Here is a 57,671-nt window from a genome sequence, read left to right as displayed (position 1 = left end):
TATCCGCCGTCCATCTTACTTTTAATCGCTAGTATTTCTAAATCTTTTGCGGATAATTGATTAATCTCTTCTTCTGTTACACGACTTCGTTGACGCTCGTCTAATTCTTTATCGTCAATTTTGTTATCTTTCAATTCTTGACGATCTTTACTCGTAATTTTTGTTTTCGCTTCCTCTTTATGCATCGCAATCCAATAATCTTTTTTATCTCGATCTGTTAATTTATCTGTCGGTACTTCAATCAACTCTGATAATTTTTTCGCTGTTTCTAAGCGATCTTCTGCAGTTGATCCTTTCATTTTTGTAAATGTAATAGTACGAACAGCTGTATTATCTACTACAGGTCGCCCATAGCGGTCAAAGATTTTCCCGCGCGGTACAGGATTACTTATCGTTGAATTCTCTTTCTTCTCTACTTCATTCTTATATTCCTCACCACGAACAATTTGTACATATCCGAGCCTTACAATAACCGCGGAGAACATTAAAAATACGCAAAAAAACAGCACGTTTAATCGAAAAGGAACGTGAGTTTTTTTCTTTTGTTGTTTCTGCTTCTTGCTCATACAAACCCCCTCTACCAACAGCTATGTAATGTGAAAGGGACACCTTCATACAGGTGTCCTCACTGCTGTCTTACATCTTTTTCTATTTTAGCATAAAACAAACGATAAGTTAACCTTCTGGTTCAGTTTGATTCTGGGTAGTTTCTTGCGCTACAACGCTGGTTTTCCCCACATTTCCCTCATCATATTTGACATTTTTAACTGCAAAATAAATAAGAAAATGTCCAGCACCTAAAATACATAGTAAGAAAGGTAAACTTTTTTCAGGCGGAAAGAATAACACAGCATATAAAAAACTTAAAACCGAACAAATCCTTCCAGCATTTAACCATAATTCCCGGACAACTACATACTCTACACGCCACTCTCTCGCATTTTTCGCTCTACCAATTACGTCATATGTCATTGACCCGTACGGAACGAGTAAAATAGGATATGCGATCGCGATACATGCTGCATAAATAAGTAATTTTGTGTATGTAACATTGAATATAACTAAAAATACGACCGCATATAAAATAATGCCTCCAAGCAAAATCGCTTTTTTTCGCCACTCTTTCTTTAACATACGAGCAACTAAGTAGTAACATACAAATGATACAGCGGAGTTGACTAAGCTATATTTCCCTAATGCGAGCTCACTATCGGTTGCTAAGTACACATATACTGAAATAACAAAAATAAATGTTCCCTCTCTCAACCCTTGGAAAAAATGAGCACGTGTAATTCTCCCCCAATTTTTATCAATCCGTCGCTCCTTCAATACTTTTGTAATTTCATAACGCCCTTCACATTCTCTCTTAGATAAAAAAAAGCTTAAAACGACAGCAATTGCAAATAGCACTAATGAAAGAAAGAATATGACAGTATAACCACTCCATTTTGCCATACGTGAAATTGTGTATCCTGCCGCTATCGGTCCAATCATTCCAGAGAAGGATGTAAGAAGTCCAAGAAACCCATTAAAGAAATCTCTTGTTTCTGGTTCTGTAATCTCAAATGTCAATAAGTTAAACGCGAGCCAATAAAAACCATATCCGACTCCTAAAAGAGCCCCCATTAATAAAATATAGTGAGAAGCGCTTTTTCCCGCTACTAAAACAACGATAAAAAAAATTGCTAACGTGCCTACGCCTATTCGTAACAAGATTGAGCGGTCAATACGTTTCGCTAATTTCCCACCTATAAGAAATGTGAGAGGCTGCAATACAACGCTGACCAAATTATACAAGCCAAGATTCACATAATTTTGTGTTTGTTTCCATAAATAAATATTAACAAACGTATTCGATAAAGAAATTGCGAGCGTGTATAAACCTCCAATAAGGAGCAATAACACTAAATCCCGATTCACTTCAACGTCACCAATTATATGTTTCCACTTCATACACAACTCTCCTTTACTTCATGTTCTAGTCTTCCAAAGACAAGCCCAATTATGTAAAAGGAAAGCATAGAAAAAAGCTAGGAGCATTCTCCTAGCTTTTTTCTATAATTATTATAATTATTTTGCTTCTTGGTAACGTTTTTCAGCAGCGTTCCAATCTACAACGTTCCAGAATGCACCGATGTAGTCTGGACGACGGTTTTGGTAATTTAAGTAGTAAGCATGCTCCCAAACATCTAAACCGATAACTGGAGTTTTACCTTCAGTTAGAGGAGAATCTTGGTTTGGCGTGCTTGTTACTTCTAACTCACCATTGTTTACTACTAACCAAGCCCAACCAGAACCGAAGCGAGTTGCGCCAGCTTTTGCGAATTCTTCTTTGAATGCATCGAAGCTACCGAATTTCGCTTCAATCGCAGTTGCAAGTTCGCCTACTGGTTGTCCCCCGCCGTTTGGAGAAAGAATTGTCCAGAAGAATGTATGGTTAGCATGTCCACCACCATTGTTACGTACTGCTGTACGGATTGCTTCTGGTACTTCGTTTAAGTTTGCAACTAATTCTTCAACGCTTTTGTCAGCTAGTTCTGCATGACCTTCTAAAGCAGCGTTTAAGTTTGTAATGTACGTGTTGTGATGTTTTGTATGATGGATGTTCATTGTTTCTTTGTCAAAGTGAGGCTCTAAAGCATCATACGCATAAGGTAAGTTTGGTAATTCGTGTTTTGCCATTGTTATATTCCTCCCAGTTTATGTATTGCCACCATATGTGTGACATACAACTTCATTCTACCCTAATTGCCATAGGGTGCAAACAAATAAATCACATTGTCTTGCTATCATTAAAGTAGCAAAATTCCCACTTCTTTTCAATTAAAATGCTCATATATTCCGTAAAAAAAGCTTCCTTCTACAAGGAAGCTTCCTGCTGACATAATAAACATGCGAAATGGGTATGGACCCTGTAGGACTCGAACCTACGACCGGACGGTTATGAGCCGTCTGCTCTAACCAGCTGAGCTAAGGGTCCATAATTATGTATGTAATAACATATTAAACAACTGAATTCCTATCGGATATATCCTTTAAGAAATGTAAGATAAATTTACCATATAAAAAAGAAAAGTGTCAATTGTATTTTTCTCATTTAAAAGAAGAAAATTATTAAAAAGAAATTTAGTTATCTCCACTATATGTAAATATAATATATCTTGAGATTCTCTAGATTCCTACGTTACAATGACTTTATACATACATAAAGGAAGTGAATCTATGTCCATTTTTAAACAGCTAGCAAAAAGCGTATATTCGCCTAAAGATATTGCGCTTTTCCGTTTTCAAAAAATCGGTAAAACCATTTTGTATATTATGCTTCTTTGCCTAATCACTACTATTCCAAGAACTTTCTTGTACGGTAGCGTTATTCAAGACGGTGTTAATATGGTAAATAAAGTAATCGAAAAAGATTTACCTGATTTTAAAATTGAAAATGGCGAACTAACAGCAGATATTGATCAACCTATCGAAAAAGAAGATGGAAATGCCCTTTTCGTATTTGATCCAAATTCAACAAACTTAGAAAAATATCAAAATAAAACGGGTTTATTTGTTTTAAAAGATAAAGTAGTCTCCATGGGAAATGGTCAAACACAAACGTATTCCTATAACGACTTATTAGGTGCATCTCTTGAGAAAAAAGATTTACAAGACTTTATTTCTCTATTCGATAGTATCTATCCAATTTTATTATTTGTTATCGGATTTTTAGTGTACCTATTCCAATTATTCATTACTTTTGTAGGCGTGACTTTACTTGCGTTCATCGGTTCTGCTATGAGCGGACAACGTAAATTATCCTACAAACAAGTTTGGACATTAACTGCTTACAGTTACACAATTCCAACAATCTTCTTTATGATTATGGATTTATTTAAAATCGTCGTACCTGGTTCAACATTCATTTATATCGCAGTTGTTTTAATTGTTCTATACTTAACACTTAAAGAAGTTCCACAACCGAAAGAAAAATAAGAACGATAAAAAATGCCTAAATAGGCATTTTTTTTTTGGACAAGCATATATTCCTAGCAAAGGAGTGAAGAATATGAAGAGATTAGGTATATTCTTATTCGTGCTTGTTCTCGGTTATATATTTTATTACGATATAAAAATCGGTACTTTACCGATGTTAAGTTCATACAAAAAAACAACAGCTGCTCAAACTATAAAAAAAGAAGAAACAACTACAAAACAAAGCAAAAAGGAAGAAACAGATGTTACTTATAAAGCAATTGAAGTAAAAACTGGTGAGACCGTTCTTTCGATTACAGAACAAATTAATAAGAAAAAAATCCCTTCTATTGAAAAGGTAATTGATGACTTTAAACAATTAAATAAAAGTACATCTGCTACAAAAATTCAAATTGGAAAGACTTATAAATTCCCGTTATATCAATAAGCGATCACTTAATCCTTGTCAATTACATAAAGGCGCTGATACAATAGTAAAAGTGAAACCGAGCACTTCGGTTTCTATAGCCCTATATCACGTATACTATCATTGATATGAGGGACTAAATAAGAAACTTCTTTTATAAGGAGAGCGATCTATTCGTGAATGAAATGACTCATCGTACAAAAACACGTCCAGTTAAAGTCGGTAATTTAACAATTGGCGGTAATAATGAATTAATTATACAAAGTATGACAACAACAAAAACACATGATGTTGAAGCAACAGTTGCTGAAATTAAACGTTTAGAAGAAGCTGGTTGTCAGGTTGTTCGTGTTGCCGTTCCAGATGAACGCGCAGCAAATGCTATTGCTGATATTAAAAAACAAATCAACATTCCACTTGTTGCTGATATTCATTTTGATTATCGCCTTGCTTTAAAAGCAATTGAAGGTGGCATTGATAAAGTACGTATCAATCCAGGTAACATTGGTCGTCGCCATAAAGTAGAAGCTGTTGTAAATGCAGCAAAAGAGCGCGGCATTCCAATCCGTATCGGTGTAAACGCTGGTTCATTAGAGCGTCACATTTTAGAAAAGTACGGATACCCAACTGCAGATGGCATGGTTGAGAGCGCACTACATCACATTAAAATTTTAGAGGACTTAGATTTCCACGATATTATCGTATCTATGAAAGCCTCTGATGTTAACTTAGCAATTGAAGCATATGAAAAAGCTGCTCGCGCTTTTGATTATCCATTACATTTAGGTATTACAGAATCTGGCACATTGTTTGCTGGAACTGTAAAAAGTGCCGCTGGTCTTGGAGCAATTTTAAGTAAAGGCATCGGAAACACACTTCGTATTTCATTAAGTGCTGATCCAGTTGAAGAAGTAAAAGTTGCACGTGAACTATTAAAGTCATTTGGTCTTGCATCTAATGCAGCAACACTTATCTCTTGTCCAACTTGCGGTCGTATTGAAATTGATTTAATTAGCATCGCTAACGAAGTGGAAGAATATATTTCTACACTGCAAGTACCAATTAAAGTTGCAGTACTTGGTTGCGCTGTAAATGGCCCTGGTGAGGCTCGTGAAGCTGATATCGGTATTGCCGGTGCACGTGGAGAAGGATTATTATTCCGCAAAGGGCAAGTTGTTCGTAAAGTACCAGAAGAAACAATGGTAGAAGAACTGAAAAAAGAAATCGATGTAATCGCTGCTGAAATGGCTGCTGAAAGAGATAAAGAAAAAGAAACACAAGAACAATAAAAAGAAGGTTGCCCACAATATTTGTGAGCAACCTTCTTTTTTATGCAAAAAAGCTCGTCAGTTATATAACCGACGAGTTTTTATTTTGCACATTTTGGACAACGGCCGTATATTTCAAATTTATGCCCTGTTACTTCATAACCGTTAAAATCTTTATTCATAAAATCCATTGGACAGGAAGTAATCTCTTTCGTTCCCCCGCAATCTAAACAAATAAAATGATGATGATGTTCCATAATGGAACATGTAAAACGAAAATGTTTTTCACCATTTAATTCTGTTTGTTCTAAAACGCCGATTTCAGCAAAAACCGTTAAGTTACGATAAATCGTATCAAAACTAAGCCCTGGATAATCATCCTTCATATGCTCTAAAACGTCTTTTGCTGTTAAATAACGATTGTGAGCTGCAAATAATCTGAGCATCTCTTCCCTTTTCCCAGTATGTTTGTATCCTTTTTCTTTCATTAGGCGTAAAGCTTCTGTTAGATTCATACCTATCCCTACTTTATGCAGTTTTTTTCTTCTTCCATAAAATCGCACCGATTAAAATAAGAACTGCTATCATAACAATTGTACCACCTGGTGCTAGATCAAGTTGATACGAAGCAAACATTCCACCAATTACTGCAATTTCACCAAATAAAATGGAAAAGAAAATTGTTTGTTTAAATCCTTTAGCAATACGAATACTTGCTGCAACTGGTAACGTCATTAATGAGGATACGAGAAGAACACCTACTACACGCATTGATACTGCAATGACAAGAGCAACTAGTATAATGAAGATAAAGTGAATCCACTTTGCCCTTAGACCAGTTGATACTGCGTATTCCTCATCAAATGATAATAAAAACAGCTCTTTATATAATAAAATAATTGTCGCAATAACAACAATTGCTACAATCCCAATAATAATTAAATCCGTACTCGTTACAGCACTTACACTACCAAATAAATAACTAAATAAGTCTGTGTTAAATCCATTTGCAAGTGAAATGAAAATAACTCCAATTCCCATTCCTGCTGAAAGAATAATCGGAATTGCTAATTCTTGATAATGCTTATATACAGTTCGTAACTTTTCAATTAGTAACGCTCCCCCAATCGAGAAAATCATCCCCATATATAGGGGATTTAAAAAGCCACCTGTAAAAATTGTTTTTTCAAGTAGTAAACTTGCTGCAATACCTGATAACGTCACGTGACTTAATGCATCTGCAATAAGAGATAAACGACGAATAACAACAAACACACCGATAAGCGGTGCAACAAGTCCAATTAAAATACCTGCATATAAAGAATTACGTAAAAAGTCATATTGTAAAAAATCTTGTATCATTATATCCTCCCGTGATGCTCATGCTCGTGTTTTAAACGATGGACATGATGTCCATATAAGACGGACATTTCTGCATCTTCTAACTCTCGGAACTCCTTTACATTCCCATGGAAATGTAAATGTTGGTTTAGACATGCAACATGTGTTACTTTCTCGGTAACAGCCCCCATATCATGAGTAACAAGAATCAATGTGATCCCGAGCCTTTTGTTTAAATCCTCTAATATCTCATAAAAACTTTCCACATTTTTCACATCAATCCCAACAGTAGGCTCGTCCAAAATAAGTAATTCAGGATCACTAACGAGCGCACGAGCAATAAATACACGTTGTTGTTGTCCACCAGAAAGCTCTCCAATATTGCGACCTTGAAATTCACTCATCCCTACATCAGCAATCGCCTTTTCTACCTTCACCTTGTCGTCTTTCGTGAAAAAGCGAAAAAGACCTTTTTTCGAAACGAGCCCCATTGACACAACTTCAAAAACAGTTGCTGGAAAACCAGAGTTGAAACTATTTGCCTTTTGGGATACATAGCCAAGTTTGTTCCATTCTTTAAACTTCTTGCTATCAACACCAAACAAGCGAATACTCCCTTGTTTAGGCTTTAAAACGCCTAATAAACATTTTAGTAAAGTGGATTTCCCAGAACCATTTGGCCCAACTAAACCTAAAAAAGCTCCCTTCGGAACTTGCAAATTAATATTTTCTAACACATTTCGATCTTCATATCGAAACGTTAATCCTTCTATTTCCAATATATTATTCATAGCATCTCACCTATTTTAATTCAGAATGATTCCGATTTATATCTATTTGAATTATAGTACAGCTTATTATAGTTGTAAACCAATCTGCCTAAATTATATTTATTTTTTCAAGAAACCTTACTATTATAACAAAAAGCAGAGAAAAATTCTCTGCTTTCGAAAAATATTCCAAGTAACTTTTTAGTGGATAGCTGATTTAAACTTACCACCATTTGTTTCTTGTGTACTCATAATCGTAACAAACGCATTTTCATCAATTTCATGCACAATTGATTTTAACTTCGTCACTTCCAAACGCGTTACAACTGCATAAATAACTTCTTTTTCTTTATCCGTGTAACCACCTTTGGCTACAAGCTTTGTAGTTCCACGACCGAGACGATGCAAAATGGCATTTGATACTTCCTCATACTGATCTGATACAATTAAAACTGCTTTCGTTTCATCTAAACCTTGAATTACCGTATCAATTGTTTTGAATGCAATATAGTACGTCATAACAGAATACATAGCTTGTTCGACACCAAATACAAATGCTGCCCATGCAAAAATAAATAAGTTCACAAACATTACGAATTCACCAACAGAAAACGGTAATTTCTTCGTTAATAAAATCCCCATAATTTCTGTTCCGTCCATTGATCCGCCATGACGTATAACAAGTCCTACACCAAGCCCCAAAATAAGGCCACCAAAAACTGTTGCTAAAATGGGCTCAGTTGTAAATGGTGGAACAGCATGTAATGTCGATTCAATAAATGCTAAAGCTACAATCCCAAATGCTGAGGATAACATAAATGTTTTTCCGATTTGCTTATACCCAGAGTACATAAACGGAATGTTGAGGATAACAACTAAAGTAGAAAAACTTAACCACCAAATATTAGGAGTAAGATAATCTAATATAAGAGAAATACCAATAATTCCACCATCAATAATTTTATTTGGCATTAAGAATAATTCAATCGCTACCGCCGCGCACGCTGCCCCAAAAATAATCATTACTAAACGATAAATGAGATGGATAACGCTTTCTTTTCGATGTTGCTTTTGTTCCATAAGTCCTCCTTATATTCTTTTTCTGTAGTTTTGTCCTTACATTATAACATACGCTTCTTTTCCTCATGAAAAAAGAAACTCTATAAGAATATGTACAAGCTACGCACTCATATATTTCGATAGAAGAACGTATGAAGGAGGATAACTCGATGAATCTCATTAAACAAATTGTGAATAAAAAATTAAATCATATTTCTACAAAAGAGTTATTGAAATATAGTAAAGAATATAAAGTTTCAATTACAACTGCACAAGCTGAACAAATTGTTTTACTTATGAAAGGAAAGAATATTAACATTTATGATAATAATGAGCGACTAGAACTCTTAAAACAAATCGCAAAAGTAACTTCCCCTGCTACCGCGCAACAAGTAAACACTTTATTTCAGCAACTACTAAAATAAGGAGGGGATAACCCCCTCCTTATTGCGCTTTAATTTTTTCAAGAATCCCCTCATCAAAAGTACCGTTTTTCAGCATTTCGATTTCTAATTTATATGGTGGCTTCTTATCTTTTTTATCTTCACCTACATATGGTGTTTCAAGAATTTTTGGCACGTTCATTAACTGCGGATGATGTACAATATGATGCAATGCTTTATAACCGATATGACCAAAACCGATATTTTCGTGACGGTCCTTTCCGGCCCCACGCACATTTTTACTATCATTAATATGAAGCACTTGTAATCGATCTACACCAACAATCTTGTCAAATTCGTTCAATACACCGTCAAAATCATTTACAATGTCATAACCCGCATCATGCGTATGACACGTATCAAAACATACAGATAGCTTTTCATTATATTTTACACCATCAATAATCTTTGCAATTTCCTCAAAGCTACGACCGCACTCTGTTCCTTTTCCAGCCATCGTCTCTAGCGCAATGTTAACCGTCTGTTCAGGCGTTATTACTTCATTAAGCCCTTTAATAATTTGTTGAATACCCGCATCTGCTCCAGCACCAACGTGCGCTCCTGGGTGAAGAACAATTTGTTTCGCAACACCTAATGACGCTGTTCTTTCAATTTCCATGCGCAGGAAGTCTACACCTAATTGGAATGTTTCTGGCTTCGTCGTATTACCAACGTTAATAATATATGGTGCATGGACGATAATTTCCTCAATACCATTCAGTTCCATATGTTTACGTCCTGCTTCTATGTTCAATTCTTCAATTGGTTTTCTTCGTGTATTTTGCGGTGCACCTGTATAAATCATAAACGTCGTTGCACCGTATGAAACAGCCTCTTCACTTGCTGCTAATAACATTTTCTTACCACTCATTGAGACATGAGATCCAATCTTTAACATACAATCACCTCTTCAATATACAATAGTTATAATGATAGCATAATTTGTAGAAATATGTAGTGAATTGTTTGTTCACAAAAAACGCACTACACAAATTTATATGACTATTTAAACAGACTATACTCTTCATTTAAATGAACTGGATTAAGTGAAGCTTTAATCCATATTTTTCTACCCATATTGATTACGACTCTCACAAATAGCTGGATAAAAAAAGATAAGGGAAATCCCTTATCTTTTTTTATTGCTATATTTTTTCTTCACTTTGTCACGTTCTGTTGCAAGTTTTCGCTTATAGTTTGGTTTTACTTTTTTCGGCTTTTTAACAACTTTTGTTGCCATAACATCTAGTCCATCATTTGGTTTTTTACGACTCTTACGACGACGACGGTCACCTAAATCCGCCCACTCATCTCCGCGTAAATCTACATGCTTAAATTCGATATGACGTTGTTTTTCCAAACTATCTAACGCTTCTTCATTTGCTGGATCATAAATTGTCACTGCAATCCCTGAATGACCCGCACGTGCAGTTCTTCCAACGCGGTGAACGAAGAAATCTAAATCTGATGGAAGTTCATAGTTAATAACATGGCTAATTCCTTCAATATCAATACCGCGTGCCGCTAAATCTGTTGCGACAATGTATTGGAATTCTAAATCACGAACTTGTTTCATCATTTTTTTACGATCACGTGGTGATAAATCACCGTGTATACGCCCTACTTTTAACCCACGTTCAGCTAATCCATCGGCTACTTCATCAGCCTTCTTCTTCGTGTTTGTAAACACAATTGCTAAGTACGGTTTAAATTGAAGTAGCATATTTTTCACTAATTCAATTTTATTACGGTGTCTTGAAGGCACAAGGTAATGCTCAATATTTCCTGCTGCAACTTGTTTCGGATTAATATGAATATGTTCTGGATTCTCCATATATTTCTTCAAAAATGGTTTTAATTTTTGAGGAATTGTTGCAGAGAAAACTAGCATTTGCAAGTTTTTAGGCATACGTGCTGCAATTTTATCTACATCTTGAATGAATCCCATATCAAGCATTAAATCCGCTTCATCGACGATAATAGTATCCGCTTTATAAACAAATAGCGCCTTTTCTTCTACTAAGTCTTTAATACGTCCTGGTGTTCCAACTACAATATGAGGTTGTTTTTTCAACTTTTCAATCGATCGTTGTTTATCAGTTCCACCAATTAAACAACGTGCTGTAATCATTTGATCTTCTGCACAGAACTTTGTTAATTTCACGATTTCTTCGTAAATTTGTTGTGCTAACTCACGAGTAGGCGCTGTAATAACAAGCTGTACTTCTTCACGACTTGGATTAATTCTGTTTAATGTAGGAAGTAAGTATGCATGTGTTTTCCCAGAACCTGTTTGGGATTGTCCAATTACACTTACACCTTTTTTCACGACCGGGAAAATTTTCTGTTGAATTCCTGTCGGCTCTGTAAAGCGTAGTTCACGAATTGCATCTATTAAAAATGGTTTAAAATCATACTGTGTAAAAGTTTGTTGTGTCATAAGTTACACCTTCTTTCTAAATTTCTACTGCGCGCACAAATCAGTCAAGTCTACATTATATCGAAATCTACAAGTAAAATCCATCTTTAGTTTAGGTTTTCACTTCAAAAACTAACCTTCTTCACTCTTATTGCATATTGTATGTGTATATACCTAACTGAAGAAAGGAGGATTTCTCACATGTTTCCAAAATCTCCCGTAAGGCAAATGTATCCACATCCAGGCCAACAACCTTATACACCATACCCCATTCCACAACTACCACCGATGGCACAAAAAAAGAAAGGGTTCCTTGCTAAACTCTTTAAAAAACACGATCCAACCGAACCTTTCATGCAAATGGTTCCGCCTTATCGACAAATAGAAGGACAGCCGCCAATGATGCACCAACAACAGCAACGGCCACCCCAATATCAACAGCAATATCAACAGCAACAGCAACAGCAATACCAACAACAATACTCACAGCAATATCAACCATACATGCAGCAGTATCCAGAGCAAATGATTCCCCCTCAAATGTATGAATCAAACGAAACGCGCGGCGGTGCAGCCACTACAGCAGCATCCAGCAGCGGCATCGGCAGTTTTTTTTCGAATTTAATTTCGAATCCAACTAATATGATAAACAATATCGAAAAAGTATCACAAGTCGTTCAATCTGTAAGCCCTGTCGTCGAACAGTACGGTCCCATTATGCGTAACCTACCAAGCATTGTTAAAATCCTCACCTCTGGAAAAAGTACGGAAGAAGATCAAACTGAAGATTTAACAGAAAAGGTTGAGGTAGCAACTCCCCCTCCTCCACAAAAAAAAAGAAAAAGAAAAAAAATAGTGATTGAGCCAGCCATAGAAACAGAAGTACGAGAGGAGCCTGTTCAAAAAATAGCAACAAAACCCAAACTATATGTGTAACAATCCTTTGTTTTCTATCCTCTCCTCCTTTATAATGTAAAGGACTATGCACAAAAGTATCCCTTGTTTAGAAGGAGAGGATTACTCATATGAAAATTGTTAAAATTTCCCCTCGTGGTTATTGCTACGGTGTTGTCGATGCAATGGTAATTGCACGTAACGCTGCATTAGATAAATCATTACCGAGACCTATTTATATTTTAGGTATGATTGTTCACAATAAACATGTTACAGACGCTTTTGAAGAAGATGGAATCATTACGTTAGACGGACCAAGTCGCTTAGATATTTTAGATCAAATCGATTCTGGTACTGTTATATTTACTGCTCACGGTGTTTCTCCTGAAGTTAAACAACGTGCAAAAGAAAAAGGTTTAACGACAATCGATGCAACTTGTCCAGATGTTACAAAAACACATGACCTTATTGAAGCAAAAAAAGCTGAAGGATATCATGTCATTTATATCGGCAAAAAAAACCATCCAGAACCAGAAGGCGCGGTTGGTATTGCACCTGATATCGTTCACCTTATCGAAAGAGCGGATGATTTAGAAACATTAGAAATCCCAACGGATAAAATTTTAGTTACGAATCAAACAACGATGAGTCAATGGGATGTTCAACATTTAATGGAGGACATTCAGAAAAAATTTCCAACAGCAGAATTCCATAAGGAAATTTGTTTAGCAACTCAAGTTCGTCAAGAAGCTGTAGCTAAACAAGCGGATGTTGCAGATTTAACAATCGTTGTTGGTGATCCAAAAAGTAACAATTCGAATCGCTTAGCGCAAGTATCACAAGAAATTGCTGGTACGAAAGCTTACCGTGTTGCGGATGTAAGTGAAATTCAATTAGAATGGCTACAAGGTGTAGAAAACGTAGCTGTTACAGCAGGTGCTTCTACTCCAACACCAATTACAAAAGAGGTTATCGCTTTCTTAGATCAATATGACCCAATGAATCCGGCTACGTGGGAAAGAATTCGAAAAGTACCACTTCAAAAGATTTTACCTCGTGTAAAAGTGAAAAAAGAACAATAATAAAAACCGTTGCCTACATGAGCAACGGTTTTTATTTTTCTTATACAAATGTGAATGGATCTGTATGTAACTGCGAAGCATGAATTTGTACATTGAATTTTTTCGCATCTACTTTTTCTTGCAGTTGCTTTTGCACACCTTGCTTCATTACCTTTTCAACGTTATGTCCTGGATCAACTATATTTAAACCGAGCATCATCGCATCATGAGCGACATGATAATACATGTCACCTGTTACATATACATCTGCCCCTTTAAATTTCGCTTGGTTTATATATTTATTACCGTCCCCACCAAGTACAGCAACTTTACGCACTTTATCACCTAACTTGCCGACAACTCTTGCGCCCTTCACGTCTAATGATTGTTTCACATGTTCAGCAAACTGTCCAAGTGTCATTTCTTCTTGTAAATAGCCTATTTTTCCAAGCCCTAACGTTTCACCTTTATTATCAAGAGGATATACATCATATGCCACTTCTTCGTATGGGTGAGCTGCCAACATCTCTTTCATAACTTTTCTTTGTAGTGAAGCTGGAATTATCGTTTCGATACGTACCTCTTCCACACGTTCTAACTGCCCAGTTTCCCCGATATAAGGATTTGTTCCCTCCTGAGGTACAAACGTGCCTGCTCCCTCACTACTGAACGTACAGTGGCTATAATTGCCGATATGACCAGCACCTGCGTCTCCTAATGCTTTCCTTACTTCTTCTGCATGAGTGACTGGCACAAACACAACAACTTTTTTCATTTCTTCTGCATATGTCGGTGCCAAAACTTCTGTATTTTGCAATCCTAACGCCTCAGCAAGTAAATCATTTACCCCGCCCTTAGCAACATCCACATTTGTATGCGCTGCATAGATTGCAATATCATTTTTAATACACTTTTCAATAATTTTCCCATACACCTTATCTGTATGAATCGCTTTTAACGGATTAAAAATTAAAGGGTGATGCGCAATAATGACATTCGCTCCTAATTGAATTGCTTCATCTACAACCTCCTCCGTTACATCTAAAGCAATCAATACGTGCTGCACGGGTTGATTAAGCGCCCCAATCTGCAGGCCAATCTTATCCCCTTCCATCGCTAAATGCTTCGGGTACATACTTTCAAATAAAGAAATAACCTCATGGCCATTTGGAATTTTACTCATGATAAAATCTCCCCTATCATTTTCATTTTCGCTTCTACTTCTACACGTTTCGCTTTTGTCTCTTCAGAATCTGCTGCACGTTCTAATTGTTTTAAGATATTTTGGAAGTTTTTCAATTCTCCTTCCCACTTTTCAACAAAAGCCTCACCTTTTTCTTTTATTAAAAATGGACCCATAAATAATTCAGCTTGTTTATTATCCGAGTAAGGTGCTGCAATATTTCCTCGTTCCCCAACTAAAATTTCGTAAATTTTCCCGTCTTCTTTTACGATTTTCTCACGGATAAGCTCCCAGCCATTTTCAATAAACCATTCACGAATGTGATGTGCTGCAATGTTCGGCTGTAAAATTAAACGTGTTACACCTTCTAACTTTTCTTTACCACTTTCTAAAATGTCACGAATTAGTGCTCCACCCATACCAGCTACTGTAATTACATCTACTTCCCCTGGTGTAATTACTTCTAATCCATTCCCTTTACGAACATCTACTTTATCTTGTAAGCCACTTTCAGCTACAGTTGCTTGCGCAGAACGAAACGGCCCATCTACAACTTCTCCTGCAACTGCTTTTGTAGCAATATTATTTATAATTGTATAACACGGTAAATACGCATGATCCGATCCAATATCAGCTACTGTAGATCCTACTGGAATCTCGCGCACAACTTCTTCTAATCGTTTTGAAAGTTTTACTTCATTCATGTATTTCCATTACTCCTTCTCTTGTCAGTCTGTCTCCATGATAATGAATTTATAGTAGTTGTTGCAAGCCCATAACAACAATTCCATTCTCTATTACTCATCGTATTTTAGAAAGTATAGAAAAACAAGCCTTTTGCAAAAGCAAAAGGCTTGTTTTATGGAACCTTATTTTTTCTTAGATAGCCAATCAGCTACTTTAGCCGCTTGATCAGCTGGTACTAAATTGGCAGGCATGTTACCTTTTCCTTTCGAAAGAATTTCTTTAATTTCATCCTTTGAAAGTTTTCCACCAATTTTTTGTAAATTAGGTCCTACTGCCCCTTGTAACTGATCGCCATGGCAGCTCGTACAGCTTTGCTTCACAATATCCTCTGGCTTTGATGCTGTTTGCGCTGGCTTCCCGCCATTTTTTGTATCAGCTAACTCTTTAGATTTATTTAGCCCCTGAAATGAAAATACAAACATAACGATAATACCTAATGCTGCAATAAGAGCGAACGGAATCAGCGGATTACGTTTCATATCTCTTCTCCCCCCTCTATACCCCTAAATAGTTAGATGATTCAGTCATTTCCATTGTACTTGAAAACGCTCTATCCGAAAAGAGTAAACTATCACTCGTTGAAAATATTCCATAAATTCAGTTTATTGTTTTTTATTGTTATATCGCTTATTATTTCGATAATTATTAACGTTTCTCATCATATTTTTCGCTTTTCTACATATTTTTTTGTATAGAATAAACAAAATTAATCGAAAAATCGAAAAATGAGCATTTGCAAATCAAAAGACAATTCTGTAAAATAAATTACAAGAAATTGTAATCGTTGCCGATAGCTAAATTTTAACAAAAATTAACAAAATAAAAAAGTTTACTTCACAAAAGTGAAGTAAACTTAAAGTTAGCCTATTCTAAGAAATCCTTAAGACGCTTACTACGACTTGGATGTCTTAATTTGCGAAGTGCTTTCGCTTCAATTTGACGGATACGTTCTCTCGTTACGCCGAATACTTTCCCAACTTCTTCAAGCGTACGAGTTCGTCCATCATCTAAACCGAAACGAAGACGTAGAACATTTTCTTCACGATCTGTTAGTGTATCTAACACATCTTCTAATTGTTCTTTTAGCAATTCATACGCTGCATGGTCCGCAGGCGATGTTGCTTCTTGGTCTTCAATAAAGTCACCTAAATGGGAGTCGTCTTCTTCACCAATTGGTGTTTCAAGAGAAACTGGCTCCTGTGCAATTTTTAAGATTTCACGTACTTTTTCTGGCGCAAGATCCATTTCTTCACCAATCTCTTCAGGAGATGGTTCACGTCCTAAATCTTGTAACAATTGACGTTGTACACGAATTAACTTATTAATCGTTTCAACCATATGAACTGGAATACGAATTGTTCGCGCTTGGTCTGCAATCGCACGTGTAATTGCTTGGCGAATCCACCAAGTTGCATACGTACTAAATTTGAAACCTTTACGATAATCGAACTTTTCAACCGCTTTAATTAGACCCATATTTCCTTCTTGGATTAAGTCTAAGAAAAGCATACCACGGCCCACGTAACGCTTTGCAATACTTACTACAAGACGTAAGTTCGCTTCCGCAAGACGGCGTTTTGCTTCTTCATCGCCTTCTTCAATACGCGTCGCAAGTCGAATTTCTTCTTCAGCGGATAGTAAGTCAACGCGACCAATTTCTTTTAAGTACATACGAACAGGATCATTGATTTTCACACCTGGTGGCACACTTAAATCATTAAGGTCGAATTCTTCTTCCGTTTTTGTAATTTGGCGATTATTAGGACCTTCTTCGTTGTCGTTATCGCCAACTAAGTCAATCCCTTGTTCACCTAAATATTCATAGTATTCATCCATTTGATCGGATTCAATTTCAAATCCATTCATGCGTTCTGCGATCTCTTCATATGTAAGAACGCCACGTTTTTTTCCGACCTCAGTGAGTTGTTCTTTCACTTGCTCAAGGGTCATTTCAGTTTCAATTTGTTTAGAACGAGCTGGTTTGTCAGCCATCTGTTCCCCTCCTTACGCGAGATACAAACATTCATTATACTAAATCTTTACCAAAAAAGCTATTTTCTCGCTTTTTGATTTTGTAAATATGCTACATAATATTTAGCAGCCTCTACAGGATCTGTTTTTTCCATCTGTTTTACTTTAAAGATGATTTCCATCTTTACAAGTTTTTCCTTATGACGTCTAAGCGTCTCTAAATGGCCTTGTAACACTTCTTCTGTGTATTCTGGATTAATAAATTCATCCGTCGAAATATCAGTGATAATGTTTTTCAACTTTTCATCAGAGAGCCAACTTAAAAATGTTCCGACTGAAGGTTCATTTCCCTTTTCATAATATGCGTATAGTTCATATAAAATCCCTTTATGTTCTTCTGTATGAAAATCTTCTATATGGGATTCCATGCGAACGGCTACTTCTGCACTTTGCAACATATGATAAATAATTTCTCTTTCTGCCCTTTCAAAACCTGTTAACTTCGGTTTTGTTTGAACAACTTGAGACGGCTTAGAAACCTGCTTTATTTGTTTTTGCTGTACCTTTTGTTCTTTGCGATATTGGTGCAATTGATTCAAAAGTGTTTCCATTGAATAAGAAAACTCTTGCGATAACGACTTCAAATATGATTCTGCCTGCATCGCGTCTTGTAACAACGACAACTCTTTTAAAACACTTTTCACATATTCTTCTTTGCCAGACTCATCTTGCAAATTTTTCCCTAAACGCAAATAATTTATTTTAAAACCAACAAAACTTATACTTGATTTCACAAGATTTTCAAAAGCGGTTGTCCCATATTGTTGCACATATTCATCAGGATCAAGCTTATCTGGCAAGGATGTGACTTTCACTTGGCAACCAACTTTTAACAGTAATTGCCCTGCTTTCATCGTCGCTTCTCGTCCTGCTTTATCACCATCATAGCAAAGAACAACAGTTTCAACGTTACGTCGCAGAAGTTTTGCTTGTTCTTCAGTTAAAGCTGTTCCCATTGTCGCAACAGCTTCTTCCACACCACTCTTTACCGCAGCTAGTACATCGGCATACCCTTCAAAAAGGACTACTTGCCCACGCTTTCTAATAAACGGCCTTGCTTGGTGGAAGTTATACAACAATTTACTTTTGTGAAAAATCGGTGTTTCAGGGCTATTTAAATATTTCGGAGTGTCATCTCCTAAAGCCCTTCCACTAAACGCTATCACCTTACCTTGTAACGTATGGATTGGAAACATAACTCTTCCACGGAAGCGATCATAATGACTACCATCCTTCTCACTTCTTATTAGAAGACCGGCTTGTTCCATACTAGACAGCGATAAACCTCTTTTTTGTAAAATTTTCGTTGCAGCATCCCAAGCAAGCGATGCATAACCAATTTCAAACTTCTCAATCATCTCTTTCGTAATACCACGGTTTAATAAATATGAAAGTGCTTCATTTCCCTCTTCCGTATTTACTAATAAATGATGATAATACTTTTTCAAAAGTTCGTGAGCCTGTTGCATGATGACAGTGTCATCAGATATGTCTTCTTGTTGTACTTGCCCTGATGTATACTCTGCAACCGCAATTCCATTTCTTTCACCTAACTTTTGAACAGCCTCGGTAAAAGCAAGTCCTTCCATTTTCATTAGAAAGGAAAATACATTTCCACCTTCTCCACATCCGAAGCAATGAAAAATTTGCTTATCAGATGAAACAGAGAATGAAGGAGAATTCTCACCATGAAATGGACAAAGGCCGAAATAGTTACGTCCCTGCTTTCTAAGTTGAACGTATTCACCAATCACTTCTACAATATCGGATGACGTCCGAATCTGTTCAACAACTTCTTCGGGAATTCTGTTGCCCATAACTCCATCTCCGTGTCGTATTTTGTATTCGATATAAATTAAAAAATTCCTTTATAATTCGACAATATTTTTTCTAAACTTGTTAGAAAGTATTGTCGATCACATTGTGTAAACGACTTCGGACCTCTTATATAGGCCCTTTTTCTGCGTAACTTCGCAGATACATACTACTATATAAAATTGTATTCATATGCTCATCTATTACAAATGCACCTCTTGAAGACAATACATATACACCTTTTTTACAAGAAGACTAGCAAGCCTCATATACTGTATGATCATGAGATCTGTTACCTTTGCAAGTTGATATATATAAATCAACTTCATCTTGTCCAGAATCTACATAAATCCAATTGCCTTGCTGTTTTCTTGAACGATGAGTATACGATGCGACAAACACAATTTCGACATGAAATTCAGTTCCAACTTGCACAATCTCATCCTTCACGGGATATGCATCTGCATCAACTAATACGTTATTGATGTTTTGCATATTTCTGTATTCTACATCCCTTCTGTGAATCCTTCCATAATGTGCGTTTTCTTGTATAGATTTTGTCGATTTAATGTAATTACATGTCTTTTTTGTAAATCCTATCCCTAGTTTATTCTGAAAAATTAAAGTCTAAACGTAAAATATAGGTTTTTATCACAATTTTTTATTATAATATATTTTCTTCAACTACGCTACATATCCCTTTATTTTTTCATCTTCTACTTTAGGATAACTAAACCATGCTTTTCACATAATAAAAAAACAGAAGAATATAAGTATAACCACTCCGCTATAATCTATTACTAATCCAACAAGTATCGTATTTCATATGAGCGAAAAAAGCACATTCACCTTCGGTAAATGTGCTAAAACATTTTTTGGTTTTGCACTGCATTCACAATAATATTTGCTGTTTCTTCAATCGCTTTATTCGATACATCAATTACTTGACAATTTATTTTACTAATTACTGCTTCAAAGTGATCAATCTCTTCTTGAATACGATTAATATTGGCATATGTTGCGCCGTCACTTAATCCAAGTGATTTTAATCGTTCTTTTCGAATATGATTTAACTTATCCGGTGTAATTTTCAAACCGAAACATTTCTCTTTTGCCACTTGATATAATTCCTCAGGTGGATCCACTTCTGGTACAAGCGGCACATTGGCAACTTTCAACCGTTTGTTATGAGCTAAGTATTGAGAAAGTGGTGTTTTTGATGTACGTGAAATTCCAATTAACACGATATCCGCTTTTAAAATACCTCGTGCATCTCTACCATCATCGTACTTTACAGCAAACTCAATTGCTTCAATCTTTTTAAAGTACTCTTCATCTAATCTACGAACAACACCCGGCTCATATCTCGGCACTTGCCCTGTAATTTCTTCAATTTGATCGATAAGAGGTCCGATAATATCGTATGCCTCTACCCCTTCTTTTGCAGCCTCTTTCACTAAATACTGGCGCATTTCCGGCTTTACTAACGTAAAACAAATAAGCGCTTGATTACTCTTAGCAATCGAAATCACTTCTTTTAATGTCCCTGTATCTTCTACATACGGTACACGTCTAATATCAGGAGCAAATGGGAATTGCCCCATTGCTGCTCGAACAACTAAATCAGCCGTTTCTCCTACAGAGTCAGATACGACATATACGATTTTATTATCCATTACATTACCTCACTTTAAACAAATTACACTTATTCGTTATTTACTAGGTTTACAAACGCACGTGTAATATTTGTTTTTGTAATTCGTCCAATTACTTCTAAACCTTGCTTCGTATCTTTCACAACCGGCATCGCATCAATCTGTCTTTCTATTAATTCCATCGCAATATCATATAAAGAATCTTCTCTACGACACATGGCAATGTTTGGCATCCTTGTCATGATAATATTAACCGGAAGAGAGGTTAAATCCTGCTTCCCTAAGCTAGCTCTTAATAGATCTTTTCGAGACACAACACCAACTAATAGTGTAGATTGATCTACAACAAACAATGTACCAACATCCTCTAAAAACATCGTACAAATTGCATCGTATACTGATACATTTTTATCAATTACAGCCGGTCTAGATTGATAATCTTGCACTTTAATTTTCTTAACAGCTTCAGATAATAGCTGCCCCCCAGTTTTCCCCGTATAAAAATAACCTACGCGTGGACGCGCTTCTAAATAACCAGCCATCGTTAAAATTGCTAAGTCTGGTCTTAGCGTTGCACGTGTTAAACCCAATTGCGCAGCAATTGACTCCCCTGTAATAGGACCGTGATCTTTTACAATCTGAATGATATGTTCTTGCCGTTTATTCAGCTCTATGATAATCACCACCTTTAATGCACAACGAAAAAAGTTATACTATCTCTTAAATATTATATACTAAATATGCTATTCGAAAAAGAAAGTATGTAAAAAGGACCGTATACGGCCCCAAATTATATTTGAAACTTATCAAGTTGCTCTAGGAAACGTCTTGATTTCAAATAAATTCCGCAATATTCATCATAATATGTATTCAATACTAAGCGCATTTGTTTTTTTGTGCTATCCTTCACTGATACATTGCCGAGCCTATGTAAATCGAAATGGAAGAAAAGACGTAACAATTTATGTACAGCTTCTCCCACCGGTATACGATACGGATCTTGCTCCGCATGACGTGAGCACAGAAAACCGCCTTCCCTGACAGAGAAGGCGACAAAATCTGTTTCTTGATGACAAATCGCACATGTATCAAAATACGGGCGCATCCCTAATACAGGAAGCATTTTCGTTTGATAAATTAATGATAATACTTCTGGATCAACACCCTCACACATATAATGCAACGTTTGATATAACATTTCAAATAAGTACGGATTATGTTTTTTATCTTCTGTTGCTTTATCAGTTAACTCAACAACAAATGATGCATAAGCAGTTAAAAATATATCCTCGCGAATTTCTTTCATAGTTGAAATAATCTCGCCTTGTTGCAAAGTTCCAAGCCCAGATCCCACTTGAATAAGAAAATGCCCATGTGTCATAAGTTGCGAAACAGATGCTAACCGACTTTTCGGTTTTTTCGCTCCTCTTGCCATTACACTTATCTTACCGAATTCTCTTGAGAATATTGTAACAATCTTATTCGTTTCTCCGTAATCTGTCGTACGGATAACGATGCCCTCAACTTTTTGAAACATGTTCGTCACCATCCAAGGTTTGAACAAAACGGGTCAAGAAATTGGAGAGTCTAGATGCGCTAGCTCCTCATCATGTTGATCCATCTCATCGTTTACGTCTTTTTCCATCTCTTTTAAAAGCAAATACGTTTCAATGCTTCCTGTTTTGGAGAAAAACTTCCAGGTAAAATCTAGCATAAGAATCCACCTTTCTCAATAAGCGTAGCCTATAAACCAATTTCCTTTGTTATTAAATTGACCCATTTTGTCCATTTTCATGTGAGAAAAATTTTTCCTAATTTATTAAAGTTTACAAAAACCAATAATCAGCGGATGAGCAAACATCCACTGATTACAGCCTTACTTTATTTTAGTACTCGTCTTCGCGGAAACCAAGATCACGAAGCTGAGACATCTTATTGCGCCAATCTTTTTGTACTTTTACCCATACCTCTAAAAATACTTTAGAACCAAGAAGTGCTTCAATATCAAAACGAGCTCGTTTCCCGACTTCTTTTAACATCTTCCCTTGTTTCCCAATAATAATTCCTTTTTGTGATGCACGTTCAACAACAATCGTTGCATTTATATAAACCGCACCGCCCTCACGCTTCTGAATTGCATCAATAACAACCGCTACAGAATGTGGCACTTCTTCACGTGTTAAATGTAGTACTTTTTCACGAATAAGCTCTGCAATAATAAATCGCTCCGGATGATCCGTTACTTGATTATCTGGGTAGTATTGCGGTCCTTCTGGTAAATATTTTTTAATTGCTCCAATTAACGCTTCTACATTATTACCGTCTAATGCAGAAATTGGTACAATCTCTGCAAACTCATGTAGTTTACGATATTGATCAATTAACTCTAATAATTGCTCTGGATGAACTTGGTCAATTTTATTAATTACCAAAAATACCGGTTGTTTCGTTTCTTGTAATTTCTCAATAATGAATTCCTCACCACGACCAAATCCTTCAGTTGCATTGACCATAAACAGAACAATATCAACTTCTTTCAATGTCGTTTGAGCCATCTTCACCATGAAGTCACCTAGTTTATGTTTCGGTTTATGTATTCCTGGTGTATCAATGAAAATTACTTGTGAATCATTTTCTGTATATACGCCTTGAATTTTATTACGAGTCGTTTGTGGCTTGTCACTCATAATGGCAATTTTTTGGCCGATAATACGATTTAAAAATGTAGATTTCCCAACATTCGGTCTGCCAATAATAGAGACAAAACCTGATTTATAACCTTTTCTATTCATGTAAATCCTCCGCTAAAAATGCTCCTGGTAACAATTCTCCGACTGTCGTCTCTTGAACGTCACCATGTAAATTTGATAGGTATACTTTCGTATCCTGTTTACATAATTCTACCATAACTTGTCGACATGCTCCACAAGGAGGTACTGGGCGTTTTGTATCTGCTACAACCGCAATAGCTACAAACTCTTTATCCCCTTCAGAAACTGCCTTAAATAAAGCAGTTCTTTCTGCACAGTTGCATAAGCCATAGGATGCATTCTCAACATTACAGCCACGATATACTTTTCCATCGTGCGTTAATAATGCTGCACCTACTTGAAATTTTGAATATGGTACGTACGCTTGTTTACGCGCTTCGATTGCTTCTTGAATTAATTGTTTACTATTCATATCCCGCATCCTTCCTGTTCACAGCTGTGAATAGATACACTCTCTCACTAAAGGCCTTTATAGCACTTCCAAGGCTTAATAAAAGCTTCGGAATGCAACTATACCACATACGGTACAAAGATAATAGCACCAATTATAACGGCTATAACTGCAAAGAGTAAAACCGCTCCTGCTGCGACATCCTTTGCAATTTTCGCAAATGGATGTATATCAGCAGTCACTAAGTCTACTGTTTTTTCCACAGCCGTATTTACCATCTCTAAACCCATTACAATCCCTATCACAATAAGTAATACCACCCACTCTATTTTCGTAATATGGAAATGAAAGCCGCAGCATATAACAATGACTGCGGCTAAATAATGAATTCTCATATTTCTTTCATGACGAAGACAAAAGAATATACCAGCTATAGCATATCCAAAACTATCTAAAAGTTTTCCTTTTTTCATCGTCCTAATCCAAATGCTTCTAAAATTTCTTTTTGTCTTCCAAACATTTCTTTTTCATCTTCTTCTGTCATGTGATCATAACCAAGCAAATGTAAAAATCCATGTAACGCTAAAAACCCAAGTTCCCTATCAAAAGAGTGTCCATATTCTTCAGCTTGCTCTTTCGCTCTTGGAATAGAAATAATAAGATCTCCTAACATACGCGGCATCTCCGCACCGACAATTTCCATTTCACCTTCTCCCATTTCTTCCATAGCGAAAGAAATAACATCCGTAGGCTGATCCTTATCTCGGTAATCACGGTTTATTTCACGAATACGTTCATTATCTACAAACGTAACCGATAATTCTGCCCCTTCTTCTATGTTTTCCATTTGAGCTGCTTTCTCTACCAGCTCTCGAATCAAACTTATATAATCGTCTTTCACTTCTTCTGTTTCATCAATAAAATCAATTAATAAACTCATTCTTTCTCCTTCTCTTCCGGTAGTTCCGGATATGTAATACGCGAATGGAAAATACCATTTAACGTCTCGCATAACGTTTTTCCAACGATTTGTAGCTCTTTAAATGTCAAATCACATTCACTAAATTGTCCATCTTGCAAACGATCTTTAATAATACTTTGCACTAAATTATTAATTTGATCTGGCGTTGGATGATTCATAGAACGCACCGCGGCCTCTACACTATCAGCAATCCCAACAATCGCCGACTCTTTAGAAGTTGCTTTGGATCCTGGATAACGGAACATCTCTTCTGTATATTTTTCTTTATCTTCTTTAATCGCCTTATAGTAAAAATATTTAAGTAACGTTGTACCATGATGTTGTCCAGCAATATCAATAATTTCTTGCGGAATATGGTACTCTTCTAGCATCCTCACCCCGTCCGTTACATGAGCGATAATAATATCTTTACTCGTTACAGGGGCGAGTTTATCATGTGGGTTTTCAATCCCCATCTGATTTTCAATAAAGAACTGTGGTTGTACCGTTTTTCCTACATCATGATAATACGCCCCTACACGGGCTAATACACCATTTGCCCCGACTGCTTCACAAGCAGCTTCAGAAAGATTCGCTACCATTACACTATGGTGATATGTCCCTGGCGCTTCTAGCAAAATCTTACGCAAAAGCGGATGATTTGGACTTGATAGTTCCATAAGCTTCATACTTGATACAATGCCAAGTCCACTCTCTAAATATGGTAAAATCCCCATAGCTAACACCGAAGAGATAATCCCTGAAACAGAAGCCATCAATAATTGTGTACCAATTTCAAGAGGCGAAAAATTCCCATTACGCAACAATAATAACGCTGCCAATACGACCACATTTAACACAGAAACGAGTATACCCGCTTGTAAAATCATCGTACGACGATTTTTTTCTCTCAAGAAAATACTAACTGATAGTGAACTTAGTAACACATAGATCCCCACACTATAATTCAGGGTGCTCGTTACTCCTTCATTAAACATAATGCTTCCGCATACAGAAAAAATCATGCTTGTTAAAAAAACAAATCGATCACCAATCATTAGTTTTACAAGTATTGTTCCCATTGCAACTGGAACGACATACGCGATCCCTGCATATTCAAGCTTTTGGAACAAGCTAATGATTTTCATTAAAACGATCGTGATCGACAAAATGGTAATGTACGCTAAAATATACGGTCTATCTTCCCTTTTCCGTTGTAAAAATACTTCAAATTGCTTATGCATAAAGTACAATAGCACACCAATGAGTACCGCTAATCCAACATAGGGTTGAAAACTGTTCCCTTTTTCTAACAGACCAACTAATTTCAACTGATTGTACATATCACTTGAAATCGTTTCACCTTCTCTAACAAGGACTTGCCCTTGAAGAATATAAACAGGTGGAACTAAATCTTCTTCCGCTTTTCTCTTCTCTTTTGTTAAGGTCGGATCATAAAAATAGTTTGCAGAAATCGCATATTTCCCTAACGCCTTAATAGATTCCTTTAAACCATTATCAACATTAACACTATTCATCTCACTTACATATCGTTCCTTCGCATCCTTCAATTCGTCCATTTTAATATGCTCAGTCATGATACTATTAATAGCTGTAACTGCTGCATCTTTTGCTAATACTAATTGGTTCGAATCTGCATTAATTAAGTTTAGTAAGTTTGAATCAGATAATTCTTTCGTTAAATCAGTAGGCAATTTTTTTTTCAACTTGTCCACTTTTTCAGCATCAGTAATCTTTTTTTGCTCATCCGGTCCAACCGCTTTGATCTCTTGTATCACTTCATCTACTTTAGCAAAGACGTCATTCACAATATCCACTTTATTTTGTTTATACTCACTTTTATATGTATATTGATCTTCAACTTTTGTAGCGGCTTCTTTTTTCTTTTTGTCCGTTGTAACTTTATCTTCAATTTTAATAGGAGAATGGATTGTTTTTTTCGCAATAGAATATGTTGTAACATCTAATTGCTCTGGTTTTACATTATTCATAAGTGCAAAAAATAGCACTGCTCCTAATAAAACGTAAGAAATCCAACTTAGTTTTTTCGAATGTTGTAAATTACGAAACCACTTAGAAATTTCTTGAGATCTTGACATGATTTCAATACCTTCTCCTCTCCAGAAATAAAGTGAAACTATTTATAGCTTTCGTTTCTTCTAACTAGCGACACTTTTAGAATCATACGTCATTTATCGCTTATACTCTTCTTCTTTCATGATAGTAAAAAAATTGCTATTCGCCAACCTTATCATACAAAAAGAAATGATCCTGACAAATAGGATCATTCCATTTTATCATACGCCTCAATAATACGTTGCACTAACGGATGTCGCACAACGTCGCTTTGCTCTAATGTAATGAACGAAAGTCCCGATACACCAGATAAAACATTTGTAGCAATAGAAAGACCTGATTTTGCCCCTTTTGGCAAATCTACCTGCGAAGGATCCCCTGTTATAACCATTTTAGAACTAAAACCTAATCTTGTTAAAAACATTTTTATTTGGACACCAGTTGTATTTTGCGCTTCATCTAAAATAACAAATGAATCATCAAGCGTACGCCCTCTCATATAAGCAAGAGGCGCGATTTCAATTACACCTCGCTCCATCATACGCTGCGTATATTCTTGTCCAAGAATATCGTGCAGTGCATCATACAATGGACGTAAATATGGATCTACCTTCTCTTTTAAATCCCCTGGTAAAAAACCTAAACTCTCTCCAGCTTCTACAGCAGGCCTTGTTAGAATAATTTTCTTTACATACCCTTGTTTTAACGCTCTTACAGCCATTACTACAGCTAAGTACGTTTTTCCAGTTCCAGCAGGTCCTATCCCAAATACAATATCATTCTTCTTCATCGCATGAATATATCGTCTTTGTCCCATTGTTTTTACACGAATAGATTTACCTTTTGCCGTTTTAAAAATTTCTTCTTCATATAACTCTTCAAATTGAGCAATTTTCCCTTGTTGTGCGAGCTGAATTGCATACGCAACATCTCTTTCTGTAATGGATACACTTTTACGAATAACAACAAGTAATTGCTGTAAGATTTTTTCTACGAGTGTCACGTTTTCATCTGCCCCAGACACATGAACTGTTTCACCTCTAGTTACGATAGATACATTAAGTTCTCGTTCCATTACTTTTAAATGAGCATCATTGACTCCAAAAAGAGCGATTGCTTCGTTAGTATTTTCCAATTGTTGGTTCATTTCTACTAATTGTTCTGCCATTACTCAGTCTCCTTGAATATCGGATTCGGATATCGGTTGTGACTCTGCAATATTTTCAATTACAGTATAATGCAATGTAACTTTTAGTTGATCCGCCTCAACCTCTTTACTCAAAATCTTATCACTTACAATCATAGCATGTTCATCCAATTTTTTCTTTAGTTCTTTTTCGGCCATCTCTTTCGCTACTTTCAATGCCTGTTTTTCTGTGTATTCTCGATTCGCTTCTTCCTCTTCTCGTACAATATCTTTTTCATATGCAATCGGTAATGTAAAACCAAATAATTTCACATCATGTTTTACATGTTCAGTACGAGAGCGTTTATACTTATCATGTTGAAATCCCCATATTTTTATTTTTGCACTCCCAAACTTAAGAAAGTATTCATTATACGCATTACCAGTATACACTTGAAATTGTGTTTTCAGCGGCACACTCACCTCGGATGTATACCAAGTTTCTCCATATACAATGCCTTTCGCTGAAACAACTGACGGGTTTTCCTCGTTACCATATACACCTGATACAAGAAGTTGTCCTTTTTCAACATGGTCATTTTTCATAACGACTGGTTTCCCAACCTCTACAAACGTTTTTGTAATAATTGCTTCTTTTTTTGCCACTAAATTTTGTGGATGCTGTTCCTTTTCTTTTTTCGGCTCGTTTTTTTCCACAATTTTAAAATGATAGGTGGTCCCTCTTACTTCCAGCCCCGCCCAAGTAATCACATTAATATTGTCCGTCAAATGGCGTTGCACATCTTCTACACTAGGCATTTGAAACTGTAGTTTTCCTTTCTTAATACCCATTTTATCCAATTCTTTCATCAATATATATTCTGTTTCAGGTTTCGCTCCTGTAATCTCAATTTTCCAAACCATATTTGACATTGCAATCATACCAAAAAAGAAAATTAAAAAACCGATTAAAAATCCACTATTTTTAATTAAACGCTTATTCCAAAAAGGAAAACCGTAGCGTCCAATGAAATATAATTTACATTCATTTTTTCTATAAATTGGTTTTAATTTTTTCACATCGCGTAACAACATACAAAAAACTAACGTTTCATCAGCAATCTTCTTAACATCCCAAACTAATAATTTTCTACGTACGCATTCATTAACGAACCGTTCCGCTCCTCTACCTTCAATTCGTACTTTTACATATCCAAGCCACTTTATAAACCATTTATTTTTCATCTACTACCTCCACTACCTTTCCAAAAAGTAGACATACTACTTTTCACTTTAATTAGCAAAATAACTCGTACGAAAATGAAATAAAGAGTTTTACTGCCCATAAATAGCGAGATAACTGAATAGTAAGGTCGAATCACGAGAATAAAGAAGAAAAACTTCACATACGGAAGTTTCCCTCACTCCTTTTGCTTTTCACTTTCTAAAAACATCACTTGCTCAATGATCCCTTCAAGCAAAAGCTCCTCTGGAAGGATTGTTTTAATAACGAAGGATTGCCCCTTAATTAATAATTGACCATGTTTTAGCAACAATCTTACTTCTTTATCTGAAAACACTAATAAACCTTGATGATTTTCTATATAGATATGCACTTGCCCAACAAGCGTGATCCGAGGTAGATCCATTAGCACATCCACTGGCAGGTCTATTTGCTTCGTTAACCAATTCTTCATTTGTTCTAATTTTTTCATCTTAAAAGACCTCCTCTCATCCCATATGTATGAAAAAAGAGCTTGTAATATCACGTCCAAACTGAAAAAAAGCATAAAAAAACGTCTCATACGAAATGAGACGTTTTTTTATGCTAATAGCTGGATAACCAGCTTATTCACAAGTGATCCGTCTGTTTTACCTTTTACTTTCGGCATAACAGCAGTCATCACCTTACCCATATCTGCTTTTGATGTCGCACCAACTTCAGAAATAACTTGCTTGATTACATCAATCAGGTCTTCTTCAGTTAATTGCTCCGGCAAATATGCGCTTAAAATCTGAATTTCACTTTGCAGTTTATCAACAAGGTCTTCACGACCAGCTTTTTTAAATTCAAGGAGGGAGTCCTTATACTGTTTTACTTCACGAGCTAAAACTGTTAATTCCTCTTCTTCAGTAAGAGTATGTTGCAGTTTAATACCTTCATTTTGTAAAGCAGCCTTAACCATACGAATAACGGTTAATTTTTCTTTTTGTTTATTCTTCATCGCTTGTTTCATATCATCGTTTAAACGACCGAGAAGACTCATAACTTACACCCTCTCTTAGAATTTACGCTTTCTTGCCGCTTCAGATTTCTTCTTACGTTTTACACTTGGTTTTTCATAAAACTCGCGCTTTCTTGCTTCAGCAAGTGTACCAGTTTTAGAAACCGATCTTTTAAAACGGCGAAGTGCATCCTCCAAAGACTCGTTTTTACGAACGACTGTTTTTGACATTCTCTTTCCCTCCCTCCGAAACATCACACTTACATACTAACTTCAGCATGCAAAAAGAAACACTTCTTCAGCATGTCTTTTACGATTATAATACATTTTATCACTTCAGGTCAACTATTTGACAGAATAAAAGAGGAATAGATGCTCTTCCTTTTTTAAAGCTATGCAAATAGCTATCATCCTTTTCCACTGAAAACAACTATATTTTTATCATTGCACCTTTTCAACACTTAACTTTTCCATGAAAAAAGAAAGCATGCAAACCGTTTCCGTTTGCATGCTTTCTTTACGCGCTCGCTGATTCTTTTTTCACATCATCTTCAATAACACGAACAAATTGCGCTTCGTTATATGGATAACCAGCTTTCGTAATTTTCACTTTCACTAGCTTACCAATTAATTCTTCTGACCCTTCAAAGACAATTTTCAAATAGTTATCTGTATAACCTACATATAACCCTTCACGGTCGCCATCTTTAAATTGCTCTTCCGGGATAATTTCAAGCACTTCTCCTTCAAACTGTGAAGCATACTCTTTCGCTAATTGATTAGATAGTTCAATTAAACGGTGAACACGATCGTTCTTCACATCTTCAGGAACTTGATCTTCCATACGCGCTGCAGGTGTTCCCGTACGTTTTGAATAAGGGAATACGTGTAACTCAGAGAAGCGATTCTCTTTAATGAAATTGTACGTTTCCATAAATTCTTCTTCTGTTTCACCTGGGAAGCCAACAATTACGTCTGATGTAATCGCAAGACCTGGTAACGCTTCTTTCAAACGATCTAAACGCTCTTGGAAAAATTCCATCGTATACTTACGACGCATACGTTTTAATACAGTATTAGATCCTGATTGCAACGGAATGTGCAAGTGGCGTACAACTACTTCAGATTTGTCTAACACTTCTATTACTTCATCTGAAATTTGACTCGCTTCAATAGAAGAAATACGAAGACGTTTTAATCCACCTACTTCTGCTTCCATATCACGAAGTAATCCAGCTAAGTTATAATCTTTAATATCTTCACCGTATCCACCTGTATGAATACCAGTTAATACGATTTCTTTATAGCCTGCATCCACTAATTGCTGCGCTTGTTTAATAACTTCTTTTCCATCACGAGAACGCATTAAACCACGCGCCCAAGGAATAATACAGAACGTACAGAAGTTATTACAACCTTCTTGTATTTTTAATGAAGCACGTGTACGATCCGTGAAATATGGTACATCAAGTTCTTCGTATACACGTGTTTTCATAATGTTACGGACAGCATTAATTGGTTGACGCTCTTTACGGAATTCTTCGATGTATCCTAACATCTTTTCACGATCTTGTGTACCAACTACAATATCTACACCTGGAATTGCCATAATTTCAGCTGGAGATGTTTGCGCATAACATCCCGTTACACAAATAACCGCATCTGGATTTTGACGCACAGCACGTCTAATTACTTGACGGCTTTTTTTATCTCCAGTATTTGTTACTGTACATGTATTAATAACATATACATCAGATTTCTTTTCATATTCAGTTCTTTCATAACCACCTTGTTTAAACAATTGCCAAATAGCTTCTGTTTCATAGTGGTTTACTTTACAACCTAACGTGTGGAACGCAACAGTTGACATTGATCATCACCCCATCAATTCAAAATGATAAGAAGCAGCACTTAACGCATAAAGCGGTGCCGTTTCCGTTCTTAAAATCCTTGGTCCTAAACTACATAGTACAAATTTATGTTCACGAAGCGCTGTAATCTCTTCCTCAGCTAAACCGCCTTCTGGGCCAAATACAATTAATAGCTTTTGACCTGGTTTCATTGTCGTTAAAGCTTTCGCAAAATTAGATTTCTCGCCTTGTTTTGCTACTTCTTCATACGCAACAAGACAAACATCATACTCACCACTCATTGAAAGCAATTGCTTAAACGATGCTGGAGCATGTACTTCTGGAACTTCACTTCTATGCGATTGTTCCGCAGCTTCTTTCACAATTTTTCTTAAACGCTCAACTTTTTTATCAGCTTTTTTCGCATCCCATTTTACGATAGAGCGAGATGCTTGAAATGGTAAAAATGCGGCTGCCCCAAGCTCGGTTCCTTTTTGAAAAATTAACTCTAGCTTGTCTCCTTTTGGCAGTCCACTTGCAATCGTCACGAACACAGGAAGTTCACTCGATACCTCTACCCATTCTACAATAGCTGTCTCAACAAATTCACTGGTAATTTCATCAATTGAACATACTGCTGTTTTTCCGTTTACACAGCAATAAATGTGATCACCAGCTGACATACGCATTACTCTCGCAATATGATGTACATCATCACCTACAATGCGAATCTTTGCTTCACTTACATATTTTTCTTCTACAAAATAACGTTGCATATAATCACCTTAGTAGAGTTTCGTTCCTTTCGTAAGTCAACACTTACGAAAAGAACGAAACGTTATCATTTTTCATATAACAAACGGCAAGTCCCTCACCTTATAGTGAGAGACTCCCCTTTTCATTATAAACTAAAATCTATATTACGCATTTCGTGCAATAATTGCTACCCAATCATCCATTCGTAATACTTCTTCAATTGTAAATCCAGCTTTTTCTAACGCCTCAGAAATTACTTTTTCTTTCGCTGCAATAATACCAGATGTAATGAATAATCCACCTGATTTTACAACTCGTGCTGCATCTTCAGGGAATAGAAGAATAATTTCTGCTAATAAATTCGCTACGATTAAATCAACAGGTCCTTCAATACCTTCTAAAAGACTATTTTGTCCAACAGATACGATATCATCTGTTTTATTTAAACGTACATTCATTTCCGCACTTTCCACTGCAACTGGATCTAAATCGTATGCTTGAACAGAAGACGCACCTAATTTTGCCGCTGCAATACTAAGTACACCTGAACCCGTTCCTACATCAATGACAGTATCACCTGATTGAACTGTTTTTTCTAAAGCACGAATACACATCGTTGTTGTTGGATGAGTTCCTGTACCAAACGCCATACCCGGGTCTAATTCAATGATTTTTTCATCTGGAGAAGATGGTGTGTATTCTTCCCATGTCGGTACGATTGTGAATGTATCAGAAATTTGTACTGGATGGTAATACTTTTTCCAAGCAGTAGCCCAATCTTCTTCATTGACTTCGTTAATGGTAATATTTCCAGTACCAATTTCAATGTCGTAAGATGGAAGCACATCAATAGATGATTTTACACCGGCAATCGTTTCCTGTAAAGAATCCGTTTGTGGGAAATATGCTTTTACTAATACACCCTCTGCCGGGTATTCATCTGGGTTCAATGCATAAATTTCACCATATTGTTGCTCGCGCTCTTTCGTCAACTCTGCTGGATCCTCAATCGCAACTCCACTAGCACCAGCTTCATGTAAAATATGAGAGACAGCTTCTACTGCTTCTTCTGTTGTATGAATACTAACTTCTGACCATTTCACAATTTACCAACTCCATTTTTTATTTCCATTATTCCCCTTTGAAAGCACGTTTAAGCTTTCCGAATAAACTATCATCCTGCTCTTCTTGCCCTGCAAATTCACGTAATAAATCTTTTTGATGTGAATTTAATTTTGTTGGTACAACAACACGAACGACTACATATTGATCTCCTTGACCGTATCCACGTACGTTTGGAGCACCTTTTCCTTTTAAGCGGAATTCTGTTCCTGTTTGTGTTCCTGCTGGAATTTTCAGCTTCACTTTCCCATGAACAGTAGGAACTTCTACTTCAGCACCAAGTGCCATTTGCGCAAATGTTAATGGCATTTCGCAAATAATATGATCACCTTCACGCTCGAAGAATTCATGATTTCTTACATGAACAACTACATATAAATCTCCTGCCGGTCCACCATTTACGCCCGCTTCACCTTTTCCAGATACACGAATTTGTTGGCCATTATCAATACCAGCTGGAATCTTAACGTTAATTTTTTTACGCTTACGTACTTTACCTGAACCATGACATGTCGTACATTTTTCTTTAATCATTTGACCAGTTCCTGAACAATGACCACAAGCTTGACGGTTTACAATACGACCAAACGGTGTATTTTGTTCTACACTTACTTGACCTGATCCTGAACAATGTTTACATGTTTCTTTTGAAGTTCCTGGTTTTGCCCCGCTACCTTTACAAGTATCACATGGATCTTCTACTGGAATTTCAACGTTTAACTCTTTACCAAAAATAGCTTCTTCAAAGTCTAAAGTGACTTGATATTGTAAGTCAGCACCTTGGCGCGGAGCATTTGGATCACGACGTCTGCCGCCACCGCCGCCAAAGAACGAACTAAAGATATCTTCAAAACCGAAGCCACCGCCGAAGTCTCCTCCGCCACCGAAGCCTTGATTTGCACCAGCATGACCAAATTGATCGTACTGCGCACGCTTTTGATCATCGCTCAACACTTCGTATGCCTCTTGTACTTCTTTAAACTTTTCAATTGCATTTTCTTCTTTACTCACGTCTGGATGGTATTTTTTAGCCAAACGACGATACGCTTTTTTAATTTCATCTTTTGAAGCGCCCTGGCTAAGTCCAAGGACCTCATAATAGTCTCGTTTACTCATAAATTTGCAACCCCCGAATCTTTCACATAAACGTAATTTTAACACCGAAAGAAAGTGCTTTGCAACAAAGTTTCCTCACTTACAGTATGCAAGGTAAAAAACTTAAGATCCTCACACATTTCTCCTCATTTATGAAAAAAGCCAAAGCCAAGGCACGCTTGACTTTGACTTTTTGTCATCTTACTTATTATGTTTGTACTTAAATTACTTGTCTTCTTTTACTTCTTCAAATTCAGCGTCTACTACATTATCTTTTTTCGCGCCAGCGTCTTGTGCTCCTTGTGCACCTTCTGCTTGCCCTGCAGCTGCTTGAGCTTGCTCGTATAATTTAACGCTTAATTGTTGTACGATTTCTTGTAAAGCATCTTTTTTCGCACGGATTTCATCAAGATCGTTTTTCTCAATTGCCGCTTGCAACGCTTCTTTCGCTTCTGTCGCTTTTGCAACCTCAGCCGCATCTACTTTACCTTCTAAATCTTTTACAACTTTATCTGTTTGGAATACAAGTTGGTCAGCTTCATTACGAAGTTCAACTTCTTCCTTACGTTTTTGGTCAGCGTCAGCATTTGCTTCTGCTTCTTGTACCATACGATCTACTTCTTCATCAGAAAGACCTGAAGAAGATTGAATTGTAATAGCTTGCTCTTTGCTTGTTCCTAAGTCTTTTGCACGTACGTTAACGATACCGTTCGCATCAATATCGAATGTTACTTCGATTTGTGGAATACCACGTGGTGCTGGTGGAAGATCCGTTAATTGGAAACGACCTAATGTTTTGTTGTCAGCTGACATTGGACGCTCACCTTGTAGTACATGAATGTCTACTGCCGGTTGGTTATCAGCAGCTGTTGAGAATACTTGTGACTTACTTGTTGGAATTGTAGTGTTACGCTCGATTAATTTCGTGAACACACCACCCATAGTTTCAATACCTAAAGAAAGTGGAGTTACGTCTAATAATAGTACGCCTTCTACATCACCAGTAAGTACGCCACCTTGAACCGCAGCACCTAATGCTACAACTTCATCAGGGTTTACGCCTTTGTATGGCTCTTTACCAGTTTCACGTTTAATAGCTTCTTGAACAGCTGGGATACGAGTAGATCCACCAACAAGGATAACTTTATCTAATTCACTTGGAGCAAAGCCAGCGTCTTTTAATGCACGACGAGTTGGCTCTAACGTTCTTTCAACAAGACCTGCTGAAATCTCTTCGAATTTCGCTCTTGTTAACGTTAATTCTAAGTGTAATGGGCCAGCAGCTCCAGCACTAATGAATGGTAATGAAATTTGTGTTTGTGTTACACCTGAAAGATCTTTTTTCGCTTTTTCAGCTGCATCTTTCAAACGTTGAAGTGCCATTTTATCTTGGCTTAAATCAATGTTATTTTCTTTTTTGAATTCAGCTACTAAGTGATCGATGATAACTTGGTCAAAGTCATCTCCACCAAGGCGGTTGTCACCAGCAGTTGAAATAACTTCGAATGTGCCGTCTGCTAACTCAAGGATAGATACGTCAAATGTACCGCCACCTAAGTCATATACTAAGATTTTTTGCTCTTCATCTTGTTTTTCTAAACCGTAAGCAAGTGCTGCTGCTGTTGGTTCGTTAATGATACGCTCAACTTCTAAACCAGCGATACGACCAGCATCTTTCGTTGCTTGACGCTCTGCATCGTTGAAGTATGCAGGTACTGTAATAACAGCTTTCGTTACTGTTTCACCTAAGTATGCTTCAGCAGAAGCTTTTAAGTTTTGTAAAATGATTGCAGAAATTTCTTGAGGTGTAAAATCTTTACCTTCAACTTCTACTTTGTAGTCTGTACCCATATGACGTTTAACAGACATGATTGTATTTGGGTTTGTAATTGCTTGACGCTTCGCAACTTCCCCAACTTGACGCTCTTCATTTTTGAAAGCTACAACAGAAGGTGTTGTACGGTTTCCTTCTGGATTTGGGATAACCTTTGGTTCTCCACCTTCCATAACAGCTACACAAGAGTTTGTTGTACCTAAGTCAATACCGATAATTTTACTCATGGCGAATCCTCCTACTTTTATGTAAATTATTGATTTACTTTTACCATTGATGGGCGAATCACACGGTCTTTTAGTTTATAACCTTTTTGGAATTCTTCAACTACCGCGTTTGATTCAAATTCACTGTCTTCCACTTGCATAATAGCTTGGTGTTCATTCGGATCAAACTGTTTACCAACAGCTTCAATCGCTTCCACACCTTCTTTAGTCAACGCTTCTAGCAATTGACGATGCACCATTTCCATACCTTGTAACAAGGATTTCGTTTGCTCGTCAGTCGCTTCCACTTGCATCGCTCTTTCAAAATTATCAAGAGCTGGCAAAATATCTGAAACTAGACTTTGTGCTCTATATTTGTCAGCAGCCTGTTTATCCATTTGGACACGGCGCTTATAATTTTCAAAATCAGCTTGTAGACGTAATGTGCGACCTTCCGTTTCCGTTAGTTTCGCTTGTAACTCATCTACTTTTTCTTGTAAAAGAGCAGCCTCACTTTTTTCTTCTACAGTTTTTTCACTGTTTTCTGGCGTGACAGCTTCTTCAACTTGCGCTTCTTTCACTTCTTCTACCACTTGTTCGTTACGCTCTTCCACAATTTTCACCTCCTTAAAAGGTATTAGGTATCATGCTTGGCATGATTACCTAAGCATTATATATTACACACAGCAATGAAAATTTCATCACTTGAGCGAATGTATTACTCTCATTTACTTTTTAAGTCCGTCTGTAAACTGTCTTGTAAATAACTGCAGTAAACTAATTACACGAGAGTATTGCATTCTCGTAGGACCTAAAATTGCAATTGTTCCAAGTTGCTCTTCTCCAATCGAATACGTTGCAGAAATCAAACTGCAATCCTCCATTGCCGTAGAAGAATTTTCTCTACCAATTTTCACTTGAATTCCGACTTGTTTATGACGCAAAATGTCATAAAACGCAGCCTCATTATCAATCATCGTCAGCAAAGATCTTACTTTATGAATGTCATGGAACTCCGGTTGCGAAAGCATATTCGCTTTCCCTCCAAAGTATATCTTTTCCGATAACGGAACTTGAAATGTACCATCTAACATTTTTATCGCACTATCGTAATTATGAACATACCCACGTAAAACTGTAACAATCTCTTTAAAGATTTTATTATGAAGTTCTGCCATCGGTACACCAGATAGCTTTTCATTTAAAATGTTAACCATTTTTTCTAAATCTGATAAATCAACAGATTCCGGAACGGTAATCGTTTTACTTTGTACATGCCCTGTATCCGTTACAATAATAGCGACTGCTGTTTGACGATCAAGCGGCACAATTTGTACGTTTTTAAGTTTATTTGTGCTTAACTTAGGCCCTAGAACAATCGCCGTATAGCTCGTAAGCTCTGATAAAATTTGAGCAGATTGCTGTGCAACTTTTTCTGCTTCAAAAATTCTTTCAGCAAATAAATCTTTAATTTGTACAATTTCATCGTTCGGTAAGTTTTGCGGCGCTAAAAGATGGTCTACATAAAATCGGTATCCTTTCTCAGAAGGAACCCGTCCAGAAGAACTATGTGTTTTTTCAATAAAACCTAATTCTTCTAAATCAGCCATTTCATTTCGAATAGTAGCTGAACTAAATGTGATTTCTTCTTTTTTAGCCAACGTTCTAGACCCAACGGGCTGCGCTGATCCAATAAAGTCATCAATAATTGTTTGTAAAATTAAGAGCTGACGTTCCGTAAGCATCTCATCATCACCTCTGTTAGCACTCTTTGTCTTCGAGTGCTAAATCTATTAATAACTTACCAAAATTGACATTCAATTGTCAACGGAAACGTCACGAAATAATGAAAATTTTTCACGTTTATGAAACATTTAATTAGTCAATCAAAAATGACTGGAACACTTCATTCCCTAATAATTTCCCTTTTCGTGTTAAACGCACATATCCATCTCTTTCTTCAAGCAACCCTTGTTCTTGATTGCCTTGTAACTGCTTCGCGAAAACTTGATCCATCTCCATATTGAATTTCTTTTGGAATGCTATTTTAGAAACACCTTTTGTTTTTCGAAGTCCTAAAAACAACTCTTCTTCCATTTTTTCCTTCTCAGTCACTTCATGAACATCTAAATACGGAAATCCTGTTTCATCAATTTTCGTAAAATACTGCTTGAGCGGTCCTACATTTTGAATACGTTCTCCATTTACATAACTATGCGCTCCAGCTCCAAATCCATAGTACTCTTCATTATTCCAGTATGTGAGATTATGTCTACTTTCATTATCACCTTTTGAGAAATTACTAATTTCATACTGGTTATAACCGTGTTTCTCCATTTCATCCATTACCATTTCGTACATTTTCGCTTCATGGTCTTCACCTGGGAGTCTTAATTTCCCTTTATTCATTAAGTTATAAAACACTGTTTTCGGTTCCACAATTAATGAATATGCTGAGAAATGTTGCACACCGAGCGTAAAGGCAATGTCTAACGTTTCTTTTACATCTTCTATCGTCTGCCCTGGCAGGGCATAAATTATGTCTACATTAATATTTGTAAAGCCAACTTCCTGCGCTTCTCGAATTGCTACAAACGCATCCTCCCTCGTATGCTTGCGCCCGATTTTCTCAAGCAGTTCATCACGAAACGTTTGTACACCAAAACTAATTCTGTTCACGCCACCTTCTAACAGTAAGTTCAACTTCTCTTTCGGTAAGTCCCCTGGATTCGCTTCAAAAGTTAATTCACAATTCGGAGCAAATGGACGCAAACGACGATTAATGATATCGAGCAATTTTTTTGTCTGTTCCATATTTAATGCTGTCGGCGTTCCTCCACCAACAAAAATCGTTTTCATACTATCAAACGGTACTTTTTGAACCGTATTTATTATTTCTTTCTCTAAGTACTCTAAATATTGATCTACCGGTTGGCGTTCAATAAACACTTTATTAAAATCACAATAGTGACAAATATGCTGACAAAACGGAATATGAATATATGCAGCTTGTACCAAATATAACTCCTACCTTTCTAAAAAGAAAACCTCCGCACTCCGGAGGGTTCTCTACTTCTCTAACGTATTACGGATTTGTTCCATTCGCATTTTTCCCCAATCATACATCATTTCAACGATTGGTAAAAGTGACATGCCTAGTTCCGTCATATAATACTCAACACGAGGAGGAATTTCGGGATATACTGTTCGATCAACAATCCCATCCTCAATTAACTCTTTTAATTGGTTCGACAAAACTTTATGAGAAATACTTGGAAATAACCGTTGTAATTCGCTAAAACGATGAGGCCCTTCCACACCAAGATGCCACAGTATCACAACTTTCCACTTTCCACTAATAATAGAAAGCGTCAATTCTTTTTCACAATTAAAATTACCATTTTGTAGTTTCTCTTGAATATCTTTTCGAATATTTTCAGACATTAATAATCTCCTAACTCTGTATGAACTAAAAAGCTCTCTCACTATTGTAAATGAGAGATACTAAGATGTCTAAAAAGTAATGATACAGAAAAAAAGAAGCCGCATAAACGACTCCTTCTTTATTTTATATTAGTTGTCATCCATTTTCAGTACAGCCATGAATGCCTCTTGCGGTACTTCTACAGAACCAACAGACTTCATACGTTTTTTACCTTCTTTTTGTTTATCAAGAAGTTTACGCTTACGAGAAATGTCACCACCGTAACATTTTGCAAGTACGTTTTTACGCATCGCCTTAATTGTAGAACGTGCTACAACCTTGTTTCCGATAGTAGCTTGAATTGGCACTTCGAACTGTTGTCTTGGAATCAATTCTTTTAATTTCTCTACGATTACTTTACCACGGTCATACGCTGAATCACGGTGCACAATGAATGATAAAGCATCCACTTGTTCATTATTTAAAAGAATATCCATTTTCACAAGTTTAGACGGTTTATAACCAATTAACTCGTAGTCAAATGATGCATATCCTTTCGTATTTGATTTCAATTGATCGAAGAAGTCATATACGATTTCTGATAACGGGATTTCATATGTTAATGTAACACGCGTTTCATCTAAATATTGCATATCAATAAACGTTCCACGTTTACCTTGGCAAATTTCCATTACAGCTCCAACATAGTCATTCGGAACCATAATTGAAGCTTTCACAAACGGCTCTTCTACACGATCGATAGACTGTGGATCTGGCATATTAGATGGATTATCAACAATAACATCTTCACCGTTTGTTAAATAAACTTTATAAATAACGCTTGGCGCTGTTGTAATTAAGTCAATCTTAAATTCACGTTCAATACGTTCTTGAATGATTTCCATGTGAAGTAAACCTAAGAATCCACAACGGAAACCAAATCCTAGCGCTTGAGATGTTTCTGGTTCAAACTCAAGAGCAGAATCGTTTAACTCTAATTTTTCTAACGCATCACGTAAATCGTTATAACGAGCAGAATCAATTGGATACAGCCCACAGAATACCATCGGGTTTAATTTACGATAACCTGGTAACGCCTCTGCAGCCGGACGTTTCGCATGTGTAATCGTATCACCAACACGTGTATCACCTACGTTTTTAATAGATGCTGCTAAGAAACCTACATCACCTACAGTTAACTCATCACGCTGCGTTGTTTTCGGTGTAAATACACCTACTTCTGTTACTTCAAACTCTTTACCAGTTGCCATCATACGTACTTTATCGCCAACTTTTACCGTTCCGTTTACAACACGGATATATGCAATTACACCACGATATGGATCATATAAGGAATCGAAAATCATACATTGTAACGGCTCTTCTGAATCACCCGTCGGAGCTGGTACTTTTTCAACGATTTGTTCTAAAATGTCCTCAATACCAATGCCTGCTTTTGCCGAAGCAAGTACAGCTTCCGATGCATCTAAACCGATTACATCTTCTACCTCTTGACGTACGCGTTCTGGATCCGCACTTGGTAAGTCGATTTTATTAATAACTGGTAAGATTTCTAAATTATTATCAAGCGCTAAATATACGTTTGCTAATGTTTGCGCCTCAATCCCTTGCGCTGCATCAACAACAAGAATTGCACCTTCACAAGCCGCTAAACTACGAGATACTTCGTACGTAAAATCGACGTGTCCTGGCGTATCGATCAAGTGAAGAATATACTCTTCACCGTCTTTCGCTTTATACGTTAATTGTACTGCATTTAATTTAATTGTAATACCGCGCTCACGCTCTAAATCCATAGAGTCAAGCAACTGAGCTTTCATTTCGCGCTGTGTTAACGCGTTTGTTTTCTCCAAAATACGGTCTGCCAACGTTGATTTCCCGTGGTCAATGTGAGCAATGATGGAGAAGTTACGAATTTTGGACTGTCTTTTTGCTCTTTCTTCTTTATTCATCTATGTTCTCAACTCCTAATAGTCTCGCCAATATACACTAGCACTGATTATATCAATAGAGCAGCAAAGATTCAATGAAAACTCGTGCTGCTTACAAGACAAATCATTCTATCTATATCTTATGCGAACAAACCATAAGAGACAAACCTTTTTCAAATTAAAAAACGGCTGTCGTACAAAACGATAAGACAACCGTTCTTCCTGCTACTCTTAGCTAAAAATCTCTTTCACTTTCCCAACAACTATATCCGTTCCAAACTTTGTTATTTCATAAGCAACACTTGCTATCGCCATACCAATTCCTTCTACGACATTAAAACTTCTTAAACTTTCTAATTGTTTTTGTTTCTCAATAGTTGAAAACGAACTTCCCAAAATTTCTGATTCAGCACTCGCACCCTCTGTCCCTGTCATATGAGCTATTTGTTCATACGACAGCTGCTGATAACCTTTCATACTTTTCAAACCATGATTAGCAAGCGCAACTCCTGCTATCATCATAAATAAACATAAAACTGCACTACATATACACAGAAGTGCAAAACGACTTAAACTATCATCGTCTCTCCCCCTCAATGTGTATATGCTCCTGTATTATCTTGGTCAATTTGATGATGCAGCGCTGCATTTAACCCACTCGCTATTACATTTGCCATATCCTCTATAAAAGCATCTACTTCTTTTGGGGTCACCATTAAATTATGACCGAGAGGAGACAGTACTTCATAGATCAATTTTCTTTTTTCTTCTTCTTCCAACGTACCAATAGCACCTAAAAACATATTCCGACTTTTTTCATCCGGCATATCTTCTTCTGTTAATTTTTTCTTTTCTCCGAATGAAAATCCCGCTGGTAATAAAGACCGTGACGGCTTATGTCCCTCTTTCATCTCTCTTCCAAAGTGCTTCAAAATAAAATCGATCGTATCACTCGTAATAGAAACTGCGTCTACTACAGTTGGAACACCAATCGCAATAACAGGGATTCCTAATGTTTCTTTACTTAGCTCCTTACGTTTATTCCCAACACCAGATCCAGGATGAATCCCTGTATCCGAAATTTGTATCGTACTATTTACACGTTCAATAGAGCGTGCAGCTAACGCATCAATTGCAATTACAAAGTCTGGCTTCGTCTTCTCAATGATTCCATAAATAACATCGCTCGTTTCAATTCCTGTAATTCCCATTACTCCCGGACGAATTGCACTAACAGGCCTAAAACCTTCTTCTACACTTTCAGGCTGCAATTGAAACAAATGTCTCGTTACCAATACGTTTTCTACAACTATCGGTCCAAGTGCATCCGGTGTTACATTCCAATTCCCAAGACCAACAATTAAACAGCTCGCTTCTTTTGTAACGCCAACCTCTTCTAAGAAATAAGAAAATTCTTTCGCAAAAATACGCTCTACCTTTTGTTGCAGTTCCGTATCTTGTTGACGTATACCTTGCACTTCAAGCGTTAAATAATTTCCAGGTTTTTTACCCATCGATTCAGATGCAACTTCATCAATTGTGACTTTTGTAATTGTAATACCCTCTTCTTCCCTCTCTTTTACAACAACTCCTTGTACCCCTTTTTGTTCTTCTTGGCGTTCTTGCAACATTTGATGCGCTTCTACAGCAAGGTCAGTTCTAACACTATATTTACTTAAATCTAATGGTTCTTTCATCGTATCTCCTCCGTAATTCATAGTAAATATCGTTAGATTTCCCAAAGTTATATAAGGTCATTCTTTCCTTTACGTGAAATTTCATTGATATACTATTGCAATTCTCTTCACCGTTTGATAGAATATCACTTGTTCTATGTTAAGAATCGAGTCATTCGATTGCACCAGGGAGGTGAAAAGTATGGCAAACATCAAATCTGCTATCAAACGCGCTAAACTTAGCGAAGAGCGTCGTGCACATAACGCTTCTATCAAGTCTGACATGCGTTCTGCTGTTAAAACTGTAGAAGCTTTAGTTACTAATAACGATCTTGAAAATGCTAAAGAAGCTTTCAAAACTGCTTCTAAAAAACTTGACAAAGCAGCTCGTAAAGGTCTTATCCACCAAAACGCTGCAGCTCGTCAAAAATCTCGCTTAGCGAAACAAGTAAACGCGTAAGGCGTTTAAAAAACGATCCATTTGGATCGTTTTTTTATATACAAAAAAGTTCACGTAACAAGTACATGAACTTTTTTGTATCACTACATATGATTTAGCCGCAGCAGGAAAAACTCAAGCACAAGTTTCTTATCCATTTTCCCCGTCTTCATACTATAATCAGCTTCCGCTAATTCTATAATAACTTTTTTTAATTCTTCAAAAGAGAAAAACTTCGTTTGATTCATCGCCAACTTTACACGATACGGATGTACACCAATATGAGACGCGATTTGATTTTGTCCGTAACCACGTTGTTGCAACTCTTTCACTTGATGCAGCAAGCGGAATTGACTCACTAATAACGCAAGCAATTTAATCGGTTCTTCCTGCTGCGTAAATAATCCATCTAAAATTTGCATTGCACCCGCAATATCCTTTTTCACTACTTTTTCTGTCAAAGCAAATACATTTTGCTCCACAGACTTCGGCACAAGCTCTGTAACAAGTTTTGGTGTAATCTCTCCGCCCATACCAACGTATAACGTTAACTTGTCCATTTCCTTCGCCAACATCGTTACATTACTTCCCACAAGCTCTAATAACAAACTAACAGCTGCATTATCAATATGCACATGCACTTCATCAGCACGAGCACCAATCCATTTCTGAACATCTTGCACTTGCATCGCATTCGCTTCTACTACATCCGCTGTTTTCTTTAATAGTTTTGTAATTTTTTTTCGTTCATCGAGTTTTTCGTAAGGCGCAACAAAAACAAGAATAGAAAATGGAGAAGGTTCACCAATATATTCTTCTAAAATTTTTATATTTTGTTCTAACTTTTCTTTTTGTGAAGTTAAAAAAAGTGGTGATTTCATTAATAGTACTTTCCGTTCACCAAAAAAAGGAAGTGTACGCGCATCCTCAACCACATCTTCTAAATACGATTCTTCCAAATCGTATGTCACAACATTAAATTCTCGATCTTCCTCTTCAAGTGCTTCTGTTGTAATAAGCTTTATCGTTTCATTTATAAAAAACGCTTCCGTTCCATACAGTAAATATAACGGAGCAAACTGCTTCTTTTTAATTTTTTTATGTATATCACTCATACTTTTTTCCTACTCCCTAACTTGGCAATATATATTTATACTAATGCCCTAGCTTTTGTTTTACAAGTACAAAGGAACAGGCTTTACAACCCGCCCCTTTATTTATATTAAACGCCACGCAATAAGTCCCGGGTTTCTTATTGGTGTGCGGTAATCACCTTCCCTTTATTATTCACAATAAAAATCCGAGTATAAGTGCCAACTCTTAACATGCTTGGAAACGAAAAACTCATGTCACTTAACGAACTAGAAAGTAGTAAAAATACTCGGTTCCTCTTCATATGGAAATTGTAGATTTTTTTCTGACAATATTTTATACTAAAGTGGAATGTTGGGGAGGGATTCTAAATGAATGATTTTGAACAAAATGTTCAAAGTAAACGCAATGACGCTATTGATTCAGGGGTAGGATTTATCGTCTCATTTGGTTTTTTCGCAACACTTTTCATTATTGCAACTGTTATTAAATTCATCGGTTCTTAAAGGCTGCCATTTCATGGCAGTCTTCTCTTTTTCATCTATTATGTATTTCATCATATGTGATTTTACTTTTAAAGGTTCCGGTTTCCCCTTTAAAAACATAGGAAATAGCACCTTGTTTATCCGTTCGCCATACTTCAGTACCCATCTTCTCAAAACGCTCTATCACCTCCTTATCCGGATGTCCATACCTATTCCGTTCTCCCACAGAAACAATCGCTATACTAGGCTGTATAAGCCTCAAAAAAGGTGCTGTAGATGACGTTTTACTCCCATGATGCGCAACTTTTAAAACATCCGCCCGTAAATATGGATATGTCGATGCTAAAAGTTCCTCTCCCTCTTCTTCTAAATCACCTGTAAACAGCCATGTTAATCCTCCTAATTTGGCCCACATTACAATTGAAGAGTTATTTTCACTTTTTTCTTTCCCTTTCGGAGCTAGTATAAAAAATTCCGCTCCATTTATACTCCAACACTCCCCTTCTTCCGCTATACTTATTTTCACTTCTTTTTCTAATGCCTTTTTCTTTAACACCTTTTCTAATACTGTCTCTTGTTTCTTTTGACCAAATACAACTTCTTTTACAGTTATATACGATAATAAATCTGATGCGGCACCTATATGATCCGCATCTCCATGCGTTATGATTAATTTATCAATTGTTTTCACACCTTCCTTTTGCAAAAAAGGAACAAGAATATCGTGACCAACAGAAAATTCATGCTTTTTCCGTTGCCATTCTTCTTTATTTATCCGAAGTGTTCCACCTGTATCAATAAGATAAACCCCTTTATCATATGGAAGTCGAATTAATATTGCATCACCTTGTCCAACATCAATAAATGTCACACTCCCACTCTCGCGAAAATACGGGTATACATAATGACACGTGCTAATAAAAAGAAATCCACTCATGACTATGAATACAATTTTTTTCGGCAGCCCTCTTTCCAAGACGATCAATATACTAACAATCATCACACAATATACAACTATAAGAAGTATAGATGTTTGCCCGAAAACAAGGCGGGGAAACGGTAAGCTTTCACAATAACTTAGTAAATTATTAGAAATAATTAAACCTACTGACAGTATATTTGCAAGTCCTTTTGCGAGAAATGGGATAATTGGTATAAATACCAGAATAATAATACTACATGGTAATACAAGTATAGATAAAAATGGAACGTATATGAGGTTGAGGAAAATACTATATGGAGAAAAATAACCAAAATGATATAACAAAATCGGGGTACTAACGAGCTGCGAGATAATAGAAATATAAATAGCATTTCGAATTACTCCATTACTATGCCTTAGTAGTATCGGAGCAGATAAAATTAAAGCGAAACTACCTACAAATGAAAATTGAAATCCTATATTAAAAACAAGATATGGGTCGTATATAAGCATACATATAGCCGTTATACTTAAGGCATCTAAACTAGATAAGCGAACAGAACAAATGAAAGCAACCAACAATAAAACACCTGTTATAGAAGCTCTTATAACAGACGGTGATGCGCCTGCTATAATCATGTACACTGGAATACAAACAATTAGAAATACTGTCGCCATCTCCTTCGTCACACCACTTCTCAGTAAAACAAAGTAAACTATCACCATTAACAGAACAATATGCGACCCTGAAATCGCCAATAAATGCACAAGACCAAATTGCTGATACTGTTCTTCAACTTCAAACGTCATTTGTTGTCGGTCACCAAATAATAATGCATTCATAAAAGCACCTGATTGCTCTGGAAACATTTCTGTAACTTTAAAGATTATGTGCTGCCTATAAAAAAGAATCCATTGCACAAATGATAATGATGTTTTTTGGCACTCAGAAATATATGTAGCATGGAATATAAAATGAATATTTTGTTTATATAAATAATCTCGGTAATCAAAACCATGAAAATTCCGAGCAGTTTGCGGTTCTTTCCTCTCACCTTTGAATACACAGGATACTCCCGCATATAATTGTTGTAATTGTTTCTTTTCCAAGGCTGATTTCATTTTGTAACTTAACTGCACTGTATTTTTATTCTGATCTTCAAATTGAAAAGATAGGCGATCCCCATTAATAAGAGGTGTATTTTGTATCACCCCTCTTGTAGCTTCATAGGGCTCCCCTAGAGGCTTATTTTGTCCTTGAACATACGAAGTGTACATAGCACCACTAAAACACGCTATCATACAAAAAATGAAGGTTTTACGCGAAGTACGATATAAACAGAAGAAAACATATAAAACGAAACAACAAGCAATCCATAAAAATGACAAGGAAAAGGCGATTGCAATCCCCATTATAAAAGAGATTGCAATATAGCCCCATTGTTCATGCAACTTATACTCACTCCTTATAGCATCATTTTTGCTTTCGTGAATACATGCTGTAATTCTTCCATTGATAAATTATCTTTTTCGAAAGACGCAAATAATTCTTTTAACTCCGTATAACGTTTTTGCTCCTCTAATGCAGCAATATCATATTCTAGTGGAACGTGCTTCACTGTTACATTCGCTTGTTCAAATAACTCTATGGCGTATGGATGATTTTTATAATCCTGCGCATAATAAACCGCTGTAATACCACTTTGAATAATTGCCTTACAACATTGTAAACAAGGGAAATGCGTAACGTAAATTTCTGCTTCCTCTGTTTTCGCACCAAACTTGGCACATTGTAATAAAGCATTCATTTCTGCATGAATTGTACGAACACAATGATTATCAATGACATAGCATCCATCATCGATACAATGCACCCCACCTTTAATTGAACCATTATAGCCGCCAGCAATAATCCGCTTGTCACGAACGATTGTTGCCCCTACTGCAAGTCTTGTACATGTACTACGTAAAGATAACAAATGACTTTGCGTCATAAAATATTGATCCCACGAAATTCGTTCCATATTTTTCACCTTCTTTTTTGTCTACTTGTAGTGTAGCGAATGAAGAAAAACTTCGTCAATCTTTTACGGAATAATAATTTGATCTTTTATTTTTTCCAAAGACTTCACACCAATCCCATCAATCTTTAATAAATCTTCTATTTTCTGAAACGGACCATGTTCCTCTCGATATTTCAAAATACTTTCCGCTTTTCGAGAGCCAATGCCTGTGATTTTTTCAAGTTGCTCTTTAGAAGCTGCATTTATTTGAACTTTCCCTTCCCCCTTTGAAGAGGTAGCCAAATCTTGCACTTGCTCATTTTTATTGGGTACATAAAGAATCATTTGGTCTTGTACAATTTGTGCTAAATTCACCTTCTTTATATCTGCCTCGGGCAAAAAACCACCCGCCTTTTCAACGGCATCCTTGAACCGGTCCCCTTCTTTCATTTCATACACCCCCTCTTTAACAACGGCCCCTTTCATATCAATTAGTATTTTTTTCTGTTCCTTTGCATCTAATATTTTCGGTTTACTTTTTTTCTCTACATCTTTCGCCTGAACATCCGTTGCAATGACCGATCGCTCTGTATGCTGGTTTGTTTTCCAGAAAAAAAGAAAAAGTACAGTTACAATAATAACTACTAACCCCAACCATTTTTTCGGAAAATCCCACATCATTTTACACCTCTAATCATAAATTTATAACATCATTCATATTGTTTAGGAGAAAGCTGTTACGAAGGAGGGATGAAACATTGAACATAGGAATTATAGGGACAGGAAACATGGGGAACATACTAATCGATGCATTTTTAGAGACCCGTGCTGTCAAACCTTCGTGCCTTACAATCATTAATCGGACGCCTGCCAAAGCATATCATATAAAAGAAAAATACCCTTCTATTCATATAGCCAAAACAATCCCAGAAGTACTCGAACAATCACAACTTATTTTTATTTGCGTTAAACCAAAAGATATATACCCTATCCTACAAAAATATGCTGAACATTTTTCTGATGAAAAGTGCTTAGTTTCTATCACAAGTCCAATATCTCCATCACAATTAGAGACACTTGTACCTTGCCACGTCGCACGTATCATTCCGAGCATTACAAACCGCGCCCTATCTGGCGCATCATTATTTACATTTGGAAGTAAATGCTCTGAAGAGTGGCAACAAAAACTACTTCGGCTATTCAAAAAAATTTCTACTCCACTTGTAATAGAAGAAGATATAACGCGCGTTTCATCTGATATAGCAAGCTGCGGCCCTGCATTCTTTAGTTATTTATTACAATGTTTCATTAACGCTGCTGTAGATAAAACAAATATTACACATGAAGAAGCTACTACTTTAGTAAGTGAAATGGTCGTTGGAATGGGGAAATTACTTGAAAAAGAGATTTTCACATTACCTACCTTACAAGAAAAGGTATGTGTCAAAGGCGGCGTTACAGGAGAAGGTATTCTAGTTTTAGAAGAACATGTTGGAGATATGTTTCATAAATTAATCGAACGGACACACGAGAAGTTTGATGAAGATTTAAAATGCGTTGATCAGCAATTCAATAAACACACATAATAAATACGCCATCGCCATTCCAAATCCTTTTTATTAATACGTATCTTTTTTATGCTACATTTTCACTAAAACTAGCATTTTTGTACTTTACATGTATCATCTTTTTAATATTCTAGAAATGAAATCAAATCTTTTCTAAAAAACAAAAGCAACCTTATCGGTTGCTTTTGTTTTATCCATTCTTCTTCGCCATAAAAAAGATGCGCTCTGTTTGTTCTGTCACTTCAATTCGTTCAAAGTCTCCTGTGACGCGAAGCACTGTAAATCCAGCCGCTTCAAGCCATTTCGTTAATTCTTCAACCGAATATGCTCGTTGCACGTGACATTCATCAAAACGATGATATACATCTTCTTCTGGATCTTGTACAAAGAATGTCAAATCATGTTCCACACTATTGGATTCTTCTCCAGGGAAACAGTTCCAAATAAGTGATATTTCCTCGCCATTCACTGTATATGTTTCATTTTGAAATACGTGATGTATTTTATATAAAGAGTGTACGTCGAATAAAAACAAGCCATCTTGACGTAAATGATGGAAGACTCTTCTAAACGTTTCTTGCACTCCATCTTCTTGCAATACATAGTTTAACGAATCACAAAAGATTGTTACACAATCAAATTCACCAGGAACATCAAGCTCTCTCATATCCTGTTGGTAAAAAGGAAGAAAATAACCTTCTCCTCCTAATTTCTGCTGTGCGACAGTTAACATTTCTTCTGAAAGATCGACACCAGTTAAATCATAACCTTTTCGCATAAGCGGTAGTGTTACGTTACCAGTTCCACATGCTACATCAAGAATTTTTGCCTCTTTCATGCCCGCATGCTGCAAACTTTCCTCTGTGAACTCTACCCATTTATCATACGGGACATCATTCATCAGTTCGTCATACAGTAATGCAAATTGTTCGTATTTCATTGATCTAACTCTTCAGTAATATCTTCACGTGGTACATCGCCCCATAGACGCTCTAAATTGTAGTGATCACGCTCATCTTTATGGAATACATGAGCAACCACATCACCAAGGTCTACTAACACCCAACGAGCCTCATCAAAACCTTCCATACGTTGTACATTAATTTCGAATTCATGTGCCTTCGCTTTAATTTCACGCGCAATTGCTTGCACCTGTTTATCAGAGTTTCCGTGACAAATAATGAAATAGTCTGCAATTGGTGAAATCCCTTGCATATTTAGTACAACCATATCTTCTGCTCTCTTATCATCAGCTGCTTTTGCTGCTAATACTAATAAATCTTTATCTTTCATTTAATAATTTCCTCCTTGATAACTGCATTGTATGTTTGGAATGTTAATGGATAAATCGTTTGATCTTTTTCCATTAAAAATTGAATTGTTCGCTTTAAAGCAAACAGTAACGCTTGATTTATATCTTTATATGCGAGTTTTCTCGCTTCTTCTACACCAGGAAACTTACGCCCCGGCTCAATGTAATCCGCTACATAAATCACTTTATCTAACATCGTCATTTTCTCATGACCACTTGTATGGTATGTAATAGCTTGCAAAATTTCAGGATCCGTAATGCCTACTTCTTTTTCTACTAAGTATGCCCCAACAGGTGCATGCCATAACTCTTTGTTATAGTGAAGTAGATCCTTCGGCAAACCTTCCCTCTTAATAATCTCTTCCATTTCTGAAATCGCTCTACATTTTGCATAATCATGAAAGATAGCAGCTGTTTCTGCCTTTTTCTCATCTACATCATATAAACGAGCCAGTTCAATCGCTGTTTCCATTACACCTATTGTGTGTACATAACGCTTTTCATGCATTTGTTGTTTGACAATATGAAGTGCTTCCTCACGATTCATACAACCCATTCCTCTCGATATATACCTGTACTTTTTCCGGAAGTAAATATTTGCACGTTTTCTTCTCCATATACCTCTCACGTAACAAAGAAGAAGAAACTGCAAACTCTGGAATTTCCACTTTTACAATATTATAAGGCGTATGCAATGTATAACCTGGTCTCGTAACTCCAACGAAAGTTACAAGTGTAAGTAACTTTTCAATGTTATACCACTTTGGCAAATACTCAACCATATCTCCACCAATAATAAAGTGGAACTGCACATCCGGATACTTTTCCGTTAATTGTAACATAGTGTCATACGTATAAGATGGGCCTTCTCTGTTTAGCTCTTCTAAACAAATTGAAAAGTATGATTCTTCCTCAGTCGCAAGCTCTAACATCTTTAAACGACTTTCTACACTTGTAATATTCCGCCCTTGTTTATGTGGCGGAATTTGATTTGGCAGGAACCATACTTCTTCCAAGTCCAAAGCGTGATATACTTCATTTGCAATTAGCAAATGCCCATAATGAGGCGGATCAAATGTACCGCCAATGATGCCAATTTTTCTCAAAAGAAACGCCCCTTCCTTTTACATACAGCAACTCTCTTCCTATCAATTCGAAGAGAGTTCACTGTTAATAAAAGTTCAATTGGTTTCGCTCTCTACATCATTAAGCACTAGCAATAAAAGTACCGCATGCTAATCTTTTTATCGAGGAAGCTTAATTTGTTTATTTTCTCTTGATTCTTTATATAAAACAATTGTGCTTCCAATTACTTGAACGATTTCAGCACGTGCACCTTGTGCAAGTTCTTCTGCAACTTCACGACGATCGAATTCACAATTTTGTAGCACGCTCACTTTAAATAATTCACGAACCTCTAATGCTTCTCCAATTTGTTTCACCATATTTTCATTTACGCCGCCTTTTCCAACCTGAAAAATTGGTGTTAAATGATGTGCCTGTGCACGTAAAAATCTTTTTTGTTTTCCTGTTAACATATAATTAGCCTCCAAGCTTTCTCATTACTAATTGTTTCATTCTATCAATATTTGGCACGCGTCCTGTCCACATTTCAAATGCAAGTGCTCCTTGATAAACAAACATATCAATACCATTTTGAATGATTGCACCTTGCTCTTTTGCCTCACATAAAATTTTCGTTTCAAATGGATTATAAATTATATCTGATACAATTGTTCCTTCTTTTAACGAACAAATTTGTAATGGCGTATGTTCGACATGCGGATGCATACCTCTTGTTGTCGTCTGAATGATAATATCATAATTCCCTTGTTCTTCTGTCGCTTTTTCTAACGATAAAGCAACAGAATGAACATCAGCCGCACATGCAGCAATAAGTTCTTTCGCCTTATCGACTGTACGATTTGCTACATCAATTTCTTTCACACCTACATCAGCAAGAGAAAAATAAATAGCTCGGCTAGCACCACCAGCGCCAAGTAATAAAATACGTTTCTCTTGAAGTGGTTCACTACTAATTGACTGTAAGGCTCGGACAAAACCGATTCCATCTGTATTGTAGCCAATTAATTTTCCATCCTTATGAACCACTGTATTTACTGCACCAATTTGCCTTGCTAGTGGGTCAATCTCATCCAAATAATCCATAATAGCAACTTTGTGCGGAGTTGTTACATTAAATCCTGAAATACCTAACGCTTTTAAACCTCTTACTGCTTCCCCTAGCCCTTCTTCTACAAGAAACGCATGATAATGGGCATCCATATTCAAGTGTTCAAATGCATCGTTATGCATAACGGGCGATAATGAATGTCCAATTGGATTTCCGATTACACCATATAATTGTTTCATAAATCCCTCTCCATATTAAATTAAAGATTTACGCAATGAAACACTTACTCCTTTTGGTACGTGAGCAACAATTTTTGCTCCTGATTCGTTTACAGTAACCCATCCTAATCCAGAGAATACAACGTCCGTTTTCGGTTCACGAATATTAAACTCGTATTTCACCAGCTCAGGCATATTTTCTAATTCTTCTGGTGTTGGCGGGCTTAGTAAATCTCCAGCATGATTTTTATACAATTCATCTGCTTTCTCAAGCTTTGTACGATGAATTGTTAAACGATTTGAGAAGTGACAAGTAAACGCACGACGACCACCACTTACATAATCAAAGCGTGCCAATCCACTAAAGAATAATGTTTGTTCCTCATTTAATTGGAATACCATCGGCTTAATTTCTTTTGTTGGTGTAATAAGCTTTAAGCTTTCCTTTCCAACATAATGAGCCATTTGATGGTGGTTAATAATACCTGGCGTATCATATAAAGAAGATTCTTCGTCTAATGGAATATCAATTAAGTCAAGTGTTGTTCCTGGGAAATGAGATGTTGTAATTACATTTTCAGTCTCATCACTAAATTCTTTAATCATACGATTAATAAATGTAGATTTTCCTACATTCGTACATCCAACAACGTAAACATCTTTGCCGTCGCGATAATACTCAATAGCATCCGCTAATTCAGCAATCCCTTGTCCCTTCGCTGCACTAATTAAAAAGACATCCTCTGGCTTTAATCCTAACTGCTTTGCACTATAGCGCATCCAATGCTTTACTTTATCATGTTTTACTGACTTAGGAATTAAATCCGCCTTATTTCCTACAAGTAATACTTTATTATTTCCTACGAAACGATGTAAGCCAGGTAACCAGCTACCATTAAAATCAAAAATATCTACAATCTTGACTACTAATGCATCCGACTTTCCAATTCCATTTAGAATGCGTAGGAAGTCATCATCTGTTAGCGATACATCTTGAATTTCATTGTAATGTTTCAAGCGAAAACAGCGTTGACAAATCACTTGCTCTTTTTCTAAAGATGAGGCAGGCGCATACCCAACTTCATTTTTATTTTCTGTTTGAATTTCTACACCGCAACCAATACATTTAATTGTTTCAGTCAAACTTTATTCCTCCCAGTTAATTAAACCTTTTTTCTTCATATTTTTCATAATTCTTCGTTCAATTTTTCGATTAAAGCGAGTCACCAATCCATCCGTTTGCGCAACTGGCACAACTAAGATTGTATGAAGTCCTACACGATTTCCACCAAGCACATCTGTAAGCAACTGATCCCCAATTACTACAACTTCATCCGGCTGCAGGTGCATCTCTTGTATCGCACGCTTAAATGCACGAACAAATGGTTTACGTGCACTATGAATAAATGGAATATTTAATGGATCAGCAAAGTCTTTCACACGTTGCTCATTATTATTCGAAACGACCGTTACTTGAATGCCTTGCTCTTTCATTTTTAAAAACCACTCTTCAAGTTGCGGCGTTGCATTTGGACGATCCCATTCAATTAACGTGTTATCTAAATCAGTAATAACTCCTTTAATTCCACGTTTTTTCAAATCTTCTGGTTGAACATGATATACATTTTTCACATATTCATTTGGTAAAAATAATTTCAATTTCTTTCACCTCTTTGAGGATTTTTCGTAAAATTTTTCGACAACATTTTTCGATATACAACCTGTGGATAAAATTGTACACACTTTCCACATTAATTTTTCAGTCAATTTGGAATTTACTAACAATCTATACACAATTTATCCACTGTGGTATGTGGATAACCACTTGTTTGTGACTGTCATATTTTTTTGGTACATTAAATGCAACAACGAATCAATCCTTATATTATTAGGAGGTGACTCACCTTGAAAACAAAACATATGGAACAGTTATCTACTGAGTTACTCACTGAGTCTTATTATAAAGCAAAAGAACTAAAATTAAATCCCGACTTCATTTTACTTATAAAACAAGAAATTATTAGACGCTCATTAGAGGACAAGCTTGCCAAATCTTCTTGAGTACATATAGATTACTAATAACCTGTAAAAAGAGCCATCCTACGATGGCTCTCGAATAAACAAGTACTCCCATCTAGGGGATTTCATCATTAAGCATCTTTGTCCATAACTCTTATTTACGATTATAAAATCTTCTCTTTACTTGTGAGTTAATCGAGTAGCAATTTTTTCACCGAGACGAAGTTCTTGTCCGCTCTTCAAATTCTGCACTACTTCTATCATATCTTTTTCAAACAATAATACAACTGTTGAACCAAATGTAAAGTATGCCATTTCTTCACCTTTTTGAACAGTACTTCTTTCATGCAAAAGCTCAATACTATTAACAAACATAGCCCCTACTTTTACAAGTGCCATATGTTCGCCGTCACTATTCACTTCTGTAACAGAACGATAATTTTTTGACAGTGGTTCTTTACCGTATTCCATACCAGCTGCATTTACCGGATATGATTTTCTACCGAGTACAAATCTTTCAGTCACAGCCCCAGAAAGTGGACTATGAATGCGATGATAATGACTTGGACTCAAATAAATGACCATGTATGTACCGCCTGCATATCGCTTTGCACGTTCTTCATTACCTAGCATATCCACAATTGAATAACGCTTACCTTTAATATCAAATGTTTTTGTATCCTCAATAGGACCGTGGTCAGCAAAAACACCATCAACAGGGCTAACGATACTCGATGTATCTGTATCAATACTACGCTTTCCTTCTTTTAGCCTACGCGTAAATAAATCATGCAATGTTCTATATTCCTTCAAACCCTTTTCCATCTCATCTTGATTAATTTGAAAAATTTTCGCATATGATGGAATTATGATGGAGCTCAAACGAGATTGTGCAAATTTACGTAATATATAAGAAGTAA

Annotated in this window: 64 protein-coding genes and 1 tRNA gene (2 of these 65 cut by a window edge); 10 read left to right on the top strand and 55 right to left on the bottom strand. The window is 36.4% G+C overall.

Going from position 1 to position 57,671, the window contains the following annotated elements:
• The 4 genes from JDS95_RS21790 to JDS95_RS21775 all read right to left on the bottom strand — a co-directional run.
• Positions 1 to 566: the 5' end (the start) of a peptidoglycan D,D-transpeptidase FtsI family protein gene (locus tag JDS95_RS21790; RefSeq protein WP_000039003.1), read on the bottom strand. Its footprint begins 1,570 nt before the window's first position; the window shows 566 of its 2,136 coding nt (coding positions 1-566); the start codon lies at positions 564 to 566; its stop codon lies beyond the left edge, outside the window.
• 109 nt (positions 567 to 675) lie between these two features.
• Positions 676 to 1,953: an MFS transporter gene (locus tag JDS95_RS21785; protein ID WP_199690780.1), complete on the bottom strand. Its 1,278-nt coding sequence runs from the start codon at positions 1,951 to 1,953 to the stop codon at positions 676 to 678.
• 117 nt (positions 1,954 to 2,070) lie between these two features.
• Positions 2,071 to 2,682 (bottom strand): superoxide dismutase [Mn], encoded by a 612-nt coding sequence (sodA, locus tag JDS95_RS21780; RefSeq protein WP_001052031.1) that lies wholly within the window; start codon positions 2,680 to 2,682, stop codon positions 2,071 to 2,073.
• A gap of 224 nt (positions 2,683 to 2,906) precedes the next feature.
• Positions 2,907 to 2,980, bottom strand: a tRNA-Ile gene (locus tag JDS95_RS21775).
• 242 nt (positions 2,981 to 3,222) lie between these two features.
• Between JDS95_RS21775 and JDS95_RS21770 the strand changes: the two genes are divergently transcribed.
• From JDS95_RS21770 to ispG, 3 genes are all read left to right on the top strand, one after another.
• Positions 3,223 to 3,981, top strand: coding sequence for a DUF1189 domain-containing protein (locus JDS95_RS21770; RefSeq protein ID WP_000021678.1), 759 nt, complete (start codon positions 3,223 to 3,225; stop codon positions 3,979 to 3,981).
• 73 nt (positions 3,982 to 4,054) lie between these two features.
• Entirely contained in the window at positions 4,055 to 4,408 is a 354-nt protein-coding gene (locus JDS95_RS21765; protein ID WP_000825413.1) for a hypothetical protein, read from the top strand.
• Positions 4,409 to 4,572: 164 nt separating this feature from the next.
• Entirely contained in the window at positions 4,573 to 5,676 is a 1,104-nt protein-coding gene (gene ispG / locus JDS95_RS21760) for a flavodoxin-dependent (E)-4-hydroxy-3-methylbut-2-enyl-diphosphate synthase (protein ID WP_162861751.1), read from the top strand.
• Positions 5,677 to 5,756: 80 nt separating this feature from the next.
• Here ispG and JDS95_RS21755 read toward each other — a convergent pair whose 3' ends face one another.
• The 4 genes from JDS95_RS21755 to JDS95_RS21740 all read right to left on the bottom strand — a co-directional run bounded on the left by JDS95_RS21755 (position 5,757) and on the right by JDS95_RS21740 (position 8,846).
• Positions 5,757 to 6,170 carry a Fur family transcriptional regulator gene (locus JDS95_RS21755; RefSeq protein WP_001054515.1) on the bottom strand — a complete coding sequence of 138 codons (414 nt, stop codon included), beginning with the start codon at positions 6,168 to 6,170 and terminating at the stop codon, positions 5,757 to 5,759.
• Between the two features lie 13 nt (positions 6,171 to 6,183).
• Positions 6,184 to 7,017, bottom strand: a complete 834-nt coding sequence (locus JDS95_RS21750; RefSeq protein WP_000613814.1) for a metal ABC transporter permease — start codon at positions 7,015 to 7,017, stop codon at positions 6,184 to 6,186.
• Positions 7,017 to 7,787, bottom strand: coding sequence for a metal ABC transporter ATP-binding protein (locus tag JDS95_RS21745; protein WP_001059667.1), 771 nt, complete (start codon positions 7,785 to 7,787; stop codon positions 7,017 to 7,019). Before JDS95_RS21745 ends, JDS95_RS21750 begins: the two co-directional genes overlap by 1 nt.
• Positions 7,788 to 7,967: 180 nt before the next feature.
• Positions 7,968 to 8,846, bottom strand: coding sequence for a YitT family protein (locus JDS95_RS21740; protein ID WP_000435957.1), 879 nt, complete (start codon positions 8,844 to 8,846; stop codon positions 7,968 to 7,970).
• A gap of 149 nt (positions 8,847 to 8,995) precedes the next feature.
• Here JDS95_RS21740 and JDS95_RS21735 point away from each other — a divergent pair, with 149 nt between their 5' ends.
• The gene (locus JDS95_RS21735; RefSeq protein WP_085450593.1) at positions 8,996 to 9,250 is read left to right on the top strand and encodes a DUF2624 domain-containing protein; all 255 of its coding nucleotides are present in this window, start codon (positions 8,996 to 8,998) and stop codon (positions 9,248 to 9,250) included.
• 19 nt (positions 9,251 to 9,269) lie between these two features.
• On the opposite strand, the gene JDS95_RS21730 is transcribed toward JDS95_RS21735, so the two are convergent.
• Both JDS95_RS21730 and JDS95_RS21725 read right to left on the bottom strand, forming a co-directional pair.
• Positions 9,270 to 10,166: a deoxyribonuclease IV gene (locus JDS95_RS21730; protein WP_085450592.1), complete on the bottom strand. Its 897-nt coding sequence runs from the start codon at positions 10,164 to 10,166 to the stop codon at positions 9,270 to 9,272.
• A gap of 231 nt (positions 10,167 to 10,397) precedes the next feature.
• On the bottom strand, positions 10,398 to 11,708 hold the full coding sequence (locus JDS95_RS21725) for a DEAD/DEAH box helicase (RefSeq protein ID WP_000194009.1): 1,311 nt from the start codon (positions 11,706 to 11,708) through the stop codon (positions 10,398 to 10,400).
• Between the two features lie 180 nt (positions 11,709 to 11,888).
• On the opposite strand from JDS95_RS21725, the gene vrrA reads away from it, so the two are divergent.
• Together vrrA and JDS95_RS21715 are read left to right on the top strand one after the other, a co-directional pair.
• The gene (vrrA, locus tag JDS95_RS21720) at positions 11,889 to 12,623 is read left to right on the top strand and encodes a VrrA/YqfQ family protein (protein WP_199690779.1); all 735 of its coding nucleotides are present in this window, start codon (positions 11,889 to 11,891) and stop codon (positions 12,621 to 12,623) included.
• 89 nt (positions 12,624 to 12,712) lie between these two features.
• On the top strand, positions 12,713 to 13,663 hold the full coding sequence (locus tag JDS95_RS21715) for a 4-hydroxy-3-methylbut-2-enyl diphosphate reductase (protein ID WP_000706652.1): 951 nt from the start codon (positions 12,713 to 12,715) through the stop codon (positions 13,661 to 13,663).
• Between the two features lie 40 nt (positions 13,664 to 13,703).
• Here the strand turns inward: JDS95_RS21715 and JDS95_RS21710 are convergent, their stop codons facing one another.
• The 32 genes from JDS95_RS21710 to gpr form a co-directional block, all read right to left on the bottom strand.
• On the bottom strand, positions 13,704 to 14,825 hold the full coding sequence (locus JDS95_RS21710) for a Nif3-like dinuclear metal center hexameric protein (RefSeq protein ID WP_000036260.1): 1,122 nt from the start codon (positions 14,823 to 14,825) through the stop codon (positions 13,704 to 13,706).
• Positions 14,822 to 15,529: a tRNA (adenine(22)-N(1))-methyltransferase gene (locus JDS95_RS21705; RefSeq protein ID WP_085450590.1), complete on the bottom strand. Its 708-nt coding sequence runs from the start codon at positions 15,527 to 15,529 to the stop codon at positions 14,822 to 14,824. Before JDS95_RS21705 ends, JDS95_RS21710 begins: the two co-directional genes overlap by 4 nt.
• A gap of 165 nt (positions 15,530 to 15,694) precedes the next feature.
• Positions 15,695 to 16,051 carry a cytochrome c550 gene (gene cccA / locus JDS95_RS21700; protein ID WP_000828150.1) on the bottom strand — a complete coding sequence of 119 codons (357 nt, stop codon included), beginning with the start codon at positions 16,049 to 16,051 and terminating at the stop codon, positions 15,695 to 15,697.
• Between the two features lie 385 nt (positions 16,052 to 16,436).
• Positions 16,437 to 17,564, bottom strand: coding sequence for an RNA polymerase sigma factor RpoD (gene rpoD / locus JDS95_RS21695; RefSeq protein ID WP_000764067.1), 1,128 nt, complete (start codon positions 17,562 to 17,564; stop codon positions 16,437 to 16,439).
• Between the two features lie 59 nt (positions 17,565 to 17,623).
• Entirely contained in the window at positions 17,624 to 19,420 is a 1,797-nt protein-coding gene (gene dnaG, locus JDS95_RS21690; protein ID WP_000528230.1) for a DNA primase, read from the bottom strand.
• 253 nt (positions 19,421 to 19,673) lie between these two features.
• Positions 19,674 to 19,913: a DUF188 domain-containing protein gene (locus tag JDS95_RS21685; protein WP_002044942.1), complete on the bottom strand. Its 240-nt coding sequence runs from the start codon at positions 19,911 to 19,913 to the stop codon at positions 19,674 to 19,676.
• Between the two features lie 368 nt (positions 19,914 to 20,281).
• Entirely contained in the window at positions 20,282 to 21,094 is an 813-nt protein-coding gene (locus tag JDS95_RS21680; RefSeq protein ID WP_000368950.1) for a pyruvate, water dikinase regulatory protein, read from the bottom strand.
• Between the two features lie 29 nt (positions 21,095 to 21,123).
• Positions 21,124 to 21,756: a transcriptional regulator CcpN gene (locus tag JDS95_RS21675; protein ID WP_000583755.1), complete on the bottom strand. Its 633-nt coding sequence runs from the start codon at positions 21,754 to 21,756 to the stop codon at positions 21,124 to 21,126.
• Between the two features lie 107 nt (positions 21,757 to 21,863).
• Positions 21,864 to 22,610 (bottom strand): DNA repair protein RecO, encoded by a 747-nt coding sequence (recO, locus tag JDS95_RS21670; protein WP_085450589.1) that lies wholly within the window; start codon positions 22,608 to 22,610, stop codon positions 21,864 to 21,866.
• A gap of 33 nt (positions 22,611 to 22,643) precedes the next feature.
• Positions 22,644 to 22,787 (bottom strand): YqzL family protein, encoded by a 144-nt coding sequence (locus JDS95_RS21665; protein ID WP_000883923.1) that lies wholly within the window; start codon positions 22,785 to 22,787, stop codon positions 22,644 to 22,646.
• Positions 22,788 to 22,959: 172 nt separating this feature from the next.
• Positions 22,960 to 23,865, bottom strand: coding sequence for a GTPase Era (gene era, locus JDS95_RS21660; RefSeq protein WP_001080234.1), 906 nt, complete (start codon positions 23,863 to 23,865; stop codon positions 22,960 to 22,962).
• On the bottom strand, positions 23,858 to 24,256 hold the full coding sequence (locus JDS95_RS21655; protein WP_001086291.1) for a cytidine deaminase: 399 nt from the start codon (positions 24,254 to 24,256) through the stop codon (positions 23,858 to 23,860). Before JDS95_RS21655 ends, era begins: the two co-directional genes overlap by 8 nt.
• 98 nt (positions 24,257 to 24,354) lie before the next feature.
• Positions 24,355 to 24,708 (bottom strand): diacylglycerol kinase family protein, encoded by a 354-nt coding sequence (locus JDS95_RS21650; protein WP_000715512.1) that lies wholly within the window; start codon positions 24,706 to 24,708, stop codon positions 24,355 to 24,357.
• Complete coding sequence (gene ybeY / locus JDS95_RS21645; RefSeq protein WP_000054674.1) at positions 24,705 to 25,175, bottom strand: rRNA maturation RNase YbeY; 471 nt, start codon at positions 25,173 to 25,175, stop codon at positions 24,705 to 24,707. Before ybeY ends, JDS95_RS21650 begins: the two co-directional genes overlap by 4 nt.
• A complete protein-coding gene (locus JDS95_RS21640) occupies positions 25,172 to 27,316 on the bottom strand; it encodes an HD family phosphohydrolase (protein WP_000091506.1) in 2,145 nt (714 codons plus the stop codon). The genes ybeY and JDS95_RS21640 overlap by 4 nt, the downstream gene beginning before the upstream one ends.
• 185 nt (positions 27,317 to 27,501) lie before the next feature.
• A complete protein-coding gene (locus JDS95_RS21635; RefSeq protein ID WP_000840526.1) occupies positions 27,502 to 28,461 on the bottom strand; it encodes a PhoH family protein in 960 nt (319 codons plus the stop codon).
• Positions 28,462 to 28,464: 3 nt separating this feature from the next.
• Positions 28,465 to 29,664, bottom strand: a complete 1,200-nt coding sequence (gene yqfD / locus JDS95_RS21630; protein WP_199690778.1) for a sporulation protein YqfD — start codon at positions 29,662 to 29,664, stop codon at positions 28,465 to 28,467.
• A gap of 176 nt (positions 29,665 to 29,840) precedes the next feature.
• Positions 29,841 to 30,134 (bottom strand): sporulation protein YqfC, encoded by a 294-nt coding sequence (yqfC, locus tag JDS95_RS21625; protein ID WP_000732262.1) that lies wholly within the window; start codon positions 30,132 to 30,134, stop codon positions 29,841 to 29,843.
• Positions 30,135 to 30,242: 108 nt separating this feature from the next.
• Positions 30,243 to 30,686, bottom strand: coding sequence for a GatB/YqeY domain-containing protein (locus tag JDS95_RS21620; RefSeq protein ID WP_000054576.1), 444 nt, complete (start codon positions 30,684 to 30,686; stop codon positions 30,243 to 30,245).
• Between the two features lie 15 nt (positions 30,687 to 30,701).
• Positions 30,702 to 30,875, bottom strand: coding sequence for a 30S ribosomal protein S21 (gene rpsU, locus JDS95_RS21615; protein WP_000048061.1), 174 nt, complete (start codon positions 30,873 to 30,875; stop codon positions 30,702 to 30,704).
• Positions 30,876 to 31,161: 286 nt separating this feature from the next.
• Complete coding sequence (gene mtaB / locus JDS95_RS21610) at positions 31,162 to 32,514, bottom strand: tRNA (N(6)-L-threonylcarbamoyladenosine(37)-C(2))-methylthiotransferase MtaB (protein WP_000108698.1); 1,353 nt, start codon at positions 32,512 to 32,514, stop codon at positions 31,162 to 31,164.
• Between the two features lie 6 nt (positions 32,515 to 32,520).
• Positions 32,521 to 33,270: a 16S rRNA (uracil(1498)-N(3))-methyltransferase gene (locus tag JDS95_RS21605; protein WP_001190171.1), complete on the bottom strand. Its 750-nt coding sequence runs from the start codon at positions 33,268 to 33,270 to the stop codon at positions 32,521 to 32,523.
• Positions 33,271 to 33,414: 144 nt separating this feature from the next.
• On the bottom strand, positions 33,415 to 34,353 hold the full coding sequence (gene prmA, locus JDS95_RS21600) for a 50S ribosomal protein L11 methyltransferase (protein ID WP_000872124.1): 939 nt from the start codon (positions 34,351 to 34,353) through the stop codon (positions 33,415 to 33,417).
• Between the two features lie 28 nt (positions 34,354 to 34,381).
• Complete coding sequence (gene dnaJ, locus JDS95_RS21595; protein ID WP_000043956.1) at positions 34,382 to 35,488, bottom strand: chaperone protein DnaJ; 1,107 nt, start codon at positions 35,486 to 35,488, stop codon at positions 34,382 to 34,384.
• Positions 35,489 to 35,692: 204 nt separating this feature from the next.
• The gene (gene dnaK / locus JDS95_RS21590; RefSeq protein ID WP_000034693.1) at positions 35,693 to 37,528 is read right to left on the bottom strand and encodes a chaperone protein DnaK; all 1,836 of its coding nucleotides are present in this window, start codon (positions 37,526 to 37,528) and stop codon (positions 35,693 to 35,695) included.
• 26 nt (positions 37,529 to 37,554) lie between these two features.
• A complete protein-coding gene (grpE, locus tag JDS95_RS21585; RefSeq protein ID WP_000392715.1) occupies positions 37,555 to 38,121 on the bottom strand; it encodes a nucleotide exchange factor GrpE in 567 nt (188 codons plus the stop codon).
• A gap of 114 nt (positions 38,122 to 38,235) precedes the next feature.
• Entirely contained in the window at positions 38,236 to 39,252 is a 1,017-nt protein-coding gene (gene hrcA, locus JDS95_RS21580) for a heat-inducible transcriptional repressor HrcA (protein WP_000954961.1), read from the bottom strand.
• Positions 39,253 to 39,385: 133 nt separating this feature from the next.
• Complete coding sequence (hemW, locus tag JDS95_RS21575) at positions 39,386 to 40,525, bottom strand: radical SAM family heme chaperone HemW (RefSeq protein ID WP_000249445.1); 1,140 nt, start codon at positions 40,523 to 40,525, stop codon at positions 39,386 to 39,388.
• A 51-nt stretch (positions 40,526 to 40,576) separates the two neighbouring features.
• The gene (locus tag JDS95_RS21570; protein WP_199690777.1) at positions 40,577 to 40,951 is read right to left on the bottom strand and encodes a winged helix-turn-helix transcriptional regulator; all 375 of its coding nucleotides are present in this window, start codon (positions 40,949 to 40,951) and stop codon (positions 40,577 to 40,579) included.
• Positions 40,952 to 41,080: 129 nt separating this feature from the next.
• The gene (gene lepA / locus JDS95_RS21565) at positions 41,081 to 42,904 is read right to left on the bottom strand and encodes an elongation factor 4 (RefSeq protein ID WP_001030961.1); all 1,824 of its coding nucleotides are present in this window, start codon (positions 42,902 to 42,904) and stop codon (positions 41,081 to 41,083) included.
• 210 nt (positions 42,905 to 43,114) lie between these two features.
• Entirely contained in the window at positions 43,115 to 43,480 is a 366-nt protein-coding gene (locus JDS95_RS21560; protein ID WP_001214891.1) for a YqxA family protein, read from the bottom strand.
• Positions 43,477 to 44,580: a GPR endopeptidase gene (gene gpr / locus JDS95_RS21555; protein WP_000662636.1), complete on the bottom strand. Its 1,104-nt coding sequence runs from the start codon at positions 44,578 to 44,580 to the stop codon at positions 43,477 to 43,479. Before gpr ends, JDS95_RS21560 begins: the two co-directional genes overlap by 4 nt.
• Positions 44,581 to 44,761: 181 nt before the next feature.
• Here gpr and rpsT point away from each other — a divergent pair, with 181 nt between their 5' ends.
• Entirely contained in the window at positions 44,762 to 45,019 is a 258-nt protein-coding gene (gene rpsT / locus JDS95_RS21550) for a 30S ribosomal protein S20 (RefSeq protein ID WP_001274011.1), read from the top strand.
• 83 nt (positions 45,020 to 45,102) lie between these two features.
• Here rpsT and holA read toward each other — a convergent pair whose 3' ends face one another.
• A complete protein-coding gene (holA, locus tag JDS95_RS21545) occupies positions 45,103 to 46,113 on the bottom strand; it encodes a DNA polymerase III subunit delta (protein ID WP_001279927.1) in 1,011 nt (336 codons plus the stop codon).
• A 348-nt stretch (positions 46,114 to 46,461) separates the two neighbouring features.
• On the opposite strand from holA, the gene JDS95_RS21540 reads away from it, so the two are divergent.
• Positions 46,462 to 46,596 carry a YqzM family protein gene (locus tag JDS95_RS21540; RefSeq protein ID WP_000997609.1) on the top strand — a complete coding sequence of 45 codons (135 nt, stop codon included), beginning with the start codon at positions 46,462 to 46,464 and terminating at the stop codon, positions 46,594 to 46,596.
• Positions 46,597 to 46,627: 31 nt separating this feature from the next.
• Here JDS95_RS21540 and JDS95_RS21535 read toward each other — a convergent pair whose 3' ends face one another.
• The 3 genes from JDS95_RS21535 to JDS95_RS21525 all read right to left on the bottom strand — a co-directional run bounded on the left by JDS95_RS21535 (position 46,628) and on the right by JDS95_RS21525 (position 50,181).
• Entirely contained in the window at positions 46,628 to 48,949 is a 2,322-nt protein-coding gene (locus tag JDS95_RS21535) for a DNA internalization-related competence protein ComEC/Rec2 (RefSeq protein ID WP_033660816.1), read from the bottom strand.
• Between the two features lie 14 nt (positions 48,950 to 48,963).
• Positions 48,964 to 49,521: a ComE operon protein 2 gene (locus JDS95_RS21530; RefSeq protein WP_000439772.1), complete on the bottom strand. Its 558-nt coding sequence runs from the start codon at positions 49,519 to 49,521 to the stop codon at positions 48,964 to 48,966.
• 63 nt (positions 49,522 to 49,584) lie between these two features.
• A complete protein-coding gene (locus tag JDS95_RS21525) occupies positions 49,585 to 50,181 on the bottom strand; it encodes a helix-hairpin-helix domain-containing protein (protein ID WP_000989947.1) in 597 nt (198 codons plus the stop codon).
• 77 nt (positions 50,182 to 50,258) lie between these two features.
• Here JDS95_RS21525 and comER point away from each other — a divergent pair, with 77 nt between their 5' ends.
• Positions 50,259 to 51,086 (top strand): late competence protein ComER, encoded by an 828-nt coding sequence (gene comER / locus JDS95_RS21520; RefSeq protein ID WP_001020544.1) that lies wholly within the window; start codon positions 50,259 to 50,261, stop codon positions 51,084 to 51,086.
• Between the two features lie 172 nt (positions 51,087 to 51,258).
• Here the strand turns inward: comER and JDS95_RS21515 are convergent, their stop codons facing one another.
• From JDS95_RS21515 to JDS95_RS21480, 8 genes are all read right to left on the bottom strand, one after another.
• Positions 51,259 to 52,008 (bottom strand): class I SAM-dependent methyltransferase, encoded by a 750-nt coding sequence (locus JDS95_RS21515; RefSeq protein WP_000873060.1) that lies wholly within the window; start codon positions 52,006 to 52,008, stop codon positions 51,259 to 51,261.
• The gene (gene rsfS, locus JDS95_RS21510) at positions 52,005 to 52,361 is read right to left on the bottom strand and encodes a ribosome silencing factor (RefSeq protein ID WP_000653199.1); all 357 of its coding nucleotides are present in this window, start codon (positions 52,359 to 52,361) and stop codon (positions 52,005 to 52,007) included. Before rsfS ends, JDS95_RS21515 begins: the two co-directional genes overlap by 4 nt.
• Positions 52,358 to 52,927 (bottom strand): bis(5'-nucleosyl)-tetraphosphatase (symmetrical) YqeK, encoded by a 570-nt coding sequence (gene yqeK, locus JDS95_RS21505; RefSeq protein ID WP_001078252.1) that lies wholly within the window; start codon positions 52,925 to 52,927, stop codon positions 52,358 to 52,360. Before yqeK ends, rsfS begins: the two co-directional genes overlap by 4 nt.
• Complete coding sequence (locus tag JDS95_RS21500) at positions 52,917 to 53,486, bottom strand: nicotinate-nucleotide adenylyltransferase (protein WP_001226035.1); 570 nt, start codon at positions 53,484 to 53,486, stop codon at positions 52,917 to 52,919. Before JDS95_RS21500 ends, yqeK begins: the two co-directional genes overlap by 11 nt.
• Positions 53,487 to 53,624: 138 nt before the next feature.
• A complete protein-coding gene (gene yhbY, locus JDS95_RS21495; RefSeq protein ID WP_000955228.1) occupies positions 53,625 to 53,918 on the bottom strand; it encodes a ribosome assembly RNA-binding protein YhbY in 294 nt (97 codons plus the stop codon).
• A gap of 4 nt (positions 53,919 to 53,922) precedes the next feature.
• A complete protein-coding gene (gene aroE, locus JDS95_RS21490; protein ID WP_000812081.1) occupies positions 53,923 to 54,753 on the bottom strand; it encodes a shikimate dehydrogenase in 831 nt (276 codons plus the stop codon).
• A 15-nt stretch (positions 54,754 to 54,768) separates the two neighbouring features.
• Complete coding sequence (gene yqeH, locus JDS95_RS21485; protein ID WP_000140798.1) at positions 54,769 to 55,875, bottom strand: ribosome biogenesis GTPase YqeH; 1,107 nt, start codon at positions 55,873 to 55,875, stop codon at positions 54,769 to 54,771.
• Positions 55,876 to 55,878: 3 nt separating this feature from the next.
• Positions 55,879 to 56,391: a YqeG family HAD IIIA-type phosphatase gene (locus JDS95_RS21480; protein ID WP_000765312.1), complete on the bottom strand. Its 513-nt coding sequence runs from the start codon at positions 56,389 to 56,391 to the stop codon at positions 55,879 to 55,881.
• A gap of 246 nt (positions 56,392 to 56,637) precedes the next feature.
• On the opposite strand from JDS95_RS21480, the gene sda reads away from it, so the two are divergent.
• Positions 56,638 to 56,793, top strand: a complete 156-nt coding sequence (gene sda / locus JDS95_RS21475; protein WP_000850093.1) for a sporulation histidine kinase inhibitor Sda — start codon at positions 56,638 to 56,640, stop codon at positions 56,791 to 56,793.
• Positions 56,794 to 56,931: 138 nt separating this feature from the next.
• Here the strand turns inward: sda and JDS95_RS21470 are convergent, their stop codons facing one another.
• Positions 56,932 to 57,671 carry the 3' portion of a phosphatidylserine decarboxylase gene (locus tag JDS95_RS21470; protein WP_001254982.1) on the bottom strand. It continues 49 nt past the right edge of the window, so only the last 740 of its 789 coding nucleotides appear in the window; its start codon lies off the right edge, out of view; the stop codon is at positions 56,932 to 56,934.

The sequence above is a fragment of the Bacillus cereus group sp. N24 genome (assembly GCF_016483345.1).
In the GTDB taxonomy this organism is placed as follows: domain Bacteria; phylum Bacillota; class Bacilli; order Bacillales; family Bacillaceae_G; genus Bacillus_A; species Bacillus_A toyonensis.
The sequence above is the reverse complement of the archived record's forward strand: the minus strand, read 5'-3'. Positions and strand labels throughout refer to the sequence as shown.

Excerpts from the sequence above, each read along its gene's own strand:
- JDS95_RS21785 (WP_199690780.1), bottom strand. The coding sequence starts at position 1,953 with ATGAAGTGGAAACATATAATTGGTGACGTTGAAGTGAATCGGGATTTA.
- sodA (WP_001052031.1), bottom strand. The coding sequence starts at position 2,682 with ATGGCAAAACACGAATTACCAAACTTACCTTATGCGTATGATGCTTTA.
- JDS95_RS21770 (WP_000021678.1), top strand. The coding sequence starts at position 3,223 with ATGTCCATTTTTAAACAGCTAGCAAAAAGCGTATATTCGCCTAAAGAT.
- JDS95_RS21765 (WP_000825413.1), top strand. The coding sequence starts at position 4,055 with ATGAAGAGATTAGGTATATTCTTATTCGTGCTTGTTCTCGGTTATATA.
- ispG (WP_162861751.1), top strand. The coding sequence starts at position 4,573 with ATGACTCATCGTACAAAAACACGTCCAGTTAAAGTCGGTAATTTAACA.
- JDS95_RS21755 (WP_001054515.1), bottom strand. The coding sequence starts at position 6,170 with ATGAATCTAACAGAAGCTTTACGCCTAATGAAAGAAAAAGGATACAAA.
- JDS95_RS21750 (WP_000613814.1), bottom strand. The coding sequence starts at position 7,017 with ATGATACAAGATTTTTTACAATATGACTTTTTACGTAATTCTTTATAT.
- JDS95_RS21745 (WP_001059667.1), bottom strand. The coding sequence starts at position 7,787 with ATGAATAATATATTGGAAATAGAAGGATTAACGTTTCGATATGAAGAT.
- JDS95_RS21740 (WP_000435957.1), bottom strand. The coding sequence starts at position 8,846 with ATGGAACAAAAGCAACATCGAAAAGAAAGCGTTATCCATCTCATTTAT.
- JDS95_RS21735 (WP_085450593.1), top strand. The coding sequence starts at position 8,996 with ATGAATCTCATTAAACAAATTGTGAATAAAAAATTAAATCATATTTCT.
- JDS95_RS21730 (WP_085450592.1), bottom strand. The coding sequence starts at position 10,166 with ATGTTAAAGATTGGATCTCATGTCTCAATGAGTGGTAAGAAAATGTTA.
- JDS95_RS21725 (WP_000194009.1), bottom strand. The coding sequence starts at position 11,708 with ATGACACAACAAACTTTTACACAGTATGATTTTAAACCATTTTTAATA.
- vrrA (WP_199690779.1), top strand. The coding sequence starts at position 11,889 with ATGTTTCCAAAATCTCCCGTAAGGCAAATGTATCCACATCCAGGCCAA.
- JDS95_RS21715 (WP_000706652.1), top strand. The coding sequence starts at position 12,713 with ATGAAAATTGTTAAAATTTCCCCTCGTGGTTATTGCTACGGTGTTGTC.
- JDS95_RS21710 (WP_000036260.1), bottom strand. The coding sequence starts at position 14,825 with ATGAGTAAAATTCCAAATGGCCATGAGGTTATTTCTTTATTTGAAAGT.
- JDS95_RS21705 (WP_085450590.1), bottom strand. The coding sequence starts at position 15,529 with ATGAATGAAGTAAAACTTTCAAAACGATTAGAAGAAGTTGTGCGCGAG.
- cccA (WP_000828150.1), bottom strand. The coding sequence starts at position 16,051 with ATGAAACGTAATCCGCTGATTCCGTTCGCTCTTATTGCAGCATTAGGT.
- rpoD (WP_000764067.1), bottom strand. The coding sequence starts at position 17,564 with ATGGCTGACAAACCAGCTCGTTCTAAACAAATTGAAACTGAAATGACC.
- dnaG (WP_000528230.1), bottom strand. The coding sequence starts at position 19,420 with ATGGGCAACAGAATTCCCGAAGAAGTTGTTGAACAGATTCGGACGTCA.
- JDS95_RS21685 (WP_002044942.1), bottom strand. The coding sequence starts at position 19,913 with ATGCAAAACATCAATAACGTATTAGTTGATGCAGATGCATATCCCGTG.
- JDS95_RS21680 (WP_000368950.1), bottom strand. The coding sequence starts at position 21,094 with ATGGATAATAAAATCGTATATGTCGTATCTGACTCTGTAGGAGAAACG.
- recO (WP_085450589.1), bottom strand. The coding sequence starts at position 22,610 with ATGTTTCAAAAAGTTGAGGGCATCGTTATCCGTACGACAGATTACGGA.
- JDS95_RS21665 (WP_000883923.1), bottom strand. The coding sequence starts at position 22,787 with ATGCTAGATTTTACCTGGAAGTTTTTCTCCAAAACAGGAAGCATTGAA.
- era (WP_001080234.1), bottom strand. The coding sequence starts at position 23,865 with ATGAATAGAAAAGGTTATAAATCAGGTTTTGTCTCTATTATTGGCAGA.
- JDS95_RS21655 (WP_001086291.1), bottom strand. The coding sequence starts at position 24,256 with ATGAATAGTAAACAATTAATTCAAGAAGCAATCGAAGCGCGTAAACAA.
- JDS95_RS21650 (WP_000715512.1), bottom strand. The coding sequence starts at position 24,708 with ATGAAAAAAGGAAAACTTTTAGATAGTTTTGGATATGCTATAGCTGGT.
- ybeY (WP_000054674.1), bottom strand. The coding sequence starts at position 25,175 with ATGAGTTTATTAATTGATTTTATTGATGAAACAGAAGAAGTGAAAGAC.
- JDS95_RS21640 (WP_000091506.1), bottom strand. The coding sequence starts at position 27,316 with ATGTCAAGATCTCAAGAAATTTCTAAGTGGTTTCGTAATTTACAACAT.
- JDS95_RS21635 (WP_000840526.1), bottom strand. The coding sequence starts at position 28,461 with ATGGCAGAACAATTAGTAGAAATGAACCAACAATTGGAAAATACTAAC.
- yqfD (WP_199690778.1), bottom strand. The coding sequence starts at position 29,664 with ATGAAAAATAAATGGTTTATAAAGTGGCTTGGATATGTAAAAGTACGA.
- yqfC (WP_000732262.1), bottom strand. The coding sequence starts at position 30,134 with ATGAAAAAATTAGAACAAATGAAGAATTGGTTAACGAAGCAAATAGAC.
- JDS95_RS21620 (WP_000054576.1), bottom strand. The coding sequence starts at position 30,686 with ATGAGTCTTCTCGGTCGTTTAAACGATGATATGAAACAAGCGATGAAG.
- rpsU (WP_000048061.1), bottom strand. The coding sequence starts at position 30,875 with ATGTCAAAAACAGTCGTTCGTAAAAACGAGTCTTTGGAGGATGCACTT.
- mtaB (WP_000108698.1), bottom strand. The coding sequence starts at position 32,514 with ATGTCAACTGTTGCGTTCCACACGTTAGGTTGTAAAGTAAACCACTAT.
- JDS95_RS21605 (WP_001190171.1), bottom strand. The coding sequence starts at position 33,270 with ATGCAACGTTATTTTGTAGAAGAAAAATATGTAAGTGAAGCAAAGATT.
- dnaJ (WP_000043956.1), bottom strand. The coding sequence starts at position 35,488 with ATGAGTAAACGAGACTATTATGAGGTCCTTGGACTTAGCCAGGGCGCT.
- dnaK (WP_000034693.1), bottom strand. The coding sequence starts at position 37,528 with ATGAGTAAAATTATCGGTATTGACTTAGGTACAACAAACTCTTGTGTA.
- hrcA (WP_000954961.1), bottom strand. The coding sequence starts at position 39,252 with ATGCTTACGGAACGTCAGCTCTTAATTTTACAAACAATTATTGATGAC.
- JDS95_RS21570 (WP_199690777.1), bottom strand. The coding sequence starts at position 40,951 with ATGTCTGAAAATATTCGAAAAGATATTCAAGAGAAACTACAAAATGGT.
- lepA (WP_001030961.1), bottom strand. The coding sequence starts at position 42,904 with ATGAATAAAGAAGAAAGAGCAAAAAGACAGTCCAAAATTCGTAACTTC.
- gpr (WP_000662636.1), bottom strand. The coding sequence starts at position 44,580 with ATGAAAGAACCATTAGATTTAAGTAAATATAGTGTTAGAACTGACCTT.
- rpsT (WP_001274011.1), top strand. The coding sequence starts at position 44,762 with ATGGCAAACATCAAATCTGCTATCAAACGCGCTAAACTTAGCGAAGAG.
- holA (WP_001279927.1), bottom strand. The coding sequence starts at position 46,113 with ATGAGTGATATACATAAAAAAATTAAAAAGAAGCAGTTTGCTCCGTTA.
- JDS95_RS21540 (WP_000997609.1), top strand. The coding sequence starts at position 46,462 with ATGAATGATTTTGAACAAAATGTTCAAAGTAAACGCAATGACGCTATT.
- JDS95_RS21530 (WP_000439772.1), bottom strand. The coding sequence starts at position 49,521 with ATGGAACGAATTTCGTGGGATCAATATTTTATGACGCAAAGTCATTTG.
- JDS95_RS21525 (WP_000989947.1), bottom strand. The coding sequence starts at position 50,181 with ATGATGTGGGATTTTCCGAAAAAATGGTTGGGGTTAGTAGTTATTATT.
- JDS95_RS21515 (WP_000873060.1), bottom strand. The coding sequence starts at position 52,008 with ATGAAATACGAACAATTTGCATTACTGTATGACGAACTGATGAATGAT.
- rsfS (WP_000653199.1), bottom strand. The coding sequence starts at position 52,361 with ATGAAAGATAAAGATTTATTAGTATTAGCAGCAAAAGCAGCTGATGAT.
- yqeK (WP_001078252.1), bottom strand. The coding sequence starts at position 52,927 with ATGAATCGTGAGGAAGCACTTCATATTGTCAAACAACAAATGCATGAA.
- yhbY (WP_000955228.1), bottom strand. The coding sequence starts at position 53,918 with ATGTTAACAGGAAAACAAAAAAGATTTTTACGTGCACAGGCACATCAT.
- aroE (WP_000812081.1), bottom strand. The coding sequence starts at position 54,753 with ATGAAACAATTATATGGTGTAATCGGAAATCCAATTGGACATTCATTA.